Here is a 55,679-nt window from a genome sequence, read left to right on the forward strand (position 1 = left end):
GACTTGGGGGGTGGCCCGTCGCAGCAACAATGTCCGAGCACGGTAATGGTTCCGTGACTTCCGAAATTTTTTAAGAAATATTTGACGACGCTTGCCCGGAGCGTGCCATCAGCCAGTCGCGGCCGGCGTGGGCAAAGACCGCGCAGAGCACGATCGCGCCGCCGACCATGCTGGCCACCGGCGGTATTTCGGCCAGGAACAGAAATGCAAACAAGATCGCGAACGGCACTTCCGCCGAGCCGAGCAGGCCGGATTCAGGCGCCGGGATAAGCCGCGAGCCTTCCGTCCACAGGACGGAAGCCAGCGCGAAGGACGCGCCGAATGCGGCAAGCAGAACCGCGTCCCTTGCTGAGACCGCCAGGGGATCGGTAACGAACCAGCCAAGTATGAACAACAGGAAGGCCGAAACCGCGCCGGCCCACACCACGGGCGTGTCGCGGAACGCGCGCACCATGATCATGTAAAGCGCGCTGCCGGCCGTCATCAGCAGCGCCAGCCCATCGCCGAACAGGTTGCCGGTGCCGAAACCCGACCAGACCATGATGGCAACCCCGCACAGCGACACGGCCGCGGCCACCATCGTCTGCAGGCGGAAAGGCTCGCGCACCAGCATCCAGGCCAGCACGGCGGCAATGAAGGGCGACGTCGCGTAGATCACCGCGACATTGGCGACGAAAGTGAACTTGAATGCCGAAATGAAGGCGATGCTGGCCAGCGCGCCTTCCACCGCCAGCAGCCAGCCGCGCCAGCCGAGCCGCAGCGGCTCACGATTGCCGGCACGGTGGCGGCGCCACAGCACGTAGAGACTGATCAGAATCGCGCCGACAAAGCCGCGCCAGCAGGTGATCGTCAGCGGATCGGCATGGATCGACTTGGTCAGCACACCGGTCAGCCCGAATACAGCCGCCGAGGATGACACGAGAATGACGCCCAGCGTGCGCTCGGCGACAATGTCGGTGGTGGCTGTCACATCAGTCATACCGCAAGACTACGCCACTCCCCCTGACATCGTAGCGTCAGCAATAATGAATATCACAGCCGCTTGCGGAAATGCTCGCCGCCGACGATCAGCAGGCCGGCGGCGACGATAAGGGCAGCACCCAGAAAAACCTCGCGGCGTGGCACGTCGCCCCAGATCGCGAAGCCGAGCGCGAACGCCCACAACAGTGAGGTGTATTCGAGTGTCGCCAGGATCGATGCCGGCGAGCGCTTCATGCCTTCGAAGAGAAGATATTGCGCCAGGCCGCCGAGTGCAGCGACGCTGGCAAGAAGCAGCAATTGCGCCGGGTCCGGCGTATGCCACCACAACAACGCCGGCACCGCCGAAAACACCAGGAAATAGAAATTGTTGAGGAGGAGCTGGATCATCGAGCGCTCGGCAAGTGCCGTCTTGCGCAGGAGCACGATGGCGATGCCCCACAGGCAGGCAGCCGTCAGCACCAGCAACACGGGTACCGAAAGGCCGAGATGGGCGGGATCGCAGGCGACAAAGACACCGGCAAAGCCGATCAGAACCGCCAGCCAGCGCAGGACAGGCACCTTTTCGCCGAGCAGGACCACCGAAAGCACGGTGACGATGATCGGGGCCGCGTAATAGACGGTGGTCAGTTCGGCGAGTTGCAGGCTGCGGGCCGCATTGTAATAACAAAGCCATGCGGCAAGCGTGAAGGCACTGCGAACCAGCATCCGCCGCACGATCGGCGATCGCACCGTATCGGCGAACAACTGCCGCCCGCCTATGGCCGCGCAGGCGCCGAGAATGGTGATGCTGCGGAAGAATAGGATCTGCCAGACAGTCATGCTGGTAACCAGCAGCTTGATCGAGGCATCCTGCGTCGAAAACAGCAAGTAGGCGGCGCCGGTCAAAAAGATGCCGGCGAGAACCCTTTCGCGTGTATCGAGAATGGCGATATCGGCCATAAGGCGTGAGCCTGCTTGAGTGAAGGCGGCTCCAGCCCCTGTCGGCCCCGCACCTGCCAACTATACTGGCGAAATCCGCACGGCGCTGCTCCAGCGCAGGGCTTGCGTTTGGGGCAGGGGAGGGCAGCGCTAAATACAGCCTGTCCCGGATGCCGGTTCTGGCGCGGCTCGGCTGATTGGTTTAGCATCGTCTCATAAAGCGGGGGCCGAAGGGCAGGCGCGCAGAACGCCGGGGAACGGACAGGGAATTGGCGCTCAGCCCATGCTGGATGTAGCATGTGCAGGTCCGGCCTGACGGGCCGCCTCTGACAGAGCGGATTTTGGGGAGAGGGCCGATGCAGAAACTGCAGTCGCAAGGCGTCCATCACATCACGCTGGTCGGTGCCGGCCGCCAGACCTCGATCGATTTCTGGGAAGGTGTGCTGGGCATGCCTTTCATCTTCGAGCAGCCCAACCTCGACAAGCCGACCGAAAGCCATCTGTATTTCGATCCGGGCGACGGCCGGCTGATCACCATCTTCACCGACGAGACCCGGACGGCTGTGAAGCGCCGCACGCCGACCGATCCGGGCTGCGTTCATCACATCGCCTTTGCGGTGTCGCGCGTCACCTTCCTGCAGGCGGTCGCCCGGCTCGACGAGCGCGCCATCAAGCACAGCGGCGTCAAGGATCGCGGCTTCATGGATTCGATCTATTTCGAGGATCCGCTCGGCCTGCTGATCGAGCTTGCCTCCTACCGTTTCGAGCCGCCTGCCGGCTTCACCCATGCCGACGTGCTGATGGAGGCGCATAGGCTTCGTGTCGCGCGTGGCGACTACAACATCGCCGAAGTGCACCTGGCTGACGCCATCCAGGCGCTGGTGGAACGCGCGCGCGCGACATTGTCGGCCGACCGGGCACCCAAAAATCCATATTGAAGGCTGAACAGGCAAGGGAGGAATACGTGGCAAAGACAGTGACGAAGAGCGCAAGGAAACCGGCGGCCAAACCAGCGTCAAAAGCCGCAGCGAAGCCTGCAGCAAAAGCTGCGGCCAAACCCGCGGCCAAGACGGTGTCAAAGGCAACCGCCGGCAAGGCCACGGCCAAGGCCAAGGCGAAACCGGCAAAGAAACCAACACTGACAATCAGCATGCTGAAGCCGAGCGTCAACAACATGACCGTTCGCGTCTTTGCCCGTGCTGCCGGGCTCGACCATGCGGAGGCCGATGCGTGGGGGCAGACGCGCTCGCCGGAATACATGGCGCGCAATCCGGCCCATCTGACGCCGATGATCGAGGAGAAGGGCCTGCCGCGCGGCGTGCTTTGGGAGAGCTGCGCCATCATGCAATATCTTTCCAACAAACATGGACTGGAGAAATTCTACCCCAAGGCGCCAGCCAAGCGGGCGATGATAGACAGCGCCATGTTCTATCTGATCGGCACGCTCTATCCCTATGTGGCGCGCGCCACCTATCCGGCGCTCGGCTTCCCGCAATATGCCGGCGAGGTCGGGCACAGCGACGCCCACCCGGACAGGAAATCGGAGGCGCAGAAGGCCGCGGTCGCCGCCATTGCCGAACCGCTCGAGGTCTTCCACTCCTTCTTCCGCGACGGCAAGCCGTTCATCGGCGGCAAGAGCCCGTCGATCGCCGACATCCGCCTTGCGGCGACCCTCGAGTTCCTCGCCGTCATCGACTACGCCCTGCCCAAATGGGCGAAGGAATACATGGCGGCAATGGAGAAGAAGCTCGGCAAGGCCTATGCCGGCCCGGCCGGCGACGTGCGCGGCTACATCGCCCATGTGAGATCGCAAGCCCAGGCGTGATTCCAACCAGTCGATGGGGCGACGATCTGCGGAGGCGGCCGCAGGACTGATTTCGCCGGTGGCGTCGTGATTCCCCGCCAGCTTGAAGTTGGCGGGGCTTGCGTTAGTCTGGGCGCGCATGCAGTCGAATTTTTCTCTCGACCGGCTTGGACGCTGGAGCGGTGGCGTGGTCGCCGCGGCCCTGGCGGCAACGCCCGAAGACTTGTCGGCCCGCTTCAGCGCGGCGGCAAGCATGCTGCTTGGCTCGGATCGCGCCTATGTCGGTTTCTATCGTCGCGACATAACGTCCCTGACAATCGACGAGGCCGGACCCGATCACTGGAACCGCGACTATGATGCGCGCATCTATCGCCAGGATCCCTTCTTCCAGAGGTTCGCCAGCACCAGACAGGATTTCCTGCTGCCGTTGTCGGCTCTCAGCCACGGCGATTTCCAGCGCACGCCGTATTATCGCGAATTCTACGGGCCGTCCGGCAGCTTCGATGAAATAACCGGCGTGTTCAACCTCGACGGACTGACCGCCGGCTATGTGACCTTTCTGCGCCGCGATGGCGCGCCGCGTTTTGGCGAGCATGATCTGGCGGTGGCCGGCGCGGCGAGCAGCGCCACAAAGCTTATTCTGCAAAGGCTGCTTCATTTGTGCCGTCTTCGGGACAAGGGGGCCGCAATCGAAGCCGCAGGGTCACACCTCAGCGCCCGGGAAAGGCAGATCGCACGGCTCCTGATCGAGGGCGGCAGCGCCAAGACGATTTCGCGAAACCTGTCGATTTCACCCGGCACCGTGCGCAACCACATCAAACAGATCTACCGCAAGCTCGGTGTGCACTCCCAGGTCGAGTTGCTGGCCGCCGGCTGGGAGGCCCCGCGCGACTGACGGTTTCGTTCGCCAGCTTCACTGCCCCGTCACGACGCGTGTCCACATGCGGTTCTGCAGTCGCAGCAACTTTGCGTCGTTGTTCTCGACCACGAACAGCTTGGCTTTTACGTCATCGGGCGGGAAAACGCCGGGATCCTTGGCTACAGCCTGATCCATCAGCGGCAGGGATTCCGGAATCGCATTGGCGTAGGAAACATAACTGGAATTGGCCGCTGCGATATCGGGCCGCAAATTGAAATCGATCCAGGCCTCGGCATTCTCCGGATGTGGCGCATCCTTTGGCACCGCCATCGTGTCGAAGTTTATCAGCGTGCCTTCCCTGGGAATGGAATAAGCAATTTCCAGCTTCTTGGCGGATTCCGCCGCACGGGTCTTGGCCTGCAATATGTCGCCCGACCAGCCCAGCACGACACAGATGTCGCCATTCGCCAGATCGTTGATGTATTTCGACGAGTGGAAGTAACGGATATAGGGCCGCACCTTGCCCGTCAGCTCTTCGACCTTGGCGAGGTCGTCCGGACTGGTCGACCTGGGGTCGATGTGCAGGTAGTTCATAGCCATCGGAATGATCTCCGCCGGGGCATCGATCATGGCGACGCCGCAATCGGAGAATTTCTTGACGACGTCGGCGTCGAAGACCATGGCGAAGGAACCTGTCGGCGCGTCCGGCATCCGTTGCTTGATGGCAGCAACATTGTAGCCGATGCCATCCGTGACGGCCATGTAAGGCACGGCGTGCAGATTCTGCGGATCCGCGCCCGCGATCAGCGACAAGGCTTGCGGATCGATCTTCGAGTGGTTTGAAAGCTTCGATCTATCGAGCTGCAGGAAAACGCCAGCCTTCACCTGATTCTTCAGGAATGGAAAGGCCGAGGGATAGACCACGTCATATCCTGAGCCGCCGGTGAGCAGTTTCGTTTCAAGGACCTCATTGCCGTCATAGACATCGTAGCGGACCTTGATACCTGTCTCCTTCTCGAATTTCTCAGCCGTGTCCGGCGCGATATAGTCGGACCAGTTGTAGACGTTGACCACCTTCTCATCGTCCGCCCGGGCGACGCCGAAGCTGATGCCGCAGGCAAGCGCGGCGGTCAGGATTGGGAAGAGCAGAGCGCGCATGAGTATCTCCTTTTGCCTGGCGGGCCGATGCGGCGCACCGTTCTGATTTCACTTCGGCACGCTTGCCGCTCAACGCCGTTGCGGCGCGTAAACCGGTAAGGTGATACAGGCGACGTTGCCGCCGCCGAGCAGGATTTCGCGGGAGTTCTCGATGCCGACCACCTTGTGGTCGGGAAACAGCGTGGCCAGTTGTTGCTTTGCCTTGCGATCGAGATCGCAGCCGAACTCAGGCACGACCACAACGCTGTTGCCTGGATAATAGTTGATGTAACTCGCCGCGATCCGGTTGCCGGCCGGCCGTGCCCAGGTCGAATCGACCCGGTCCACGCTCTCGCTCTCCTCCATCGTCATTTCGATCGGTAGGGGGTGAGGAAGCCGATGAACCTCAAGACCACGGCCACGCGCATCACGGGCCGAACACAGCACCTCCTCGGCTTCGCGCACGATCTCATATTGCGGGTCGTCCCGGTCTTCGGTCCAGCTTAGCGCGACCACGCCAGGGCGCACGAAGCAGCAGAGGTCGTCGACATGGCCATCCGTCTCGTCGAAGGCAAAACCGCGCGGCAGCCAGATGATTTTGTCGACACCGAGATAGTCGCCAAGCTGCTGTTCCACCTTCGCCTTGCCGAAATGGGCATTACGATTGCGATTGAGCAGGCACTGCTCGGTCGTGATGAGCGTTCCCTTGCCATCGCATTGCAGTCCGCCGCCCTCCGCGACCAGCGGCGCGCGGTAGCGGTCCATCCTCTCAACCTCGAGGACCTTTTGCGCCGCGAGGTCGTCCAGGTCCCATGGCGAGTAGAGCCCGCCGTCGAAACCGCCATAGGCGTTGAAGACCCAATCGACGCCGCGAACGCTGCCTCGATCATTGACGACGAAATTGGGGCCGCTGTCGCGTAGCCAGGAATCGTTGGTGGACATTTCCACGACGCGCACGTCGGCAGGCAATCGCGCTCTGGCATTCCGCCACTGGCGGCTGGATGCCGCCACGGTCACCGGCTCGCTTTGTGCGATCGCCGCCGCGACATTGGCGAACAGCTTCTGCGCGGGCTTGGCACCCAGACGCCATGTGTCCTGCCGTTCTGGCCAGATCAGCCAACAGCCTGATTTGGGTTCGAATTCGCCAGGGGCGCGAAAACCATCCTGTCTCGGTGTGGTCGAGAGCGTATGTGACATTGTGGGACTACCGGAAAATGGGACGACGAAACTTTTTCCGGATCAGATGGTTTTAGGGCCTTGTCCGTCAATGTCCCATTTGGGATACCTTGATCACTGCGCTAGCAACTGGCCTGCGTTTGGCTGGGGCGAGCACCATTGGTGCCGGGCCTTGGTTGCCCGTAAGTTCGATGTCTCAGTCGTTTACTGCGTCGCCTGGTAAAGTTCCGAAGCGGCCTCTTTCAGCGCGCGCCGGCCGTCCGGCTTGAGATACATCATGTGCCCACCTTCAACGACGTCGAGGCGGATCGGCCTGGCGCCGGCGAGCGACGGGATCTGGCCGACCAGATAACGTGACGCCAGATAAGGAGTGACGAGATCGGTGTAGCCATTGACGATGACGACGCCCAGCGCGGGATTCAGAGAGCGCGCTCGCTGCAAATCGTCCATCACACCGGCATAGCCCTGGCGCGAGGTGCTCGTGCCATAGTCCCAGTTGTGGCTGATATCACCGTTCAGCAAGCGGTAGCTGACATCGGTGCGAAAGTTCAGTTCGTCGCGCGCGTAACCGACAAAGGCCGAGGTCAGCGCCGGCACACTGCGGTCCAGCACCGGATCGGGACCGGCGATGCGGGCGCTCTGGGGAGCGATGTCCGCCGTCGCGATCATGCCGTCATAGGGGCTGAGCACCTTGCCCGTGGCACGGGCAAACTCCCTTGCGAAGAGCGAGGTCGGGACGCGGGCGAAGTTGCGGTGAACGAGGTCGGGTGGCAGGCCGGTGATCTCGGCCACGCGATCGCTCGCCAGCCGCCCGCCTTGCTCCAGCCCGCTGGTGAGCGCGGTGAGGTACTCGCCAAGTGCATAATGCTCGACCTCGGCGAGCTTTTTCCGCAGTGTATCGCCGTTGACACCTTCACTGCGCAAGCGGACCGCCGCGAGCGAGGGTAGTTCGAGAGCCCAATGCAGCGGCTCGAATTCGTCGGGCTGCACCAGGGTGAATTCCAGCGCCGGTGAGATCAGCACGACGCCGCTCGGGCTGATGCCGATATCTTCCTGCAGCGTCCTGGCAAGCAGTGCCGCCCGGAACCCGCCATAGCTCTCACCGGCGAGGAACAGCGGGGATCCCGTGCGGCCGCTTTGGGCGAGATAGAGCCGGATAAAGGCACCGATCGAACTGGCGTCCTGGCTGACGCCCCAGAAGTCGTGCGTGTCCTGGCCAGGAGCCTCGCGACTGTAGCCGGTTCCCACCGGGTCGACGAAGACGAGGTCGGTCATGTCGAGCCAGCTGTCGGAATTATCGACGAGCTTTTGCGGCGAAGGAAGGAATTCCCCGTCGGCTCCGGTCGCCACGATGCGCGGTCCGAGCGCGCCGAGATGCAGATAGGCTGATGCGGCGCCCGGGCCGCCGTTGAACACGAAGGTGATCGGCCGCGGTGCTTCCGTCGCGACGCTCTCCCGCGGTTTCAGCGTATAGGCAACATAGAAGATTTCCGCTGTGACCTCGCCCTTGCCGGAGAGCAGCGGGAGCGTGCCGGCCTTTGCCTGGTACTGCAGGCTGCGCCCGCCAATGCTGATCGAATGGTCGGTGATCGCGGGCGGCGGCAGCAGCGACAGCACGCCGCCTGCGGGCGCCGGCCGCTCTGGCGTTTCAGCCAGAACAGGCTGCGCGAAGCCGGCAAGCATGAAGAGGACAAGGGGGACGAGTTTCAGCTTGGAACGCATGAGGCCTCCGCGGGAACGACACCCGCATAGGTATGGCCGAGGCGAATGAAGTCAAAGGGAATACAGGACGGCGAGCCTCCTGCTGTCCCGCCGACACCAGTTCCTGATAGCTTGGGACGTCCTGCTCGGATTTGCTCACACGTCTTGCCCGGCCGTGCTATCAAGGCAGAAAGCCGTTCGGAAGGAACGAAAATGGACGCAACCGAGCTCAAGGCCATGCAGGCGCCGCTGAAGCAGGCCTACCGCGACGACGCCGCGCAAGCACTGATCACGCTGAGGGCAAAGGGCTCGATCGACGAACAGTCGGTGGCCTGCAAGGTGGAGACGGGCAGGGCGTTGGCAATCGCCGGCCTTCATCCCGCAACAGGCGGCTCGGGGCTCGAACTGTGCTCCGGCGACATGCTGCTCGAGGCGCTGGTGGCGTGCGCCGGGGTGACGCTGAAGGCGGTGGCCACGGCGCTCGAGTTCAAGCTCGGCGCCGCGACCGTTGAAGCCGAAGGCGACCTTGATTTTCGCGGCACACTCGGCGTCGCCAAGGACGCGCCGGTAGGCTTTCGCGCCATCCGGCTCAATTTCAGTCTCGACACGCCGGAACCGCAGGAGCGCATTGATTCGCTGCTGAAGCTGACCGAGCGCTATTGCGTGGTGTTCCAGACCATCAACCAGAAGCCGGAACTGACGGTGAGCGCGCGGTGATGAATCACAAGGCCCGCGGCAATGGCAGCGGGCCTTGTGATACCTATGCTTACTGAGCTGCCGGCTCTTCGGCGTCGCCTTCGTCGGTGAAGGGCGAGGCGCTCGGCACGCACTGCACGGACCAGCCGGCGGGTGTCGGCTGCTTCTGATACTCGGTGATGGCGGCGGTACATTGTTCGCGCTTGTCGAAGGTGCTGGGCAGCACGACCATGCCGCCCTGCGGACCGGCGATTACCAGATACCAGACCAATGCTGCGGTCGTAGCCATGGAGTTTTCCTTGTCTGCCCGGCAGGGCGCTTGGTGTGGGAGTCGTCCGATGCTAACAACTCCTCGGAAATGACGAAAGCATGACCGCCGCCTTAGATAACAGTCGCGTCATGATTCTGCAGGTTTTCGGGCTGGGCGTGTTGCAGTCGCCACTCAATCTGTCGCAAAGCAATAGAACAGCCGCCGAGGCGTCGAGAACGGTGCGGTCGTGATGATCCATCATGGCCGCCTCTTCAGCACCGTCAAAGGCTCGAGTTTATTCCGGCTGCCGGTAGGCGACGAAGCGGTTGTGCTTGGCCTGGAAGATCAGCCCTGTCTCTTTGAGATCCGGGCTGGCCAGCGGCACGATGCGTTTGGCGATCTCGGAGGGGTGCGGCAATGTCTCGGGATCCTCACCGGGCACGGCTTGCGCGCGCATCGCGGTGCGCGTGGCGCCGGGGTCGGCGGCGTTGACACGCAGCGGCAGGCTTTGTGTCTCATGCGCCCAGGAGCGCATCATGGTCTCGACCGCCGCCTTCGATGCAGCGTAAGGCGCCCAGAAGGCGCGCGCTGAATGCGCGGCATTGGAAGACAGGATAATCGCCCGGCCGGCATCCGAAAGCCGCAGCAGCGGGTCGACGGAGCGGATCAGCCGCCAAGTCGAGGTGACATTGATGGTCATCACCTTTTCGAAGGTCTTGGCCTCGACATGGCCGATCGGCGAGATGACGCCGAGCACGCCGGCATTGGCGACGAGAATGTCGAGCTTGCCCCAGCGCTCGTTGATGGCGCCCCCTAGCCGGTCGATGCCGGCCATGTCGGCGAGATCGAGCGGCACCAGCGTCGCCTGGCCGCCGGCCGCCTTGATCTGGTCGTCGAGTTCTTCCAGCCCGCCGACGGTGCGGGCAACCGCGATGACATGCGCACCGGCGGCCGCCAATTCCCTGGCGATGAAATAGCCGATGCCGCGCGAGGCACCGGTGACGACCGCAACGCGGCCGGTAAGGTCGAGGGTCATGCGATGGCTTCCGCAGATATGGCTGGAGCTAAGGACGGTCCGGCAATCCTATGCCCCATTGTTAGCCAGCAGCGACAGCGTGCGCACATTGTCGTGGCCTTCGAAGTCGAGCAGGCGGGTCGGATATTGGCCGGTGAAGCAGGCGTCGCAGAATTGCGGCTGGTCGTCGTCGCGGCCGGCCTCGCCCACGGCACGGTAGAGCCCGTCGATCGAGAGGAAGCCGAGCGAATCGACGCGGATGAACTCGGCCATCTCTTCCACCGACATGCGCGAAGCCAGCAGCTTCGACTTCTCCGGCGTGTCGACGCCGTAGAAGCACGACGCGCTGGTCGGCGGCGAGGCGATGCGCATGTGCACTTCCTTGGCGCCGGCGTCGCGCACCATCTGCACGATCTTCTGGCTGGTGGTGCCGCGAACGATCGAATCGTCGACCAGCACCACGCGCTTGCCCTCGATCATGCGGCGGTTGGCGTTGTGCTTCAGCTTGACGCCCATGTGGCGGATCGAATCGCCTGGCTGGATGAAGGTGCGGCCGACATAGTGGTTGCGGATGATGCCGAGCTCGAAGGGAATGCCCGCCGCCTGGGAAAAGCCGATCGCCGCCGGCGTGCCGGAGTCCGGCACCGGCACGACGATGTCGGCCTCGACCGGATTTTCCTGCGCCAGTTCGGCGCCGATGCGCTTGCGCACCTCATAGACGTTGCGGCCTTCGACTGAAGAGTCGGGCCGGGCGAAGTAGACGTATTCGAAGATGCAGAAGCGGGTCTTCTGCGGTTCGAACGGGAACAGGCTCTCGATGCCCTTGGAAGTGACGACGACCATCTCGCCGGGTTTCAGGTCGCGCACGAAACGGGCGCCGATGATGTCGAGCGCGCAGGTCTCGGAGGCCAGGATCCAGGCGCCGTCGAGATCGCCCAGAACCAGCGGGCGGATGCCGAGCGGATCGCGGCAGCCGATCATCTTCTTGGCCGTCATCGCCACCAGCGAGAAGGCGCCCTCGACCTGACGCACCGCGTCGATGAAGCGCGAGTTGAGATCCCGTTCCTTGCTGGTCGCAACCAGGTGCAAAAGTGTCTCGGTATCGGAAGTGGAGGAGAAGATCGCGCCTTGCTGCTGCAGCGCGCGCTGCACGGTCATGGCGTTGGTGAGGTTGCCGTTATGGGCGACGGCGAAGCCGCCATCGGCCAACTCCGCGAAGAAGGGCTGGATGTTGCGCATGCCGGCGCCGCCAGTGGTGGCGTAGCGCGTGTGGCCGATGGCGCGGTTGCCTTGCAGGCTGTCGATGACGCGTTGCTTGGTGAAGGTGTCGCCGATCAGGCCGACATGGCGTTCGACATGGAACTGGGTGCCGTCATAGGAGACGATGCCGGCCGCTTCCTGGCCACGATGCTGCAGCGCATGCAGACCAAGTGTGACGATGGCTGCCGCATCCTGCCGGCCAAAGATGCCGAACACGCCGCACTCGTCATGGAAATGATCGTCAGCCTCGGCGGAAAGCACGTCGTCTGCGTCTGCCATCTTAAGCTCCGCTAAAATCGCCATATAAGGCCGTCGCGCGTCGAAAGCAACGCACTGCGTGCGGTCGTTCACATGGATCGACCGCCCGACGTCCAGTTTGGGGCCTCAGTTCGCCGGCGCAGGCTGCGGCTTGGCCGTGTTGTCGGCAGGACCGGCGTCGTTGTCGTCGGGCGCCGGCGCATTGGCGTCGTCGCCACCGGTTGGAGCATCCGCCGCCGGTGCGTCCGGCGCGGCGGGCGTCTCGGCGGCCGGCTGATTCGGATTGAGCTTCTTGAGGATGGCGTTTTCCGGGTCCTCTGGCAGCAGGCTTTCGAGCTTGGCGCCGATCTGTTCCAGCAGCGGCCGCGACTTGGCTTCCGTGACCCAGGCCGGGGCCTTGGCGCCGGCCAGCCAGTTGAAGAACAGCAGCGCCACCGCGACGACCAGGATGCCGCGCGCGGCGCCGTAGAGAAAGCCGAGCGTGCGGTCGAGCGCGCCGATGCGCGAATCAATGATCCAGTCGGCGAGCTTCATGGTGATGACCGACACGACGATCAGCGCGATGATGAAGACGACGCCGGCAGCCGCCGCCATGGCGATCTTTTCGTTGTCGATATAGGGCTTCAGGTAGGGCAGGACCGGTTTGTAGAAGAAGAAGGCGGCCGCGGCCGCCGCCGCCCACGAAACAACCGAAAGCACCTCGCGCGAAAAGCCGCGAACCATGGCGAGCATCGCCGAGACCAGGGTGAAGCCGACGAGAATTCCGTCAAGCAGCGTAATCGGCATGTCTTTGGCCCCACTCCGATCTCATTTTCACGGCTCGGCGAGCCGCGTCACTCTTCATCGTCGACACGGCTGCGTCGTGAGCCGGCTATGCGCGCCACGAGGTCGGCAAGCTCGGTGGGTTGGAAAGCGCCGGCCCCGATCCCTCCGGCAAGTTCCTCGCTGCCCAAGGGCAGAACCGCGCTACCAAAACCCAGCTTTTCGGCTTCCTTGAGGCGCTGCTGCGCATGCGCAACCGGCCTCACCGCGCCCGAAAGGCTGATTTCGCCGAAATAGACGCAATCGGCGGGAAGGGCAAGACCGGTGAGCGAGGAAACCAGTGCGGCGGCGACCGCGAGATCGGCCGCCGGCTCGCTGATGCGATAGCCGCCGGCGACGTTGAGATAGACGTCATGCTGCCCGAAACGGACACCGCAATGCGCCTCCAGCACCGCCAGCACCATCGACAACCGCGCGCCGTCCCAGCCGACCACCGCCCGGCGCGGCGTGCCGAGTGAGGAGGGTGCGACCAGCGCCTGGATCTCGACCAGAACGGGCCTGGTGCCTTCCATGCCGGCGAAAACCGCCGCTCCCGGCGATTTCGCGTGCCGTTCGCCAAGAAAAAGTTCGGAGGGGTTGGAGACCTCGCGCAGACCCGTATCCGACATTTCGAAGACGCCGATCTCGTCGGTCGGTCCGAAGCGGTTCTTCACCGTGCGTAGGATGCGGAAGTGGTGGCCGCCTTCGCCCTCGAAATAGAGTACGCCGTCGACCATGTGCTCGACCACGCGCGGACCCGCTATCTGGCCCTCCTTGGTGACATGGCCGACCAGCACGATCGCGGCGCCCGTGGATTTCGCGTAGCGGATCATTGCCTGCGCGGCGGCGCGTACCTGGGTAACCGTGCCCGGCGCCGAATCGGCAAGGTCGGTCCACAGTGTCTGGATCGAATCGAGGATAACCAGATCCGGTCGCTTGCCGTCGGCGATCGTGGCGAGGATGTCCTCGACATTGGTCTCGGCCGCCAGTTCCACGGGCGCCGACGCGACGCCGAGACGCTGCGCACGCAGCCTGATCTGGGCAACGGCCTCTTCGCCCGAGACATAGACGATGCGATGGCCCTTGGAGGCAAGAGCGGCCGCGGCCTGGGTGAGCAGCGTCGACTTGCCGATGCCGGGATCGCCGCCGACCAGCAGTGCCGAGCCGCGCACGAAGCCGCCGCCAGTGGCGCGGTCGAGTTCGCCGATGCCCGAGACGATGCGCGGTGCGTCCTCGATGTCGCCCGAAAGCGTGGTCAGCACCACGGCCCGGCCCTTGCGGGCATTGCGCGTGTTGGCAGGCCCCGAGCCGATGCCGCCCGACGTGCCTTCCTCGACCAGCGTGTTCCACTCGCCGCAGGCATCGCATTTGCCGGCCCAGCGCTGGTGCACCGAACCGCAATTCTGGCAGATGAACTGGACGCGGGATTTGGCCACGCTTTTACCTTCCCGCGCGCTTGCGGGCGCCGCGATCCTCCGCGCCCCCTTCTGTCCTGCCGAACAGAGGGAAGCGTCGTAGGACGCCTTGCTTCCGTATTTCTGTTGCGACCGCGGGCAAGAGGCTACTCAAACCTCTCCGCGATGTGGTGCTCTTCCGCCAAATCCGAGAAGCGGGTGAATTCGCCGTGGAAGGCGAGCGTGACCGAGCCGGTCGGCCCGTGGCGCTGCTTGGCCACGATCACCTCGGCCTTGCCGCGCATCTCGTTCATGTCATTTTCCCACTTGACGTATTCCTCGGTGCCGAGCTTCGGCTCGCGGTTCTTGAGGTAATATTCCTCGCGATAGACGAAGATGACGACGTCGGCGTCCTGCTCGATCGAACCGGATTCGCGCAGGTCGGAGAGCTGCGGGCGCTTGTCGTCGCGGCTTTCGACCTGACGCGAGAGCTGCGACAGCGCGATGATCGGCACGGCCAGTTCCTTGGCCAGCGCCTTCAGGCCCGTGGTGATCTCGGTGATTTCCTGCACGCGGTTCTGCGAAGACTTGGCGGATGAGCCCTGCATCAGTTGGATATAGTCGATGACGATCAGGTCGAGGCCACGCTGGCGCTTCAGGCGACGCGCGCGGGCAGACAACTGGGCAATGGAAATACCGCCGGTCTGGTCGATGAACAGCGGGATCTTCTGCATGGTCTGCGAACAGGCGACCAGCTTTTCGAAATCCATTTCGCTGATTTCGCCGCGGCGGATCTTCGAGGAAGAGATTTCCGTCTGTTCGGAAATGATACGGGTTGCGAGCTGTTCGGACGACATTTCGAGCGAGAAAAACCCGACGACGCCGCCATTGGCCGCCTTGAACGAGCCGTCGGCCTGCTGCGCCGGCTCGTACATCTCGGCTATGTTGAAGGCGATGTTGGTGGCGAGCGATGTCTTGCCCATGCCTGGACGGCCGGCGATGATGATCAGATCGGACGACTGCAGGCCGCCCATGCGGCGGTCGAGATCGCGCAAGCCGGTGGCGAGGCCCGACAGACCGCCGTCGCGCATATAGGCGGCGTTGGCCATGTCGACCGCGGTCTTGACCGCGTCGGTGAAGCTCTCGAAGCCGCCGTCATAGCGCCCGGTTTCAGCCAGCTCGAACAGGCGGCGCTCGGCGTCCTCGATCTGTTCGGAAGGCGACATGTCGACAGGTGCGTCATAGGCGATGTTGACCATGTCCTCGCCGACCGTGATCAGCGCCCGGCGCGTCGCCAGGTCATAGATGGCGCGGCCGTAATCGGTGGCGTTGACGACGGTGACGGCTTCCACCGCCAGCCGCACGACATATTGCGCCACCGTCATGTCGCCGACCTTTTCGTCGGCCGGCAGGAAGGTCTTCAGCGTGATCGGCGTCGCCGCCTTGCCCATGCGGATCAACTCGGCCGCGACGTCGAAGATCTTGCGGTGCAGGGGTTCATGGAAATGGCCGGACTTCAGGAAGTCGGACACTCGGTAGAAGGCATCGTTGTTGACGAGGATGGCGCCAAGCAGCGCCTGCTCGGCCTCGATGTTGTTGGGCGATTCGCGATAGAGCGGTTGCTCCGCGACGCCGAATTTTCGCGCTGCCTCTGCCATGATGTCCCCGATTTAGATCCCGGCCTTTCGATATCAGAACTGGACAAGTCGATGCTGACTTATCTGCAACAGCTCGTGTCGAAGCGGCCTTGATGCTCGCGATTCACAGCCAAAATTTTTCCGTGGAAAGAATCGCAATTGACTCGAATCGAGAGTTGCGAGTTTAGCGTTTCTCGAAGGAGAACAAAACAGGAAAGTGGGCGATGACTGACACCGGATTGCAGAGCGTCTTCATTTCATCTCACGCCAGCGCATCGCCCCAGTCCAGCCGCCGCGCCACCTTGAAGGCGTCGCCGTCGCGTTTGGTGAAGAGCTTTTCGTCGGCATTGCCGTCTGCCTCGCATAATTTCAGCGACACCTTGCCGGATCCTGACTTCGGTGGCGCGATCACCCGTGCGGCGGGGGAGGCGGCCGGCTGGCGCGAAGCAGCGACATAGATGAATTTCTCGTCTTCCCACGGCACCTCCGCGTCCTTGGCCAGCCGGTGCAGGCGCGAGCGGGCGACGCGGCGGGCAAAGTGGCACCAGTCGGGTGGGTTGAGCGGGCAGGGTGCTTCGTGCGGGCAAGGCGCCAGCAGATGCGCGCCGGCGGCGACCAGTTGCTGGCGCACCGCCAGAATTCGCAGCCAGCCCGCCGGCGTGCCCGGCTCGACGATCAGCAACGTGTCCGTCGTGAGTTGCCATAGCCGATCGACCATTTTGGGCAAAGATGCCGGCACGATCTCGTCCAGCACATAGGCGCATGTGACGAGGTCGGCCGGTTGAAGATCGGCAAGGTCTGTCGTGACATCGCCGGCCTGCCAGATGGTCCGAGCCGCGATTGCGCCGGCCGCGAGCGTCTCGCCGATCTTGCGCACCGCGGCACTCGCCTCCAACAACGTTGCCAGTTCCAGTTCAGGCCAGAGATTGCTGGTGGCCCAAAGCACCGTACCAGGGCCGGCGCCAACGTCGAGCAAGGTCACAGGCGTGAAATCCGGCCGGGCTTCGGCGAGTGCATCGAGGCTGGCGCGGACCGCCGCGTAGGTCGCCGGCATCCGCGTCGTCAGATAGGCCTTGACCGCCATGTCCTGCGCCATGTGCAGGCGCCCGTCGCGCAGTTCGGCGCGGTAGCGGTCGGACAGGATTTTTGCTGCCTGCTTCAGGTCCGGCAGCGGCACCTTTTCCAAAATGCGATCGACAGCCTGTCGAAGAGTGGCCGGCAGTTCCACGGCCTATGCCCCTCTCGGTGCGAGCAGGATGATCGAGGCGCCGGCCATGCAGAGCGCCGCACCGGCAAGGTCCCAGCGATCGGGCCGCACGCCCTCGACCAGCCACAACCAGGCGAGCGAGGCAGCGATGTAGATACCGCCGTAAGCGGCATAGGCGCGGCCGGCCGCACTGATGTCGACCAATGCCAGAAGCCAGGCGAACACAAGCAGCGAGGCAAAGCCCGGCAGCAGCCAGAGGGGCGACTTCTCCAGTCGCCACCACGCCCACACCGAAAAGCAGCCGGCGATCTCGGCCAGCGCCGCGGCTGTGTAGAGGAGATAGGTCATGAAAAAGGCCTCGCTTCGATCACGAGGCCCTTTTCGGGGCAGGAGCCGGCAATGGCAAGCGCCAATAATGCGTCCTGACAGCGTCGTTCCTATTCCGCCACCTTGCGTCGGCGGGCGGGCTTGGCGGGCTTCTCGGCGGGAGCCGCCTCGCGGCGGCCCATATCTTCACGGTGCCCCATATCTTCACGGTGCCCCATGTCGCGCATTTCCAGAGCTTTTTCGCATTTGGCCATATAGTCGCGCGTCATCGGCAGCGTGTCGTTCGTCTTGGTGATCTGGAACTGGAAAATCACCAGATCCTGCCAACGGAAGGCGGCTTCCGAGGCGGCCAGATAGAACTCCCACATGCGGCAGAAGCGTTCGTCATAGATAGCCTTGGCCTTGTCGCGATTGGCGGCGAAGCGCTGGCCCCAGTGCTTCAGCGTGTCGGCATAGTGGAGCCGCAGGATCTCGACGTCGGTGACCACGAGGCCGGACTTCTCGATCGCCGGCAGAACTTCGGACATTGCCGGAATGTAGCCGCCCGGGAAAATATACTTGCGGATGAAGGCGCTGGTCGCCCATGGCACGCCGGAGCGGCCGATCGTGTGCAGGAGCATGACACCATCAGGCTTCAGCAATGTTGCCGCCTTGTCGAAGAAGGTCCGGTAATGGTTGACGCCGACATGCTCGAACATGCCGACCGAGACGATGCGGTCGAAGCGTTCGTTGAGCTCGCGATAATCCTTCAGCTCGAAATGGACGTGGTTCTCCAGCCCTTGCGCATGCGCCCGGTCGGTGGCGACGCCATGCTGTTCGGTCGACAGCGTCACGCCTTGTACGTCGACGTCGAAGGCTTTGGCGAGGTAGAGGCCAAGCCCGCCCCAGCCGGAGCCGATGTCGAGCACCGTCTGGCCGGCCTTCAGCCGGAGTTTGGCGGCGATATGGCGCTTCTTGGCGGCCTGCGCCTCGTCCAGCGTCATGTCCGGTTGCTCGAAATAGGCGCAGGAATACTGCATGTCCTCATCGAGGAAGAGCCGGTAGAGCTCGCCCGACAGATCGTAGTGGCGCTGCACGTTGCGGCGCGAGCGCGAGGCGGTGTTGATCTGCTGCAGGCGGCGGAAGGCGTGGCGCAGGCCCTCGATGGCTTTCGACCAGGTTGCGTCGATGCCGCCGCTGCCCATGTTCTGGAAGGCAATGCGCATCAGTCCGAGCACGCCGCCTTCAAGAATGTCCAGCTCGCCGTCCATGTACGATTCAGGCACCGCCAGCATCGGGTCGAAGGTGATGGCGCGCTCGGCATGCCGGGTCTTGATGTGCATATGCACCGGCTCGCCGCTGCCGTCGCCGAAGATGAATGTCGAACCCTGCGGCCCGGTTACTTTGAGATTGCCCGTGCGCACCAGGCGGTCGAGAACGCGCTTCAACAGAATATTCATTGTCCGATGTCCCCTCGCGGTCAGACAGGCTGTCCTACTCTGCATCAATATATAGGGTTTCGAAAAGTTCCTTTTGGCACAAAAATGCCCGGGCGAGAGGCCCGGGCATTGGTCCAGAAATGGCTGGAAAGCGGTGGTCCGAGTGGCTCGGACCTGTGCGATCAGGCGTTTTCTTCGCCGCCTTCGAACTCGGCATTCGGATCGAAGAAGTTTTCCGGCCGCGCATTGTCGTTGATGTCGTCGCCGTAAATAGCTTCGGCGGTGGTCAGCGTCTCGCCCTTGGCCTGGCGTTCGGCCTCGTCGGCCGTGCGGGCGATGTTGAGCGTGATGGTGACTTCGACTTCCGGATGCAGGGCGATCGCCACATTGGTGACACCGATGGTCTTGATCGGCTGGTTGAGCTGGATCTGGTTGCGGTTGACCGTGAAGCCCTCCGTGATCAGCAGATCGGCGATGTCGCGCGTCGACACCGAACCGTAGAGCTGACCGGTCTCGCCGGCCGAGCGAACGGCGATGAAGCTCTTGCCGTCGAGCTTTTCGGCAACCTGCGCGGCTTCAGACTTGCGCTCGAGGTTGCGGGCTTCGAGCTGGGCGCGCTGGCCTTCGAATTTCTTCTTGTTGGCTTCGTTGGCGCGCAGCGCCTTGCCCTGCGGCAGCAGGAAGTTGCGGGCAAAACCGTCCTTGACCTTGACGGTATCGCCCATCTGGCCGAGGCGGGAGACGCGTTCGAGAAGAATGACGTCCATGATTATGTTCCTTTTGGTTGGGCGTCCGTCCACAAGGCCGGCGCCGAATTCTCTGGAACAGGTCAGGAAGCAAAAGGGCGTTGCCGCCGGTGTCGCTGTCCTGCCTGTCGCGGCAGTTAGAGGTTTGGACCTCAACTCGGGATTTGATGCCTAACCGGTCATGCCCGTCATGGCCGGCGATAAGGAACGGGCGGCGAACCGCCCGTTCGGAAGAACTAGCGAACCACGTAGGGCAGCAGGCCGAGGAAGCGGGCGCGCTTGATCGCCTTGGCGAGCTCGCGCTGCTTCTTCTGGCTGACGGCGGTGATGCGCGACGGCACGATCTTGCCGCGCTCGGAAATGTAGCGCTGCAGCAGACGCACATCCTTGTAGTCGATCTTCGGTGCGTTGGCGCCGGAGAACGGGCAGGTCTTGCGGCGGCGATGGAAAGGGCGCCGGGTCGGGATCTGGTTGATGTCGACCATTATTCTGCACCCCCTTCAAAACCTTCGCGCGGACGGCGCGGACCACGGTCGCCGCCTTCGCGATCGCCGAACGAACGCGGGCCACGATCGCCGCGGTCGCCGAAGCTGCGCGCCGGACGATCGCCACGGTCGCGATCGCCGAAGCCGCCGCGCTCGGAGCGCTCTTCGCGCTTCTGCATCATGGCCGAAGGGCCTTCCTCATGCGCCTCGACCTTGATGGTCAGGAAACGCAGCACGTCCTCGGACAGACCCATCTGGCGCTCCATCTCGTTGAGCGCCGCCGGCGGGCAGGTGAGGTCCATCAGCGTGTAGTATGCCTTCCGGTTCTTGTTGACCCGGTAGGTGAGGGACTTCAGTCCCCAGTTCTCGACCCGGCCGACGGACCCGCCATTTGCTGCGATGACGCCCTTGTACTGTTCGACAAGCGCATCGACCTGCTGCTGCGAGAGGTCCTGCCGGGCAAGAAACACATGTTCGTAAAGAGCCATTATGTATCAGTGCCTTTCTTCGTTTCTCTCCCGGTTCCCGGCGGCAAAAGCCTCTGCAACTTCTCTGACCCGCGTGTGCCTCGAAAGGCGCGGGGAAGAAAGGAGCATGACGAGACGGTCGAGAGCGGAGACACGGGAGGCGGAAGCGCTTCTGGCATCACACGAAGGTTCTAGAAAAAACCTCCGGCCCTCCGTTCAGCCCCCAGCTGGGACCGGCAGATTGGCGGCGTCTATACAGCAATCCGCTGATAAGGCAAGGGCAAGCGGCATCCCCGATGTCGCAGCCACCGCAAAATCAAGCTGCGGCGCGCGCAAGGCCTGGCGATTTTCCCGCCAACCGGCGCTTAACCACAATCTCAGCCTGCGCCGGGTTGAGCCCCACCGTCAACGGTCGATTCATCATGCAACATGCAAAAGACCGGGCCACCGCGCATATCAAGCGGCAGGCATTTCCGGGGGTAAGGATGCTTCTCAACAGATTCTGGCGCTCGAAGAGCGGCAATTTCGCGCTTCTGATGGGGTTGGGGCTGCCAGCCATTCTGTCAGCCGTGGCCTTCGCGACCGATGTCTCGACCATGATGCGGGCGAAGAGCAACCTGCAGAACGCGCTCGATTCCGCAAACCTTGCCTCGTCGCATCTTGGCGATCTGGACATTACCCGCACCGACGCCTTCAACCGCTATTTCCAGGCAAACATCGCCGGGCATGGCGAACTCGTCAACGCGCAGGCGACGCTGACCGTCGACAAGGGCGTCAATTTCATCAAGACCAAGGCGGTCGCCTCGGCCGACGTCAATCTGAACTTCGCTTTCCTGTTTGGCCAAAGCAAGCACATCGTGGTCGATGCCTCGGCGGTCGAATCGAACAATCAGCTCGAAGTCGTGCTGGTGCTGGACAATACCGGCTCGATGCGCGGCGCCCGTATGACGGCGCTCAGGGCCGCGACCAAATCATTGCTCGATACTCTCGAATCGACAAAATCGCCGACGCGCCAGGTCCGTGCCTCACTGGTGCCATTCGTCACGGCCGTGAACGTCAACGGCGACGGGTTCGACCCGTCCTGGATCGATATGGACGGCAAATCCTCGACCAACGGCATAAATTTCCCCGTCATCGACGGCAAACGCCCGAACCACATGGCGCTGTTCAAGCAGCTCAAGGACACCGGATGGGCCGAGCCCGGATGGAACGACACGGGATGGAAGGGCTGCGTGGAGGCGCGGCCCGGCGCCTACAACATTTCCGACACGCCGCCCGATCCGACCAAGCCCGACACGCTGTTCGTTCCCTATTTTGCGCCGGATGATCCCGGAGATGCGCAGATGCCGTCCGGCACCTATGGCAATGAGGCAAAATACTACAACAATTCTTATCTCGCCGACACCGGCGACACGGTCAAGCTGGACAAACAGAAAGGCAACAACCGGCTCGGCATCGACTTCAGCGGCCTCGGCACCGATCCCGACAAAACCACCAAGGAAAAAGTCGCCAAATATGTGGCGCCAGACAAGGAACTTATCACCGAGACAGGAACTTCCATCACCGTTGGCCCGAACCGTTCCTGCCCGACCCCTGTCGTTCCCTTGACCGAAGATTTCGACAAGCTGCGCAAGGCGGCAAGCCAGATGACCGAGTGGAACGGCTCGGGCACCAACGTGTCGGAGGGCCTGTCGTGGGGCATGCGTGTGCTGTCGCCCGCTCCGCCTTATACCGACGGGGCGCCGTGGAAGACGCCTGGCATCAGCAAGATCGTGCTGTTGCTCACCGACGGTGAGAATGTCGTCTATGGTGCCAGCGAACAGCCGACGAAATCCGACTACACATCCTATGGCTATCTGGCGGGTGGCCGCTTCGGGTCGGATAACCAGGCCACGGCGGCCCGCAATGTCGACGGCTGGACCAAGAGCGTCTGCACGCAGTTGAAGAACGAGGCGGTGCAAATCTATACTCTGGTGCTGCAATCCGACACGCCCGCCAACCGTACGCTTTACAGCGCCTGCGCTTCCGACCCGAGCAACTATTATGCCGTCAATGACCCGACCAAACTGCCGGACGTGTTCCTGCAGATCGCCAACAAGTTCTCGAAGCTGCAATTGACGAATTGAACCGATGGCCCGAGAGCATCGGGCCTGAGCCGACCGGTCGGCTCAACTCGTATGGGAGACAACCTTGTCGACCGTTTCAGGGAAGAAGTCGGGTGCCGCGAGGCGTTTGCCGAACATCATGTCATATTGCAACAGACGGAAATCGCGGATCGCCGGGTCGATCTCCTTCTGCCGAGCCCAGTCGGACGTCGCCTCGCCCGTCGGCGTCAGCAACAAGTTGCGGTCGACGACGCGATAGCGCTCCCGCATCTCGCCCAGGAAACCGGTGTAGTAGGGGTGGGTGATGCCCGCGGCGGTCAGGATATGATAGGGCAGGAAGGCAGGGCTCACCGTCCCCAGATTCGCGACCGGGCCCGAGCGGTTCGACCAGATGATCAGCGGTGTCGCGTGGTGTTCGAGAGCCGCCTCCGGTGTCGGTTCCTTGCGTGGCGCGACATTGTCCTTCAGGAAGCCGGTCTCGACATAGACCGGTCCGAGCGGCGGCAGGTGGTCACCGAAAAAGGCGACAATCGTTGGCCGCTCGCGCGTCTTGGCCCATTCGACCAGCCGCTCGAGGCCGCGGTCCGCGTCGGCTGAACCCTCGGCATAGGAGATCAGCGAGTCACGCGCCCACTGGCTGATCGGGGCTTGCACCGAGTGGGTCGGGTTTGAATAGCGGTTCGGTTCATACGGGCCATGGTTTTGCAGGCTGACGGCGAAGAAGAAGACCGGGTCGTCGCTGGCGTTGGCTTCCCGGATGATCTCGTCGGTCATCGCGGCGTCGGATGCCAGCGGTCCGCGCTTTTCCATGGGCGGCAGCGTCTCTTCCGATTTGAAGTCGTTGAAGCCGAAATCGGCATAGACCGCGCCGCGATTCCAGAACCAGTTTGTGCCTGGATGGATGGCGCGTGCCCTATAGCCTTCGCTCTTCAGGAAGGTCGCCATCGACGGCGTCGGAGTGCGTACATATTGCTGGTAGGGAATGCTGCCGGCCGGCAGGAAGGCGTTCGAGAACCCGGTAAGCGCTTCGAATTCGATGTTGGCGGTCATGCCGCCGAATTCAGGCGAGAACATCGAGCCGGAGCGGAGCGCCCGCACATTGGGGATCGGATCCGGGGTGATGGTGACGCCGGGCAGCTTGGTCGAATCCCAGAAGGATTCGCTCATGACGACGATGATGTCGGGCTTCTCGGTAGGTATGGAGGCCGTCACATTGGTTCGGTCAATGGCCGCAATTGCCTTGTCGGAATAGCCTGGTGGTGCCGAGACATGCGCCATCGGCACGTTGAGCGCGAAGGCGAGCGCAAAGCCGTTGGAGGCATAGTTTTCCTTCTGGTCCCACATGATGGGGATGATCTGCAGCCGGTCCCGCGTCCACGAGAAAGTGGCGTAGTCCATGATCGAGACGAAGAAGGCGAGCAGCGGCACCGCCAGCGTCAGCCGGGCAAGGCGGCCCTTGTGGCTGAGGGCTGGAACCTTGCGGCGCCAAAGCCGCCAGCCGTAGACGAGCAGGGACAGGCCGGCGACGATGCCCGCGACCATGGCGAGCGCGGTCATAGGCCGCTCGCGCACCAGCAGCGGCAGCAGGGCGAAGATCTGGCGGGCGTAGAGAAAATCCGTCGGATAGAGCGGATCGCCGAGATAATGCGATTTCTGGTGGCCGACAAAGGCCAGCGACAGGGTCAGCGGCGCCACGATCATGAGGCTCTGATGACTGCGCCCGAGGACCGCGTCGAGACCGATCAGGACCAGCGCGAACACGACGATGGTTGTCCAGCCCGGCTTGAACGGCTGCAGGAAGAAGGAAACGGTGCCGGCAACATCGCCGCGCACGATCAGTTCGATGGCGAACACCAGCACGGCCGAGATCGCCAGGCTGATCAGCCCGTAACGGACGACCGGCCATCGCCGGCCCGGCAGATAGCCGGTGGACGGATCGTCTTCCAGGAACTGCGGCACGGCGTTGCCGGCACGTTTAAAGCTCTTTGCCACTTTAACTTCCCACCCCAAGACAATCCATGTCATTCGATTGTCATATAATTGTCACGCAAAGCTAGCGCCTGTGACGAAAATAAGAAGAGCCAGCAAACGATTCGTGAGCGGTTTTCATCAGGTGTGATCGCCGCAAAGCCCTTTGGGAACAGGCGCTCGGCGCATGGTTCGGATTAGGCGCCGGGTTGAACCGGGCTTGACTTGGCGGCCTGCCTTGCGTCACAGGCAGGGAAAATTCGTAGTATCAGGCAAGCAAAACAAGTCTGGGGAGCCCTCGCATGGCCGTCGCATTCACCTTTCCAGGACAAGGAAGCCAGGCTGTCGGCATGGGCAAGGATCTTGCCGATGTCTTTCCAGAGGCGCGCAGGATCTTCCAGGAAGTCGATGACGCGCTTGGCGAAAACCTGTCGAAGCTGATCTGGGAAGGTCCCGAAGAGACCCTGACGCTGACGGCCAATGCGCAGCCGGCCCTCATGGCGGTATCGCTGGCGGCGATCAGGGCGCTGGAAGCGCGCGGTTTCTCGCTGAAGGACAAGGTCGCCTATGTCGCCGGCCATTCGCTGGGCGAATATTCGGCACTCGCCGCCGCCGGCTTCGTTTCCGTTGCCGATGCCGCCCGTCTGCTGCGCATTCGCGGCAACGCCATGCAGGCGGCGGTGCCGGCCGGCGAGGGCGCCATGGCGGCGATCATCGGATTGGAGCAGGCCGATGTCGAAGCTGCCTGTGCCGAGGCCGCCCTGGGCGCTGGCAAGGGCGCTGCCTGCCAGGTGGCGAACGACAATGGCGGCGGTCAGCTGGTCATATCAGGCACGAGAGCCGCGGTGGAACTGGCGGCGAGACTGTGCACCGAAAAGGGTGCCAAACGGGCCCTGATGCTGCAGGTTTCGGCGCCTTTCCATTCCGCGCTGATGACACCGGCGGCCGAGATCATGCGCGAGGCGCTGGCGAGCGTCGCGAGGGCCGCGCCGGTGGTGCCCATCGTCTCCAACGTCACCGTCACTCCGACTAGTGACCCCGATGAGATCGCACGGCGTCTGGTCGAACAGGTGGTTGCCCGCGTGCGCTGGCGCGAAACGGTGGAATGGTTCGGCGCCAACGGCGTCTCCACGCTTTACGAGATCGGCGCCGGCAAGGTGCTTTCGGGCCTGGCGCGGCGCATCAACCGCGACATCGCCACCGCTTCTGTAGGTTCCGCGGCCGAGGTCGAAGCGGCATTGGCGGCGCTTGCATAAAACGCCATTTGATACCATCCCTATGCGGGGTGCCCTCTTCTCAACCTGGAGACAAAAATGTTCGAATTGACCGGCCGCAAGGCGCTTGTCACCGGCGCAACGGGGGGCATCGGCGAGGCGATCGCCAGGGTGCTGCATGCGCAGGGCGCGATCGTTGGCCTGCACGGCACGCGCCTCGAGAAACTGGAAACGCTGGCCTCCGAACTGGGCGACCGGGTCAAGCTGTTCCCGGCCAACCTGTCGAACCGCGACGAGGTCAAGACACTCGGCCAGAAGGCGGAGGCCGATCTCGAGGGCGTCGACATTCTGGTCAACAATGCCGGCATCACCAAGGACGGCCTGTTCGTGCGCATGTCGGACGCCGACTGGGATACCGTGCTGGAGGTTAACCTCACCGCCGTTTTCAGGCTGACCCGTGAACTGACCCACCCGATGATGCGCCGCCGCCATGGCCGCATCATCAACATCACTTCGGTGGTCGGCGTGACCGGCAATCCCGGCCAGGCGAATTACTGTGCCTCCAAGGCCGGTATGATCGGCTTGTCGAAGTCGCTGGCGCAGGAGATCGCCACCCGCAACATCACCGTCAACTGCGTCGCTCCGGGCTTCATCGAATCGGCGATGACCGACAAGCTCAACGACAAGCAGAAAGAGGCGATCATGGCGGCGATCCCCACGAAGCGCATGGGCACCAGTGCCGAAGTGGCGTCCGCCGTTGCCTATCTGGCTTCGAACGAGGCCGCCTACGTAACCGGGCAGACCATTCATGTGAATGGCGGTATGGCGATGATCTGAGCGAGGTCCGCGGTAACATCGCCGCGCTGTGAAAACCCACCATTTCGGCTTGGACCTTGGCTATTTTTCGTGTAATGCGGCCCGCAACCCGGCGGTTCGGGCAAAAACCGGTCCGTGGCCGTTGCGTTTCCGGCAGGACCATCTTTCAGCTTGATTAGCGGCATTCCGCCCGCTAACGAAGACAGACAACCAAAAGACGAGGATGCCCAAATGAGTGACACCGCAGAGCGCGTCAAGAAGATCGTCATCGAACACCTTGGCGTCGATGCCGACAAAGTGACGGAGCAGGCGAGCTTCATCGATGATCTGGGCGCTGACAGCCTCGACACGGTCGAACTGGTCATGGCGTTCGAAGAAGAATTCGGTGTCGAGATCCCCGATGACGCAGCCGAGACCATTCTGACCGTCGGCGATGCGGTGAAGTACATTGACAAGGCTTCGGCCTGACGCTTTCGGCAGTCATCACCGGGGAGGACCTGCGATGAGGCGTGTCGTCGTCACGGGCCTTGGCCTTGTTTCACCGTTCGGCATGGGGTTCGAGCACGGCTGGAAGGAACTGCTGACCGGCCGCAGCGCTGCCAAGCGCGTCACCGAGTTCGAGGTGGACGATCTTGCCTGCAAGATCGCCCACGTCATTCCGCGTGGCGACGGCTCCAACGGTACGCTCAATCCCGAATCCATTCTTGAGCCGAAGGAACTTCGCAAAATCGGCGACTTCATCCTGTACGGGATCGCGGCCGCCGATGAAGCGCTGAAGGATTCCGGCTGGCAGCCTTCAACCGAGGAGGAGCGTTGCGCCACTGGTGTGCTGATCGGCTCCGGCATCGGCGGTCTTGAGGGCATCGCCGAGAACGCGATCATCCTCAAGGAACGCGGCCCACGCCGCATCAGCCCGTTCTTCATTCCCGGAAATATCATCAATCTGGTGTCGGGCCAGGTTTCGATCCGGCACGGATTGAAAGGCCCCAACCACGCTGTGGTCACTGCTTGCTCGACCGGCGCGCACGCCATCGGCGACGCCGCCCGGCTGATCATCTTCGGCGATGCCGACATCATGCTGGCCGGTGGCGCCGAATCGCCGGTGACCCGGCTTTCGCTCGCCGGCTTCGCCGCCTGCCGGGCACTCTCGACCGAGCGCAACGATAGCCCGCAAACGGCCTCGCGGCCTTACGACCGCGACCGCGACGGCTTCGTCATGGGCGAGGGCGCCGGTGTCGTCGTGCTGGAAGAGCTCGAGCATGCCAAGGCGCGTGGAGCGAAGATTTATGCCGAGGTGACTGGCTACGGCCTGACCGGCGACGCCTATCACATCACCGCACCGGCAGAAGATGGCGACGGGGCCTTCCGTTGCATGACGGCGGCGCTGAACCGGGCAAAGCTTACGCCAGCCGATGTTGACTACATCAATGCGCACGGCACCTCGACCATGGCCGATACGATCGAACTCGGCGCTGTCGAGCGGCTGGTCGGCAATGCGGCGTCCAAGATTTCAATGTCGTCGACCAAGTCGTCGATCGGCCATTTGCTGGGAGCAGCCGGCGCGGCCGAAGCGATCTTTTCGATCCTCGCCATCCGCGACAATATCGCACCGGCGACCATTAACCTCGACAATCCCGAACGCGAAACCGCGATCGACCTGGTGCCGAACAAGCCACGCCCTCGCCAGATCGACGTAGCCCTGTCCAATTCCTTCGGCTTCGGCGGCACCAACGCCTCGCTCGTCTTCCAGCGGTATAATGGCTGACGGTCCGGCTACCGGGCAATGCTTTGGCGTGCCGTCAATTTTGCCATATTCGCCTCTACTCTGCCGCAGGGGATTCGTTGAGGGATCGAACGGTAGGGCGAAATGAACACAAATCCGTCAGACAACGGAGAATTCAGGCAAAGGCCGGCGAATACCGGGCCGATCGTGCCGAAGACGGCCAGCGAGGCGCTGCGGCCGGAAGCCGGAACGCCGCCGCCGAAACGCTCGCGCGCTTCGCGCAGCCAGGTCGTCGTGTTCATGAACTTCGTCATCTCCTCGGTGATGCTGATGGTTCTGGCGGCGGGCGTGGCCCTCTATTTCGGCAAGCAGGAGTTTACCGAGCCCGGCCCTTCCGCCAATGGCGACACTTTCCTCGTCAAGCCCAACACTGGCGTCCAGGATATCGCCGACCAGCTTGAGCGCCGCGGACTAATCAGCGACGCCCGCGTATTCCGCCTCGGCGTGCGTGCCTTCGGCAACGATTCCGCACTCAAGGCCGGAGAATACGAGATCAAGCCCAGGGCATCCATGCGCGACATCATGGAACTCCTGAAGAGCGGCAAGTCGGTGATGTACTCGCTGACTATTCCCGAAGGGCTGACGGTTGAGCAGGCCTTGCAGCGCATCGCCGACGAACCCGCCCTGAGCGGCGATATGCCGGCGAAGACGCCCCCCGAGGGCAGCCTTGCCACCGACACGCTGCGCTTCACGCGTGGCGCAACGCGTCAGCAGATGGTCGAAAAGCTGCTCGCCGATCAGAAGAAACTGGTCGATGAGGTGTGGCAGCGGCGCGCGCCGGATCTGCCCCTGGCCAACGTCGAGGACTTTGTCACTCTGGCCTCGATCGTCGAGAAGGAAACCGGCAAGGGCGATGAACGCTCACGGGTGGCTGCTGTCTTCCTGAACCGGTTGGCCAAGGGCATGCGCCTGCAGTCCGATCCGACCATCATCTATGGTCTGTTTGGCGGCAAGGGCAAGCCGGTGGACCGCCCGATCTACCAGTCCGACATCCAGAAGCAGACGCCTTACAACACTTATGTGATCAGCGGCCTGCCGCCGACGCCTATCGCCAATCCAGGCCGCGCGGCCCTCGAGGCCGTGGCCAATCCGTCGAAGACCGACGACCTCTATTTCGTCGCCGACGGCACGGGCGGTCACGTCTTTGCGTCGACCCTGAACGAGCATAATGAAAACGTCGCCCGCTATCGCGCGCTGCAGAAGAAGCAGGCCGATGAAGCAGCCAAGGCCGCCGCTGCCGCCGGTACCAGCGGCAGTGCCGACAAGCCTGCTGCCGACAACCCTGCTTCCGACAAGCCTGCTGACGACAGCGACGGCACCGGTGGCGACAACGGCAATGCCGGCGGTGATGCGGGCGCGGTCCAGTAAGGTGAAGAAAGGCGTTGCCTGGAAGGCGGCGGCCTGACATTTGAAGGAACGCCGGGCGTCCGATTTCGACGCATTCGCGGTGTGGTCATTTTAAGCCGCGCTTGCCCCTCCGGAAAACCGTTTCGGGGTAAGGCGCCAGGGGGTGTACAGGGCGACATGAATTTGCAGAGCATGACCGGTTTTGCGCGCGTCGTCGCCGAATATGACGGCACCGCGATTGCCTGGGAAGTCAAATCCGTCAATGGCAAGAGCGTCGAGGTTCGCCTGCGGCTGCCTCAGGGATTCGAGCGGCTGGAGCCTGTGGTCAGGCAGACGCTGCAGAAGCGTTTCGCCCGCGGCAATTTCCAGGCGACGCTGACCATCGGCCGCGCCGCCAGCGCGCAGACGCAACCTGTCGTCAACGAGGCGTTTTTGAAAGATCTCGCCGGTCTGGCCAAGCGGCTGCAGGAACAGTTCGGCGTTGCGCCCGCGACGGCTGACGGATTGCTGTCGCTGCGTGGCGTGCTCGACGTTGCCGAAACCATCGAAACCGAAGAAGTGCGGGCCGCGCTCGATACCGCCATCATGGCCGCGCTGGACGTGGCGCTGAACGGCCTGGAACAGGCCAGGCAAGGCGAGGGCGCCGCGCTGGCCGTGCTTTTGTCCGGCCATATCGACACCATCGAGACACTGACCCTGCGCGCGGAAGCCGACCCGTCACGCGACACGGCGGCGATCCGCGAACGCATTGCCGAGCAGGTCCGGCTGCTGATGGACGCATCCGCCAATCTGGATGCAAGCCGGCTGCACATGGAGGCGGCGTTCCTTGCCACCAAGGCCGATATTCGCGAAGAGATCGACCGGCTGAAAACGCATGTCGCGTCTGGCCGGGCTTTGCTCGAGGGCGGCGGCGCGGTCGGCCGCAAGCTCGATTTTCTGGCACAGGAATTTAACCGCGAATCGAATACGCTGTGTTCGAAGTCGAATGCCGCCGCCGTCACCGCGATCGGGCTGGAACTGAAGGCGGTCGTCGACCAGTTTCGTGAACAGGTCCAGAATCTGGAGTAGCCGATGGTCGCCAAGGAACCGATGGTTCCCAGGGATATGGGATCCCGCATCCGCCGCCGGGGGCTGATGCTCGTCCTGTCGTCACCATCGGGTGCCGGCAAGTCGACGATCGCGCGCAACCTTCTGGAGAGCGACTCCAGCCTCGAACTGTCGGTCTCGGTCACCACGAGGCCACGCCGTGGTTCGGAAATCGAGGGCGTTCACTACCACTTCCGCACGATGCGCGAATTCGAGCGATTGCGCGATTCCGACGCGCTCCTCGAATGGGCGGAAGTGCACGGCAATTGCTATGCGACACCGCGCGAGCCGGCCGAACTGGCGCTGGCGCAGGGCCGCGATATGCTGTTCGACATCGACTGGCAGGGCGCCCAGCAGCTCAAGGAGAAGATGCGTGCCGACATCGTCTCGATCTTCATCCTGCCTCCGTCGATGAAGGAATTGAAGGCGCGGCTGAAGCGGCGCGCCGAGGACCAGGAAGCGGTGATCGAGACGCGGCTGAAGAACGCCCGCAACGAGATCGAGCACTGGAAGGAATATGACTTCGTCATCGTCAATGACGATCTCGACCGTGCCTTCGCCGAGGTTCGCGGCATCGTCGTGGCCGAGCGGCTGCGGCGCGACCGCCGGCCCGGTCTCTTCGATTTCGTGTCGGGATTGTTGGACGAAAAGACCGTGTGACTGGCGTCAGGGCGCCATGCCCTCGACCAGGATCAGATGTCGGCTGAGCGCGGCATCGCGTACCTCCAGCGCCGCCGCATATTCGGCGGATGCGTACCAGCGCCTTGCCCGCTCGATGTCGGGAAATTCGACGACGATCAGCGGACCAGGATGCCAATCACTCCAGCGTCTGCACTTGGCCGCCGCGCACCAGATAACGCCCGCCATGCCGGGCGATCGAGGCCGCGGCGCGGGAGCGTATGTCTGCAACGCCTTTTCGTCGCGGACCGTGACATCGGAAATGACATAGGCGGGCATTCCTGGTTCTCCGGCATGTTCGCCAGACTACCTATGCCTCGGTCATCACAATTCCAGACCTGCCGGCGCTAGACCGCATTGGTCAGCCGCACGAACTCCTCGACGCTGAGCGTTTCGGCACGTCGCGTCGGGTCGATCCCCGCTCTTTCGAGCAAGGCCTCGCCGCCGAGGCTTTTCACGCTCTGCCGCAGCATCTTTCGGCGTTGGCCGAAGGCGGCTTCCGTGACCCGGCCGAGTTTCTTCACCTCGGCGGGCAGGGGTGTCGCGCGTGGTTCCAGATGCACCACCGAGGAGGTGACCTTGGGCGGTGGCGTGAAGGCTTGAGGCGGGACGTCGAAGGCGATCCTGGCCTGCGTGCGCCAGCCGGCGAGCACACCCAGCCTGCCATAGGCATCGCTGTCGGGTGCGGCGACGATGCGCTGCGCCACCTCACGCTGGAACATCAGCGTCATCGAGGCATAGAAGGGCGGCCAGTCCGCGACCGTCAGCCATCGGATCAGCAGTTCGGTGCCGATGTTGTAGGGCAGATTGGCCACGATCCGGACCGGAGCGTGGTCGGTTCCCGAGGCGAGGGCGGCGAAGTCGATCTTCAGCGCGTCGCCTGAAATCACCTCCAGCCGACCTGGGTAGTGAGCGGACACCTCGGCAAGCGCCGCCAGGCAGCGTTCATCGCGCTCGATGGCGACGACCCGGCGGGCGCCGTTCGATAGCAGCGCCCTTGTCAGCCCTCCAGGCCCGGGCCCAACCTCGATCACCGTGGCATTCGTCAGGTCGCCGGCGCTGCGTGCGATCTTGCCGGTCAAATTGAGATCGAGCAGGAAGTTCTGGCCGAGCGCCTTTTTCGCCTGCAGCCCATGGCGCTCGATGACGTCACGCAGCGGCGGCAGCCCATCGATGCTCATGCGCGAAGACCGGAAGCGAAAGCGCTCATGCGGTGCCAGCCTTTGCGTCGACGTCAGCCAGTCTTCTGGCGAGCTTCAGCGCCGCGATCAGGCTGTCGGGTCGTGCCACGCCCTTGCCGGCGATGTCGAAGGCGGTGCCGTGGTCGGGCGAGGTGCGGATGAAGGGCAGGCCCAGCGTGACGTTGACCGCCTCGTCGAAGGCCAGCGCCTTGGCCGGGATCAATGCCTGGTCGTGATACATGCACAATGCAGCGTCGTAGCCTGCCCGCACCCGGGCATGGAACAGCGAGTCGGCGGGCAAGGGCCCGAAAGCATCGATGCCTTCAGCGCGCAGGATGTCGACCGCCGGGCGCACGATATGCTCGTCTTCCAGGCCCATGGAGCCGCCTTCGCCGGCATGCGGATTGAGGCCCGCAATGGCGAGCCGCGGCCTGGCGATGCCGAAGCGGCTGGCAAGGTCGGCCGCCGTGATGCGCGCGGTCGCGACGATCAATTCGGTGCTTAGGACCTTCGGCACCTCGGCCAGAGCGATGTGGATGGTGACGGGAACCGTGCGCAGGTCGGGGCCTGCCAGCATCATCACCGGCATCGCCTCGACGCCGCTGTGCCGAGCCGCCAGATGCGCCAGATATTCGGTGTGGCCGGGAAAACGGAAGCCGGCATCGTAGAGCGGTTTCTTGGCTATCGGGCAGGTCACCACGGCAGCGGCCTCGCCGGCAAGGCAGGCGGCGACCGCGCGGTCAATCGCTTCGATGATGCCGGCTGCATTGGCCGGGTCGGGTCGCCCGGGGCTGTCGATGAAGCGCGCCGTCAGGGGAACGATCGGCAAGGCGCGGCCAAAGACCTCGATCGCCTGCACCGGCGTCACTTCCTCGACAGGCAGCGAGAGGCCAAGGTGGCGTGCTCGCGATGCGACCACGGCCGGGTCGGCCAGCAGGTAGAAGGCGGGCAAGCCGACGGCGTTCCGCGCAAGGAAGGCGGCGATGGCGATTTCAGGGCCGATACCGGACGGATCGCCGACGCTCAACGCCAGCGCGGTCATCGTGCTGCTCACGTCAGCGCTTGACGATGCGGGCTTTCGCCTTCAGCTCGTCGACATATTTCTTGCTAAGATCGTCGGCGGCCTTGTCGCTGGAGCCTTCGCTCTGGAACACCATCTGGGCCGTCTTGTCGTCGGATACTTCGCGCGACGAGCAGATGCCGATGAATTCGACGCCGCGTTCGGTCTCGCGTGTGACGGTGGCGCCACCGACCTTGGTCGCCTTGATCTGCTCCGCCCAGTCCGGCGGCAGTTGCGGCGCCAGAATCCGTCCGAGGTCGCGGACGGTGACGTCGATCAGGCCTTTGGCGAACTCGCGCGTCGTGTTGCAGCCGTTGAAGCGGGCACGCATGGCGTCGGCCTCGCGCTTGCGTTTGGCCAGCGTCGCGCTGCGTTCGGCCGCTGGCACGACGAAGATGACCTGCTGCAGCATGTATTCCATGGCACTCGGCTTGGCTCCGCCCTTGTCAAGCATGCGCCGCACCGCGTCCTGTTCGGTCACGCTGCCACCTTCGCCGGAACGGTAACGGGCGCTCAGGGCCTGGTTCCAGGCCATCTGGGCGCGAATGAACTCCTTGAAATGATCCTTGCCGACGCCGGATTTTTCCATGACGCCGTTAAGCTGGACGAGCTGCATCTTGTTGTTGGTGGCAAAGCGCTGGTAGGCGGCCTCGACCTGGGCATCGCTGATACGGATGCCAAGCCGTCTGGCCTCGGCCATGCGCAGCGTCTGGTCGATCATTTCCTGGGCAGCGTCGCCCTTCTTGCGCTGCAGCTTCAGGAAGGCGGCACGATGGGCGATATCACCAGTGGTGATTGCTATGTCGTTGACGACGTATTTGATCTCGCTGGCGAAAGCCGGCGGCGTCATCACTGTCATCGACACGGATGTCGCCGCCACAAGCAACGCGAACCCTGCTGAAAAGAGGTATTTCCTCATCGTTGGCATCCCAATTCTATCCCGGCTCCGCCCAATTCCGTCCCCTTCCGGATACGCGAATCCGTGCCAGCCCTATGCGGCGAAACGATGTCGCCGCTTATTGGATGGTGTCGACTGCGTTGGTCGACGAGCCGAAGTCGCCGAGGGTACGGAACGACAGGTTGAATCCGATGCTCTGCGTCACTTCCCTGGTGTTCAGGTCACGCGACTGCGCGTACGTCATCAGGTAAGTGAAGCAGGAATCGTTGTAGGCGAAGCCCACCCCGTCCTTGACCAGCAGGCCTTCCTGCAAATCGTAGGTTCCTGTTCCGAACACGCGCCAGTTCTCGGCAAGATGCGTCGATGCGCCGAGCGTGACCTCGTGACGGTCGGTCGTGAAACCATAGAGCGGCTGGGCCTGGATGAAGGCATACTTGGCGCTCAACGACACCGGTAGGCCGGAATAGGCGGCTTTAAACTCGGCGCGGCGGATCTCGAAGCTCTGTTCGTCGAAACGGCCGCTGACGGAGGCCGCGAATCCATTGGGGCTGGTTATGCCAAACAGGCCGACATAGTCGGACTTGGTGGTCTCGAGCCCCGAATTTGCGCCGACATTGACCAGATCAGGTGCCGCGAAGGAGTTTTCGCCGCCGATCTGATAGGACTGGCCGAAGATCGCATTGGTGCCCCAGCCATTGATATAAGAGCCGGAATAGCGCAGCCCGACATTGGCACGCGAGCCGCCCTCGATGCGGTCGTAGCCGGAGAACTTGTCGCGTTCGAACAGCGTGGTCGCATCGAAAACCATGCTCTGCGCGTCTTCGTTCGGAATGGAGAGGCCGCCGACATACTGTTCGTTCGGGCGCAGGAACACCTGAGCCATCGGCTCGAAAACGTGGCTCGACCCGCTGGCCAGCGAGAACAACAGGGGCCAGCTCATCTCGAGCCCGGCGGTCGCCATGTAGCGGGCAAAGGACGAGCGCATGTCGTCCTGCTCGCCCAGATTCGTCGCCATCTGGTTGATCGCGGCGAGCGAAGCCGATGATGGTCTGACATAGTCGACGTCGCCTTGCAGCGCCAGCAACGGTGTCAGCACCAACCCGTCATCGGTGACAAAGCTCCGTTTCCACTCGGCCTCGGCGGTAAGACGGCTGGACTCGCCTTCGATGCCGCGCACGCGCTGCGTACCTGACGGGGGGTAGTAAGGGGTGAAATATGTCTCGTCGAGATCTTCGCGGCGGATGACGCGCGTATTGACATTGAGCGACAACTGGCCGCCGGCGACCGATGCGTCGGGGATATAGGCATAGTCGAGCGAGGGCAGCACCCAGGGCTGCTGGCCGCTTCTCGCCGCGACATTGTCGTTGAGCGTATTTTCCTGGACTTCGAAATGCATGGCACGCACGTCGAAATAGTTACGGTCATTGAGACCAGTCAGGTAGACCGACGACTGGTGGACGTATTCGTTGTACTTGTTGATGTTGTAGGTGTGCGAGAAATCCTTGTCGGTCTGCAACAGCACGTCCCAGCCGAAATTCCAGCGTTCGTTGATCGCGAACTGCCCTTGCGTGCCCATCATGCCGCGGAACTTGTTGGAATCGCCAGCCGCGCCCGAATCGATGTTGCGGCCGGCGCTGTCGATGAAGGCGTCGGGATTCTGCTGCTGGATCCCGGCGACCTTAAAAGTGTATTCGCCATTGTTGAAGCGCTGGCGCCATTCGGCTTCACCGAGGAAGCCCTGCTTGGTGTAGCCGCTTCCGGTCACCGTCAGGTCATATGTTGGGGAAAGAGCGAAATAGTAGGGGACCTTGACGCTATACCCCAGATGGCTGTTGTAGCCGATGCTGGGGATCAGGAAGCCGCTCTTGCGCTTCACCGTCGGGTCTGCGATCTCGAATGCTGGCAGGTAGGCCAGCGGAAAGCCGAAGAACTCGAAATTCGCGCTCTCGAAGCGAACCGTCTTCTTCTCACCGTTCCAGATGATCTTCCTGGCTTTGACGCGCCATGTCGGCGCCTTGTCGGGCTTGTCCTCGCACGGTTCGCAGGCGGTGTAGACACCATTGTGGAAAGTGGTCAGCACGCCGCCCATGCGTTCGGCGCTTTCGGCGGCGAAATAGGCCTTGTCGACGGTTTCAACGCGCAGCGCGTTGACGAAGCCGTCTGCGAAATCGTCGGTGATGTCGATGTGCTGCGAATTGATCTTGGTGCCGTCGCTGTTGACGATCTCGACATTGCCGCTGGCAACCATCCGCTTGGTCTTGCGGTCGTACACAACCTTCTGGGCGACGAGGCGGTTGCCGCCATAGTCGATCTGCACGCCGCCGATGGCGGTCACGGTCAGGTTGTCGTTGTTATATTCCAGGGTGTCTGCCGCCAGCAGCATCTGCGAGCCGGACGGAACCGTGGTCGCCATGTTGCCGACATCCTGCGCGAACGCCGGCAGCGGGACGCCGCAGGCGACCAGGCACGCCAAGGCGCTCGCCGCATAAAGGCGCGCCAAACGGGCCTGCCTGTCGCTGGGCAAAAACGCCTCCCTCACTAGCCGTCTTCCTTGTATAGCAGGAAAGTCACCCCGAAGAACATAGCTACCACGACCGGCACCCAGGCGGCTATGGCAGTCGGCACGAACCCCGCCACGCCGAACGCCTTCACCAGAACCGAAACGACATAAAGCAGAAACCCGGCAACGACGCCACCCAGAATCATCGTTGCCGACTGCCCCATTCGCGCAAATCGCATTGAAACTGTTGCCGCAATCAGCGTCATGGCGACGAGGAGGAATGGCAACGCCACCAGCGAATCAAACTGCATGGCAAAGGCATTTGCCTTGAGGCCAAAGGAACGGGCAACCTCGATTTTTCCGGGCAGGTCATAGAAGGGAATCGTCTCCGGGCGCGCCAGCCGCTCCTGCACGAATTCCGGCTTCAGATTGGTCGGCACACGATCGTTCGCGACGGGCTGGATGGTGCCGTTCCTGAAGATCTTCACATCCTGCAATTCCCAATAGCCGTCGCGCAGGTAAGCACGCGCCGCATCCTTGCGCTCGACGATATTGCCTTGCTGGTCGAGGATGAAAAAAACCGCGTCGGACATCTCCAGACCCTGGCCGAGGATGGCGCGCGCGCCGATGATCGTGTCGCCGGAACTGGTTTTCTGGCGGATCCAGGGAGCGGCATCGGCCGAAACCGTGTTGGATTTGCCAGAGCGCAACTCGGTCTCGATCTGTTCGGACAAGGAGAAGGCGTGCGCGGCGAGCGGGTTGATGATCCCGACCGATACGGCGCCGAACAGCAGTGCGCCGATGCAGCATGGCAAAAGGAACTGCCAGGCGGAAACGCCCGCGGAGCGCGCGATGACGAGTTCGTAACGTCGGTTGAGCGACACCAGCGTCGCCATCGCCGAGAACAAGCCGACAAACGGCACCGTCTGCAGCATGATCATCGGCATGCGAAGGCCTGAAATGGCCATCGCCGTGCCATAGGTGAACCCCGGCAGGCCGGTGGTGCGGCCGGACAGTTCGGTGAAATCGATAAGGAATACCAGCGCCAGAAGGCCGAGGAAGAACCAGATCGTGATCGCGACGTAGCGGAAGAAGAAGTAACGGCCCAGCGTCCAGCCCATTAGCCGGCTCCTTGGCCTGAGGTGTCGCGCCTGGATAGACGCAACTTGAGGGCATTCCAGCCGTCACCGATGCGGCTGGCCAGGTTTGTCATCCAGTCCGCCCAGGCAACCGGCAGTTCCATGGTCCGGTTCGACACGATGAACCAGATCGCCACCGCGGAAGCCACGATCGGCACGCCATAGACCACATAGGAATATTGCGGGACTTCGTCGGCCTTGCTCGCGGCGAAGAAACCCAGCCAGCGCACGAACAGCGATATCGCGATGGCCGTGATCAGCGGATTGACGCGCGCCTCGCGATGCGAACGCGCGTCTCCCGCGACCGCGAGCGCGATCAGGGCGAAAACCATGGAATATGTCCATTCCGAAAACCGCTGGTCGACCTCGGCCCGGTACTCCTGCGGATTTTGCTGATAGTTCTTGTCGTTAGGGCTTGGATTGAGCAGGTACTGGGTCGTCTGGTCCTTTGGCAGGAGCGTCACCTGGTTGGCCGCCGACATGAAGGCCGACATGTCGAAGGCATAGGACGTGAACCGGATGACACTGAGGTCGCCCGTCAGCGTTTTGCGATGGATGACGCCGTCATTCATCATCAGCACCTTTTCGCCGCCGCGTTCGATGATGCTGCCGGTCTTCGCATAATAGACGAGATTGACGCCTTCCTCGCGCGAATCGGCGACGAAGATGCCACCCAGCCGGTTGTTGGGAAGCCGCTCGCCAATCTGCAGGAACAGTCCGTCCTCGATTTTCCGGAACGTGCCTTCCTGGATGATCAGCGACAAAAGGTCGGCGCGCGACTCCGCCACCAGGGCGCGGTTCTTCTGTCGTGCATAGGGGTCGATGCCGTTGTCCACGGCGAATGAAAAGACGCTGGCGGCCAGCGCCAGCAGCATGATCGGCCGCACGATGGTCCAGCGCGAGGCGCCCGATGCGTTGACCACCGCGAGTTCCGAATCCGAATTCATCACACTGAGTGTCTGGGCGACAGCCACCACGAGCGCGAAAGGCACGACGATCGGGACGATGGAGGGGAGAATAAGGGACGCGACCTCGAAGAAGGTCAAGGCTGACTGACCGCTGTCGGTGACCAGGTTGATCTTGGCCAGTACCTGCGTCGTCCACACGATGGCCAGCGTCCAGACCAGTGCTGCCAGGAAGACCACGCAAGCGCGGCGCATGATGTAGCGTTCAACGACCTTCATGAAGGCTTTACTCGATTTTCTCGAACGGCATCATGCCACCACGCCAAGGTAGCTGTCCGGCGACGCCCGCACAACTGGCTCCGTTGGGCTGCGTCGGGCAGGCGAGCCGGTTCCCGTCCCACGTCGCGTGCCGCAGTAGGCCGGAGTGTCGGCGGCAATGGATAAGAAAGGACGAACATCGATGGTTAACAACAAGTTGCGGCATTAAGCGGGCCGTGCCGCGACGAATCGCCATCGATTCCATGTCTCATATGGGTAGCCATTTTGGCAAAGTCTTGCCAAATGCCGGAAAACGACCAAATGTCGCGGATCGCTTCAAACCGCTTCGCGCATCATCGCGCAACCCCCGAAAGCAGGACATGATGAACCCGAGACCATCGATCGCCTTTGCAAAATTCGTCGCGCCCCAGTCGGCGGCGAACAGAAAGGGCACGGTCTTCGTGCTGTCGGCGGATGATGGCTTGAGCGATGCGGCCAGGGCTTACGATCCGGGCAAGACGCTCGACCGGGCTTTCCCGGTCGCCGAGTTTACCGGCAAGTTCGCCGGCACTGTCGAAATCCTGGCGCCGGAAGCAACATCGCTCGACAGGTTGGTCGCGATCGGCGCCGGCAGGGTGTCGGGGCTCGATGAATATGCCTGGCTGAAGCTCGGCGGCACCATTGCGGCATCGCTGCGCAAGGCAACCGACGTGGCCGTGGTCCTCGACCTGGCCGGTGCCTCGCCCGATGGCAAGGACGCCGCGAACCTCGCAGCGGGCATTCTTTTGCGCGGCTACTCCTTCGACAAGTACAAGACCAGGAAGGATAAGGACGACGGCCAGGGGAGCGGCCAGGGGGGCGGCAAGGCCGATCCGAAAAAGCCGGTCAAGGTGACCATCCATACCGCCGACCCGGCAGGCGCCAAGAAAGCTTTCACCGATGCCGAGGCGGTGATCGACGGTGTGCTTCTGGCGCGCGATCTCGTCAACGAACCGGCAAACGTGCTGGGACCTGTCGAGTTCGCCGCCCGCGCCAAGGACCTCGAGGCGCTCGGCGTCAAGGTCGAGATCCTGACCGAGAAGGAGATGAAGAAGCTTGGCATGGGTTCGCTGCTGGGTGTCGCGCAAGGCTCGCCCCGAGGCGCCCGCATGGCGGTCATGCAATGGAACGGCGGCAAGCCCAAGGACAGCCCGGTCGCCTTCGTCGGCAAGGGCGTCACGTTCGACACCGGCGGCAATTCGATCAAGCCGGCCTCCGGCATGGAGGACATGAAAGGCGACATGGGCGGCGCTGCCGCCGTGACCGGGTTGATGCATGCGCTCGCCGCGCGTAAGGCCAAGGCCAATGTTGTCGGCATCATCGGTCTTGTCGAAAACGCCGTCGATGGTCATGCCCAGCGCCCGGGCGACATCGTCACCTCGATGTCGGGACAGACCATCGAGGTGCTCAACACCGATGCGGAGGGGCGCCTCGTTCTGGCCGACGCGCTGTGGTACTGCAACGACCGCTTCCAGCCGAAATTCATGGTCAACCTGGCGACGCTGACCGGCGCCATCATGGTTGCGCTCGGCCTGCATTATGCCGGCCTGTTCTCCAACAACGACGAACTGGCGCAAAGGCTGACCGCGGCCGGACAGTCAACGCAGGAACGGCTGTGGCGCATGCCGCTCGGCGCCGAATACGACAAGCTGATCGATTCCAAGAACGCCGACATGAAGAACATCGGTGGCCGCTACGGCGGCGCGATCATCGCCGCGCAGTTCCTGCAGCGCTTCGTCAAGGACACGCCCTGGGCGCATCTCGACATTGCCGGTACCGCGATGGGCTCGCCATTGAACGAGATCAACCAGTCATGGGGTTCGGGTTTCGGCGTTCGGCTGCTGGACCGGCTGGTGCGTGATCACTACGAGAGCTGACGTTCATCCATGGCCGATGTGCTGTTCTACCATCTGACCGAATCGACGTTGGAGGATGCGCTGCCGGGCCTGCTCGAGCGCAGCGTCGATCGCGGCTGGCGCGCCGTGGTGCAGACCGGCACCGAGGAGCGGCGCGACGCGCTCGACCAGCATCTGTGGACTTTCCGCGACGATTCCTTCCTGGCGCACGCGACCGATCGCGAAGCTTATCCCGGTGAACAGCCAATCCTGTTGACCACTGGTGACGGCAATCCCAACCAAGCCAAGATCAGGTTCCTGGTAGACGGCGCGGTGCCGCCCGACCTTCGCGGCTACGAGCGTGCGGTGTTCCTGTTCGATGGCCATGACGCGGCCCAGGTCGAGATGGCCCGGGCGCATTGGAAGACGATGAAGGACGCGGGCCACGCCGTCACCTATTGGCAGCAGACCGCGGACCGCCGCTGGGAGCGCAAGGCGTGAGAGCAGCGCCTAAAGCCGAAACGCGGACCAGAGACGACCCGCGCACCGAGTCATCTCTGTAGTGCCATTGAGGCTTACTGCCCGCCCATTTCCTTCTTGCCGGCGGGCTTACTGCCCGCCCATTTCCTTCTTGCCGGCGGGCTTACTGCCCGCCCATTTCCTTCTTGAATGTATCGAAATCGACCTGCATGCCGTTGAAGATGGTGCTCCAGTGGCGTGTCAGCGCCGCCATCGCCACGGCTTCCTGGATCTCCTCGTCGGTTGCGCCGGCGCGCTTGGCGTCCTGCGTGTCCGACCAGATGCAGTAGGTGCAAGGAATCTGTGCCGCCACGGCCAAGGAGATCAGCGACTTGACCTTGGGCGGCAGCGCCGTCTTGTCGCTGAGTTCGATGGCCTTGACCTCGGCCCAGGCACCAGGCAGACCGGTTTTGGGAAACTGCTTCACAAAGCTCGGCACACCGCCCATGGTCGACTGTATGTCCTTGAGGGTTGCATCATAGTCGTCGGCGTGGGCCGGCGCGGTGCCGAGCGACAGCACGCAGGCTGCGGCGGCGAACAGGAACACATGCTGGGACGAAGATCGCACGGATTTGACGACGCGATGGTACGACATGGTTTTATCCTCTGGTCTTTGTTAGCCTTACGATGTAAGGTAACGGTGAAAATGAACCTTACACTGTAAGTTGTCAAGCGGCGCGATGGATCAATCAATCAAGAAAAAGAGAGCGCGCGGACGTCTGTCGCGCGAGATGATCGAGAACGCGGCCTTCGAGGTGATCGAGAGGGAAGGGCTTGCCGGCTTTTCGATGCGCAAGCTGGCGGCCGCACTTGGTTGCGAGGCAATGAGCATTTATCATCACTTCCCCTCACAGGCGCATCTCTTTGAGGCGCTGGTCGACAGGCTGATTGGTCCGTTGAAGATGCCGGATCCGGATCTGCCATGGCGCCAGAGGATGCGAATGGTGGTATTGGATTATCGGCGTATCGGTCGCGAGCATCCGGCCTTCGCGAGCTATTTTCTCAGCTACCGGATGAATTCGCCCATTTGCCTTGCCTATATCGACAACATCGTAGGCTTGTTCAATGACGGCGGCTTCGATCAGGAAATGGCCGCAAGGCTGTTCCGTGCGGTGGGGTACTATCTGTCGGGGGCGGTGCTCGACGAGACCGCCGGTTACTCAAAGGGCCCGTCGGCGGTCACAACGGTCGGCCGTGAGCAGCTTGAGCGCGATTTCCCCAACATCGCCACCGCGGGACGCTACTTTGGCACCGCTGAATTCGACAAGACCTTCGATCTTGGCCTGGAGATGCTTCTGGACGAGATGGAGCGGATCCGCACTGCTACCCTGGACAGGTCCGCGCAAGGCGGCAGCCATAGCGAGCAGAAGTAGAAATAGCCAAGGTTTTCGATGCGCTTTCTGTTTGTCCTGATCCTGCTCTCCGGCACCGGCATCGGTTTCATCTACCCCTGGGCGGTGAGCAATTTTTCCGGTCGCGAAATCGGCACCTGGCGAGTCTATGAGCAGGGCCGGTTCAGGCCGTTGACAGTATCGCTCAAAGATCGCGATGCCCCGGTGCGGGTGCTGGTCGACCTGACCGCCAGGGCCGAGCGCATCGTTTCGCAGCAGCGCACGGTATTGACGCTGACCGCGGCCACCAATGGCCGCACTGTGCTTGCCTCGACGCTGCAGTTCAATCATGTGGACAATCCGCGGCAGGCCAGCCCGCAATTGCCCGACAAGATCTTTCGCGACGAGGCCGGCCTGATTGCCACCGTCAGCCCTGGCGCTTACCTCTTCACAGTTGGCCCTGGCGATGCCGAGGACATACCGATGCGAGCGGTCGACCTTGTCTTGCGTTCCGGCGTCGGCGAGATCGACGCCCGGGCGCGGCCGATAGGCTTTTCGCTGATGGCGGTCGGCTTGATCGGCTTCCTGCTATCCCTGCGTTCTGGAGGCGGGCGACCGGAAAATCCGAACTCGCAACCGCCGCCGCCACGCTGGGGCAGGGGTCCCACATGAACTACCGCCACGCCTACCACGCCGGCAATTTTTCCGATGTCGTCAAGCATGTCGTGCTGACGCGCCTGCTCGACTATCTGAAGCAGAAGGACAAGGCGTTTCGTGTCGTGGACACCCATGCCGGCATTGGCCGCTACGACCTGTCGTCACTCGAAGCGCAAAAGACCGGTGAGTGGCAGGGCGGCATCGGCAGGCTGATCGATGCCTCGTTCGACGCGAAGGCGGCGGCGCTGCTGGCGCCTTATCTGGCGGCGGTGCGCTCGCTCAATCCCGAGGGCGGCGTGAAGAAATATCCGGGCTCGCCGCTGCTCGCGCGCAATCTCCTGCGCAAGCAGGACCGGTTGTCGGCGATCGAACTGCATCCGAAAGACGCCGCGAAGCTGAAGACGGAATTCGCCGGCGATTTCCAGACAAAGGTGATGGAACTTGACGGCTGGCTTGCGCTCGGGGCGCACCTGCCGCCGAAGGAAAAGCGCGGCTTGGTGCTCATCGATCCACCCTTCGAGGAAGAGGGCGAGTTCGGCCGCCTCGTCGAGGGGCTGGTGAAGGCGCACAGGCGCTGGCCCAACGGCATCTACGCCCTGTGGTATCCGATCAAGAACCGCAAGGCGATCATCGCCTTCAGGAAAGCGCTGAAGCAATCCGGCATCCCGAAAATCCTCGACATAGAATTCGAGATCAGGCCGCCCTCTTCGGAACCCAGCCTCGATGGCACCGGCATGGTGGTGGTCAATCCGCCCTTCATGCTGGAAGGCGAACTGCGAACCATATTGCCGGCACTGCACAAATTGCTCGCCGTGGAAAAGCCGGCGCATTGGTCGATGGAATGGCTGGCCGGCGAGCAGGCCCCGCCGCCGGTATAGCTGGATTTGATCGCCGCGCCCCGTGCGACCGCATGATCCGCCCGCAGGGAACTTCGCCGTTACCCGCGGGTTGCTGCTTACAGCAACTGCCCGCGCCGGTTTCTGGAAACCATTGTTTCGGCAACCGCTTGACCGCCGTCGAGCGAATCCGCACAGTGCGCGCAATCGACCTTGAGAGGCTGCCATGACTCGCTTCGCCAAATCCGCACTTGCTGCCCTGATTTCGCTCTGCACACCCCTTGCCGCGCCTCTCGGTATCACCCAGGCGGTCCATGCGGCTGACCTTGCCGTCTATTCCGAGGACGATGGCAGCGTCTGTGGGGAGACATGGGTGCTGAGCAAGATCACGCATCGGTTCTCCTACCAGGTGCATCACGTGCCGCATCTGCCCGAGGTCGCCATCACCGATTTTCGCGACATTCGCCAACACCGCTATGAGCAGGCGAGCGAGGAATGGCCGATTGGCCGTCACTATTGCCGGGCAACCGTCAGCCTGTCGGATGGCCGGGACCGGTCGATCTTCTATCTGATCGAGGAAGGCCAGGGCTTTGCCTCGATCGGCGACAATGTCGAGTTCTGCGTCTCGGGCTTCGATCGCTGGATGGTCTATAACGGCCGCTGTCGCGTCCTGCGCTGAACGCGTCTCTTCCTTTCCGGTCTTTTCCCGCCTGCGGCCTGAAGGGGTCGCGGGCGCTTTGATGTCCTGCGTTGACAGGTGAGGCGTTCCGGTGCGCTGTGATGAGACAGACCTGTCTCATCACTTGGTTAGCGCATGACACCGTCACCTGCTTCCGACAAACGCCAGCATGTCGTCGAAACGGCCTATGCGCTGTTCAAGCGCGCCGGTTTCCATGCCACCGGCATCGACCGGATCATCGCCGAGGCGGACGTGGCCAAGATGACTATGTATCGCCATTTCCCCAGCAAGGACGAGCTGATCGTCGAGGTGCTCGACTATCGCGCCAGGCGTTTTGACGATCAGCTCGACCGGCTCGCCGGAGAGAGCACCACGCCGGAGCAGAAAATCGCGAAGATCTTCGACTGGCATGGCCGCTGGTTCCGCAGACCGGATTTTCATGGTTGCCTGTTTGCCCATGCCTTGGCCGAGTTCGGCGATCCCCAGCATCCGGTGTTCAAGGCTGTCGCCAGGCAGAAGAATAGCCTCAGGCAGCGCCTGCAGTCGATCCTCGAGCAGGTGATGCCGCGCGGGCGGGCCGAAAGTGCGGCGACGACCCTGTTGATGCTGATCGAAGGTGCGACCCTGATGGCGCAGATGGGGCAGGGAGACACCGCCATCCGCGACGCCCGCAAGGCTGCCTTGGACATCATCGCCGCCTCGCGCAGGCCGCAATGAGCCCACTGGTCATCGGGCTCGCGCTGTTCGCGGCGATTCTGCACGCAAGCTGGAACGCCTTTCTGCGAACGGGTGCCGACAGGTTGTGGACCGTCACCGTCATGAGCTTCTCCAGCACGGCGCTTGCCATTCCCCTTGCAATCTTCAATGGTTTTCCGGCGACGCCCGCCTGGCCCTATGTCGGGCTCTCGGCCTGCCTGCAGGTCGGCTACAGCGTATTTCTGGTGGCCGCCTACAGGTATGGCGAACTGGGACAGGTCTACCCGATTGTTCGCGGCAGCGTGCCGCTGCTCGTCACGCTCGGCGGGTTCCTGCTGGCCGGCCAGCAGCTCACCGCTCTGGAGACCGTGGGCGTTGCCCTGGTCGGCGGCGGCATCATGGCTCTTTCGCTTGGGCGAGGAAGAGCCACCACGACATCGATCCTCTATGCGGTGGCAACGGGGGCAATCATCGCCGCCTATGCGATGGTGGACGCGATCGGCGTTCGTGCGGCGGGCAATGTCGGCGCCTACACCGCCTGGGTCCTGCTGGCCTATGGCGCACTGCTGCCGGCGGCCTTCGTCGCCTGTCGCGGCAGGCTCGCCGTCGATGCGCGGGCACCGGAAACCTGGAAGGCGCTGGGCGGCGGCCTGTTCGCGCTTCTGGCCTATGGCGTGGTGGTGGCGGCCTTCGCGCTCGGGCCTGCCGGTCCGATCACCGCGATACGTGAGACCAGCGTCGTCTTCGCGGCCTTCATCGGCCGGTTGTTTCTCGGCGAGACGCTGACGCCCCGGCGAGTCGGCGCCTGCGCCGTCGTCGCGCTCGGCGCCATTTGTCTCGGCTATCAGCCGTAATGAAGACCCACACGCCTGCCGGCACGCGGCGATTCCGCCACCATAGACAATTGTCGGACGAGCGGCTCGCCGTATCATGAGACGGTGAACCGCTCAAAGACGTTCGCTCGGCGCAGAGCTATTTTCTGCGCTGCGTTGCCTCTGCCTGATCGATGATCTTGCGAAGAAAGGCAATGTGACCGCGAAAGGCCCGCCGTCCGGCCGTCGTGGCTCTGATCCGTGTCTGCGGCCGCCGTCCGACAAAGAGCTTTTCAATGTCGGCATAGCCAGCTCTGGCCAGCGTATCGAGATGTGCCCCGAGATTGCCGTCGGTGGTCTCGATCATGGCCTTCAACCGGGTGAACTCAAGCGCCTCGCGCCTTTCCAGCGTGTTCAGGACGGCCATGATCCTGAGCCGCGTACTCTGGTGGATAATGTCGTCGACGCTCATCAATAAGCTCCAATGCGGCAAAACCTCGGGCTGTCGCCGCGTGACCCGGCAATCTCTGCCAGCGGTGTGTCACTTGCCTTTGCACGTCCGAAACCAAAGGCGCAATAACATCCCCCAACAGAACACTCTGTTATACAGAGTATTCTGTCAATCAGAAAACAGATGCGGGGAACATGCTTGACAAGGTGAACTTCAGATCGGGTGTCGCATCGCGCTCGTGATCCGCATGGACCGCTCGCTTGCAAAAGATAATCGCCTCGATGAGACGGCAAGTGATGATATTCACGACCGAAGATCATGCGTGAAGTTGCTCGCTGATCTTTGGAGCTTCATGGCGAACTCGCATCGGGAATGCCGGTGTCAAATTGCTGGCGACGCCGGAAGATCAACGGCGGATTTTTCCGGTGATGAGTGTGATTGTGTGTCGATCGCAACCAAAATTTAAGTTGAGAAAATCATACCATTGCTTCGCTGGCTAGCGAGACGCGAGTCAGATATGCATTGCGCGCCGGGGTCATTCACGGCCATCGGCATAACGTGAAGGGGCATGACATGGCTAAGCAGTCATCTAAAGCGCCGGCATCCAAGGCACCGGCAAAGAAAGCACCCGCAAAAGCAGTCGCGGCGAAGGCCGCAACGGCAGTGAAGAAAGCAGCGCCTGCCGCCAAGCCGAAGGCCGCCGCGGCCAAGGCACCGGCGAAGAAACCTGCGGCAGCGGCAAAAGCCGTCGCGAAGCCGGCAATGAAGAAGGCGGCGCCCGCGAAAGCCGCGGCGAAGCCGGCAGCGAAAGCGGCACCGGCCAAGAAGCCTGCGGCCAAGCCCGCAGCCAAGCCCGCAGCGAAGAAGGCGGCTCCCGCCAAGGCCGCGGCAAAGCCGGCAGCGAAAGCGGCACCAGCCAAGAAGCCGGTGGCCAAGCCGGCTGCGAAAGCAGCCGCCGCCGCGACTAAGCCGGCGGTGAAGAAAGCCGCGGCGCCGAAGGCAAAGGCGGCGCCCGCGAAGGCGAAGGCTCCGGGCAAGAAGTAGACGGATCGTTGGGGCGTCGCGTGTCCTTCGGGATGCGGCAAGGGCGCTCTGACGCTCTGGATCGGAGCATATTCGGCAACGGGTTCAGCCCTCGGGACTGAGCATCGGGAAGGGGCCGAGGGGCAAGCAAAGCGAGGCGCCGGTTGGCTGCCTCGCTCGCCCGTCTCTCTTTCGCCCCTTGCGGTGGTTGGCGAAGGTTCTCGGCACGACGCTTTGGCGCCTGTGAAGTATGGGCTCCTGTGACGTGTGAACGCGGGGTTTAAACCCGGCGGCTTGCTGTCGTGGCCTGCTGATACTTCCTAGTGTGCCGGTTCAGTTTGTCGTGATGCCAAGACGGAAACCGCGGCAGGTTTCTGGTCGCTGGTTTTTTGCACTCTGGCGATTGATCGCAAGAGTTTGTCCGGTCAACACTGGACGGTCGCAAACAGGAAACCGATCATGCCGAAGCTGCTCTACGCGTCCGCCTCTCCCTATAGCTCCAAGGTAAGGATGGCCGCGGCCTATGCCGGGATCGCTCTCGAGGAGGTGCCGGTCAGAACCGAGGACAGGCCGGCCGAACTGATCGGCGCCAATCCGCTCGGCAAGATCCCGGTGCTGGTGCTCGACGATGGCCGTTCGATTCACGACAGCCGCGCCATCACGCAGCACCTCAACCGGATTTCGAAGAACGCATTGTTTCCACGCAATCCCGACAAGCGTCTGGAAGCGGAAGTACTGGAGGCGCTGGCCGACGGTATCTGCGATTGCGCGCTGTCGATGGTCTATGAGCGCCGCACCCGCCCCAAAGAGATGGTCTATCAGCCCTGGCTCGACCGCCAGTGGGCGAAGATCACGGCAGCACTCGACCTGCTCAATGCCAATCCGCCAAAACTGCCGAAGAAGATCACGGCCGGTCAGTTGGCGTTGCGTGCCTGCCTCGGCTACCTCTCGCTGCGCTTTGGCGGCCAGTGGGAGAAAGGGCGCAGCCGGTTGATCCGCTGGGCGGCGCGCTTCGATGAAAAATTCCCGGAGCTGAAGTCCGTGGTTCCGGCCTAATGCATGTCGCTCGGAAGTGTCCTCGGTTCCGGGAAACGACATGCATAAAATCAAAAGCTTACAGCAGGTCGGGCGAATCCTGTTCGCCGCGACATGCTGTAAGCGACCGGACATAAAAAAGCCGGGCGCGAGGCCCGGCTTTTCGTGTCGTGGCTTGAACGACTTAGAACTTCATGCCGAGGCCGAAGGTGACGCGGTTGTCCGTCGCCTTGACCTTGCCAATACCATCGAAGCTCTTGCTGCCGAAGTCGGTGTAGCGATATTCGACGCGGCCGAACACGTTGTCGGTCAGCTTGATGTCGGTGCCGACGCCGGCGGTCCAGCCGAGCATGGTGGCGGTGTCGCTGGCGCCGAGAACGGTGTCTTCCACCTTCAGGCTTCTGCCGGCGAGGCCGCCCGTGCCATAAAGCAGGATTTCCGGGGTCACGGCGTAGCCGAGACGGGCACGCAGCGAGCCTTCGAAGCCGCCCTTGGAGTTGATGCCGTTGTCGTCACCCTTCACGCCGTTGTAGCCGAGTTCGGCTTCACCGCCGTAAACGAAGTTCTCCTGCTGCCACTGATAGCCGCCGAAGACACTGCCGACAAAACCTTTGGTATCGGTCGAAACGCCGAAATCCTTTTCCTTGGTCTTGCCGCTGAAGCCGTAGCCCAGGTTGATACCGGCATAGGGGCCGGCCCACGAGGCGACCGGAAGTTCGGCAACCGGAGCGGGTGCCGGCGGCTCTTCCGAAACGACGTCCGCGGCATAAGCGGTACCGCCGAGGGCGAAGAGCCCGAGCGCAACAGCCAGCGGCCGTGCGAATTTAAAATTGGCTTGCATTGTTCTTTACTCCTTAAGCCACAGGACACAGGCTTGTTTCTCACGATCGCCATCGACCCGTCCGGGGGGTGAAACGGATCTGGCGTTCGTCGGTTCCAAATGTCGTGTCAAAATGCGGCTGAACCGAACCTGAACTTGGGTCATTCCCCGGCACGAATGAGGCAGAACCTTGACGTTGCATGTTCGCAACAGCGAAATGTCAGCAGCAAGTTCACGCTGCGCTGCACACCGCTTGGTGCAAGGAGTCCAGCGACCTATATTGCGATCCAATGGTTCCGAGTCCCGGAGGGCTCGGCATACCGAACCGGGCACTTCGCCACAATGTTGCCCCAGGTGCGAACGCCGTTTAACGCATGCCGGGCCACATTTCGTCGGCATCGCGTTTCGGGCCGAAATTGAGGATTGACAGCAGATGAGCAAAGCCACTGCCGTGGCGCTGGTGACCGGTGGGGCGAAACGGATCGGCAAGGCGATCGTCGAGGACCTCGCCAGCCATGGTTTTGCGGTCGCCATCCATTCCAATCGCTCGCACGATGAGGCGGATGCGTTGGCCGCGGGGATTAACCGGTCGGGCGGCCGCGCCGCCGTGGTTCCGGCTGATCTAACCGACATGGATGCCGTCAGCGACCTCGTCGGCCAAGCGGAAGCAGCGCTGGGCCCAATTTCGCTGCTGGTCAACAATGCTTCGCTCTTCGTCGATGATTCCGTGCAAGATTTCGACTGGCACGCCTGGGACCGCCATTTTGCCATTCACGTGAAAACCCCGGCGCTGTTGGCGCAGAACTTCGCCCGTTCCCTGCCGGAAGGGCAGGAGGGGCTGATCGTCAACGTCATCGACCAGCGCGTCTGGAGGCCGACACCGCGCTATTTTTCCTATGCGCTGTCGAAATCGGCATTGTGGACCCAGACGCAGATGCTGGCCCAGGCACTCGGACCCGGCATCCGCGTCAATGCGATAGGGCCGGGCCCGACGCTGAAGAACGTGCGCCAGGACGATTCGGATTTTGACGCGCAGGTCGCTGGCCTCATTCTGAGGCGCGGCCCGGAATTGCCGGAATTCGGCGCCACCATCCGCTATCTCTGGGAGACGCGCTCGGTCACCGGCCAGATGATCGCGCTCGATGGCGGCCAGCATCTTGCATGGCAGACGCCCGATGTGACAGGCATGGCGGAATGAGTCCTTTGGATCACAAGAACAAGGCGCGCGGCGGCGCTGATGATCTTCCTCCCGAAATCGACCTCGAGGACGAGGCGCTGGAGGAGATCGTCGAACCGGTTGGCCCGGATGTCGCCTTCACGGCCATCGACTGGGCGCCGCATGCCGGCGACGCCGAAGGCATGATCGGCGCCGAGGTAATCCAGACGCTGGTGAAGCGGCTGCCCAATGCGCCAGGCGTTTATCGGATGATGAACGCCGCCGGCGACGTGCTCTATGTCGGCAAGGCGCGCAGCCTGAAGAAGCGTGTCACCAATTACGCGCAAGGCAGATTCCACACCAACCGCATCGGCCGCATGGTGCGCGAAACGTCGACGATGGAGTTCGTCGTCACCCGCACCGAGATCGAGGCGCTGCTACTCGAAGCCAATCTTATCAAGCGTTTGCGGCCCCGATTCAATGTGCTGATGCGGGACGACAAGTCGTTTCCGTATATCCTTTTGACCGGTGACCATGTCTCACCAGGCATTTACAAGCATCGTGGGGCACGCTCGCGCAAGGGGGACTATTTCGGCCCCTTTGCTTCGGCGGGCGCTGTCGGCCGCACCATCAATTCGCTGCAGCGCGCCTTCCTGCTCAGAAGCTGCACCAATTCCTTCTACGAGAACCGCACGCGGCCATGCCTGCTCTACCAGATCAAGCGCTGCGCCGGGCCGTGCACCGGCGAGATCTCGCATGAGGGTTATGCCGAGTTGGTCGCCGAAGCGAAGGACTTTTTGTCCGGCCGCAGCCAGAAGGTGAAGACCGAGATTTCGGCTGCCATGCAGCAGGCTTCGCAAGACCTCGATTTCGAGCGCGCCGCCATTTATCGCGACCGGCTGGCGGCCCTGTCGCACGTGCAGAGCCATCAGGGCATCAACCCGGCGACCGTCGACGAGGCCGATGTCTTCGCTATCCACCAGGAGGGTGGCCAGGTCTGCATCCAGGTGTTCTTCTTCCGCACCGGCCAGAATTGGGGCAACCGTGCCTATTTCCCCAAGGCCGATCCGGCGCTGGAGGGATCGGAAGTGCTGGGCTCGTTCCTGGCGCAATTCTACGATGACAAGCCGACACCGCGTGCCATTCTCCTGTCGCAGACCGTCGAGGACCAGGAACTGCTGGCCGAGGCGCTCTCGACGCGCGCCGGCCGCAAGGTGGCGATCTCCGTGCCGCAGCGCGGCGAGAAAAAGGATCTGACCGACAACGCTTTGCAGAATGCGCGTGAGGCGCTTGGCCGCCGGCTGGCCGAAACCTCGACGCAAGCGCGGCTGCTTGCTGGTTTCGCCGAGACCTTCGGCCTGACCAAGCCGCCCGTGCGCATCGAGGTTTACGACAACTCGCACATTATGGGCACCAACGCCGTCGGTGCCATGGTCGTCGCGGGGCCGGAAGGCTTTGTGAAGAACCAGTACAGAAAATTCAACATCCGCTCGACCGAGATCACGCCGGGCGACGATTTCGGCATGATGCGCGAGGTGATGGAGCGGCGCTTTTCACGGCTGCTCAAGGAGCATGGCGACGTTGCTCCCGACGAGACTGCCTCGGCGGATTCAGGTGAGGATATCGAAGACGATATCTCCGGAAGCTTCCCTGCCTGGCCCGATGTCATCCTGATCGACGGTGGCCAGGGCCAGATGACGGCGGTGCGCAAGATCCTGTCGGATCTCGGCATCGAGGACCGGGTCGTCGCCATCGGCATCGCCAAGGGACAGGACCGTGATGCAGGCCGCGAGCGCTTCTTCGTCAAGGGCAGGGACTCGTTTTCGCTCCCCGTGCGCGACCCCGTCCTCTATTTCGTCCAGCGGCTGCGCGACGAGGTCCACCGCTTCGCCATCGGGTCGCACCGGGCCCGCCGCAAGAAGGAAATGGTCAAGAGCCCGCTCGACGAAATCGCCGGCATCGGGCCCGGCCGCAAGCGCGCGCTTCTCTTGCATTTCGGCACCGCCAAGGCGGTCAGCCGTGCCGCAGTCGAGGATCTGAGGAAGGTCGACGGCATTTCCGAACAGGTGGCGAAACTGGTCTACAATCACTTCCACGAGAGCTGAAGAAAATCGTTACTTTCAGCTGGCCAGTCGAATCTGGCCTGTTGACCCCCTACATCCGCTTCTGATTTGAGTACGCAGGCAGAAAGAGTCTCTGAAGACATGGCCCAGCGCGCATTTAACCTGCCCAACATGCTGACCTACGCCCGCATCATCGCGGTACCGCTGGTCGTGCTGTGCTTTTTTCTCGAGGGCCATCTGAAATCGAGCGACTTCGCCCGCTGGTCGGCGCTGGTCATTTTCCTGCTGGCGTCCGTCACCGATTATTTCGACGGCTATTTTGCGCGCGCCTGGCAGCAGACCTCCAACATCGGCAAGATGCTCGATCCGATCGCCGACAAGCTGCTGGTCGCCACCTGCCTCTTGCTGCTGGCGGCCGACACCGACCGTCATGCCGGTATCGCCGGCTGGTCGCTGTGGGCGGCGATCATCATCCTGTGCCGCGAAATCCTGGTTTCGGGCCTGCGCGAATATCTGGCGGCGCTCAAGGTTTCGGTGCCGGTGACGCAACTTGCCAAGTGGAAGACCACCATCCAGATGGTCGCCATCGCCTTCCTGCTGGCGGGACCGGCCGGTGACAAGATCTTTCCGCTGACCACGCAGACCGGCCTCGTGCTGTTGTGGATCGCGGCCCTCGTGACGCTCTACACCGGCTACGACTATTTCCGCGCCGGTCTCAAGCACATCATGGACGAGTGAGATGACGACCCGTCTCATCTATTTCGCCTGGGTTCGCGAACGGATCGGCACATCGCAGGAAGATGTCGAATTGCCCGCCGGCATCGAGACGGTCGCCGACCTCTTGCGCTGGCTGCAATCGCGCGGCGAAGGGTACCAACACGCGCTGCAATATCCCGATGTCATCCGCGTCGCCATCAACCAGGAACATGTCGATCACCGCGAGAAGATATCGGGCGCACGCGAGATCGCACTGTTCCCGCCGATGACCGGGGGCTGACACTCATGCCGGCCGTCCTGGTGCCGACCGTGCGCATTCAGCGCCAGGATTTCGACGTCGCCGCCGAGATCGCCGGGCTGACACAGGGCCGTGCCGACATTGGCGCGGTGGTCACCTTCTCCGGCCTGTGCCGCGACGAGCAGGGCGCTCTCTCGGCACTCGAGCTCGAGCACTATCCGGGCATGGCTGAAGCCGAGATCGGCCGCATCGCAACCCAAGCCACCGAGCGCTGGCCGCTGCAAGGCCTCACCGTCATACATCGCCATGGCAAGATCGCGCCGGGGGCGAACATCGTGCTGGTGGTGGCCGCTTCGGCGCACCGCCAGGCGGCATTCGAGGCGGCGAACTTCCTCATGGACTATCTCAAGTCGCGTGCGCCCTTCTGGAAGAAGGAGCATCGCACCGACGGCTCCGAGGGCGGCTGGGTCGATGCCAAGGAAACTGACGCCGAGGCAGCTCGGCGCTGGAAGCAGCCGCCGTCCGAATAGTTTACCGTGCAGGCGTCACGGAACGACCGCAATCCTTCTGCCAACTGGTCACGTGACTGATTTGGGCAAGGGAGACGGTCATGCTGGACAGGATCGCCGAGTTCTTCGTCTTCGGCTTGGTGCCGCTGGTCGTCGGCGCCTGGCGGTGCCGGAGCTTTCCCTTGCCGCGGAAAAGGCGGTGAGGGGCGAGGTTATCTATCGCGAGCGCATCGCATTGCCACCCAGCGCCGTGCTTTCCGTCGAGCTTGCCGACGTCTCGTTGGCGGACGCGCCCGCCAAAATCATCGGGCAACAGAAGATCAGGCCCGCCGGTCAGGTGCCGATCAGCTTCGAGATCAAATTCGACCCCTCTGTCATCCGACCGCAGATGACCTATGCACTGCGGGCCCGGATCACCGTGGACGGAAGGCTGATGTTCATTTCCGATGTGCGCCATCAGCTCGATCCGCTGACCGACGCGCCACAGACCATCATGCTGAAGATGGTCGCACCCAGCAAGGAGCCAATGACTTCCGTCTTTGATCAGCTCTGGGTGGTCGACTATGTCGACGGCATTGGCGCCGTCACCGCGCCGCAGGCGACCTTCAGGATCAGCGAGGCCGGCAAGGCCGGTGGCAACGGTCCCTGCAACACCTATTTTGCCACGGCGAAGGTCGAGGGTCAGGCAATCGCGATCGGCGATATCGGTTCGACCTACAAAGCCTGCGCGCCCAATGTGATGGCCGAGGAAAAAGCCCTGTTCGATGCGTTGGCCAACGCGGCGTCAT

At 62.8% G+C, this 55,679-nt stretch carries 56 protein-coding genes (1 of these 56 running past the window's edge); 28 read left to right on the plus strand and 28 right to left on the minus strand.

Features of this window, described 5'->3' with window-relative positions:
* Nucleotides 1–70: 70 nt before the first annotated feature.
* Both FJ941_RS24990 and FJ941_RS24995 read right to left on the minus strand, forming a co-directional pair.
* Nucleotides 71–979 carry a DMT family transporter gene (locus tag FJ941_RS24990; RefSeq protein WP_140509816.1) on the minus strand — a complete coding sequence of 303 codons (909 nt, stop codon included), beginning with the start codon at nt 977–979 and terminating at the stop codon, nt 71–73.
* Nucleotides 980–1,032: 53 nt separating this feature from the next.
* Nucleotides 1,033–1,920 (minus strand): DMT family transporter, encoded by an 888-nt coding sequence (locus FJ941_RS24995; protein WP_140509818.1) that lies wholly within the window; start codon nt 1,918–1,920, stop codon nt 1,033–1,035.
* 335 nt (nt 1,921–2,255) lie between these two features.
* Between FJ941_RS24995 and FJ941_RS25000 the strand changes: the two genes are divergently transcribed.
* The 3 genes from FJ941_RS25000 to FJ941_RS25010 all read left to right on the plus strand — a co-directional run bounded on the left by FJ941_RS25000 (nt 2,256) and on the right by FJ941_RS25010 (nt 4,598).
* The gene (locus FJ941_RS25000; RefSeq protein ID WP_140509819.1) at nt 2,256–2,837 is read left to right on the plus strand and encodes a VOC family protein; all 582 of its coding nucleotides are present in this window, start codon (nt 2,256–2,258) and stop codon (nt 2,835–2,837) included.
* 26 nt (nt 2,838–2,863) lie between these two features.
* The gene (locus tag FJ941_RS25005; RefSeq protein WP_140509821.1) at nt 2,864–3,724 is read left to right on the plus strand and encodes a glutathione S-transferase family protein; all 861 of its coding nucleotides are present in this window, start codon (nt 2,864–2,866) and stop codon (nt 3,722–3,724) included.
* A gap of 118 nt (nt 3,725–3,842) precedes the next feature.
* Nucleotides 3,843–4,598: a LuxR C-terminal-related transcriptional regulator gene (locus tag FJ941_RS25010; protein WP_140509823.1), complete on the plus strand. Its 756-nt coding sequence runs from the start codon at nt 3,843–3,845 to the stop codon at nt 4,596–4,598.
* 18 nt (nt 4,599–4,616) lie between these two features.
* On the opposite strand, the gene FJ941_RS25015 is transcribed toward FJ941_RS25010, so the two are convergent.
* From FJ941_RS25015 to FJ941_RS25025, 3 genes are all read right to left on the minus strand, one after another.
* Nucleotides 4,617–5,720, minus strand: a complete 1,104-nt coding sequence (locus tag FJ941_RS25015) for a polyamine ABC transporter substrate-binding protein (protein WP_140509825.1) — start codon at nt 5,718–5,720, stop codon at nt 4,617–4,619.
* Between the two features lie 69 nt (nt 5,721–5,789).
* Nucleotides 5,790–6,896 carry an agmatine deiminase gene (aguA, locus tag FJ941_RS25020; RefSeq protein WP_140509827.1) on the minus strand — a complete coding sequence of 369 codons (1,107 nt, stop codon included), beginning with the start codon at nt 6,894–6,896 and terminating at the stop codon, nt 5,790–5,792.
* 183 nt (nt 6,897–7,079) lie between these two features.
* Nucleotides 7,080–8,597, minus strand: coding sequence for an alpha/beta hydrolase (locus FJ941_RS25025; RefSeq protein ID WP_140509828.1), 1,518 nt, complete (start codon nt 8,595–8,597; stop codon nt 7,080–7,082).
* Between the two features lie 192 nt (nt 8,598–8,789).
* Here FJ941_RS25025 and FJ941_RS25030 point away from each other — a divergent pair, with 192 nt between their 5' ends.
* Nucleotides 8,790–9,293 (plus strand): OsmC family protein, encoded by a 504-nt coding sequence (locus FJ941_RS25030; protein ID WP_140509830.1) that lies wholly within the window; start codon nt 8,790–8,792, stop codon nt 9,291–9,293.
* 49 nt (nt 9,294–9,342) lie between these two features.
* Here FJ941_RS25030 and FJ941_RS25035 read toward each other — a convergent pair whose 3' ends face one another.
* From FJ941_RS25035 to rpsF, 12 genes are all read right to left on the minus strand, one after another.
* Complete coding sequence (locus tag FJ941_RS25035) at nt 9,343–9,561, minus strand: hypothetical protein (RefSeq protein ID WP_015318519.1); 219 nt, start codon at nt 9,559–9,561, stop codon at nt 9,343–9,345.
* A 256-nt stretch (nt 9,562–9,817) separates the two neighbouring features.
* The gene (locus FJ941_RS25040; protein ID WP_140509832.1) at nt 9,818–10,558 is read right to left on the minus strand and encodes an SDR family NAD(P)-dependent oxidoreductase; all 741 of its coding nucleotides are present in this window, start codon (nt 10,556–10,558) and stop codon (nt 9,818–9,820) included.
* Between the two features lie 48 nt (nt 10,559–10,606).
* A complete protein-coding gene (purF, locus tag FJ941_RS25045; RefSeq protein WP_140509833.1) occupies nt 10,607–12,076 on the minus strand; it encodes an amidophosphoribosyltransferase in 1,470 nt (489 codons plus the stop codon).
* Nucleotides 12,077–12,181: 105 nt separating this feature from the next.
* Nucleotides 12,182–12,841 carry a CvpA family protein gene (locus FJ941_RS25050; RefSeq protein WP_140509835.1) on the minus strand — a complete coding sequence of 220 codons (660 nt, stop codon included), beginning with the start codon at nt 12,839–12,841 and terminating at the stop codon, nt 12,182–12,184.
* A gap of 47 nt (nt 12,842–12,888) precedes the next feature.
* Nucleotides 12,889–14,292: a DNA repair protein RadA gene (gene radA, locus FJ941_RS25055; RefSeq protein ID WP_140509837.1), complete on the minus strand. Its 1,404-nt coding sequence runs from the start codon at nt 14,290–14,292 to the stop codon at nt 12,889–12,891.
* 125 nt (nt 14,293–14,417) lie between these two features.
* Nucleotides 14,418–15,908, minus strand: coding sequence for a replicative DNA helicase (locus tag FJ941_RS25060; RefSeq protein ID WP_027144128.1), 1,491 nt, complete (start codon nt 15,906–15,908; stop codon nt 14,418–14,420).
* A gap of 241 nt (nt 15,909–16,149) precedes the next feature.
* Nucleotides 16,150–17,115 carry a small ribosomal subunit Rsm22 family protein gene (locus FJ941_RS25065; protein WP_140509838.1) on the minus strand — a complete coding sequence of 322 codons (966 nt, stop codon included), beginning with the start codon at nt 17,113–17,115 and terminating at the stop codon, nt 16,150–16,152.
* 3 nt (nt 17,116–17,118) lie between these two features.
* The gene (locus FJ941_RS25070; protein WP_140509840.1) at nt 17,119–17,442 is read right to left on the minus strand and encodes a YnfA family protein; all 324 of its coding nucleotides are present in this window, start codon (nt 17,440–17,442) and stop codon (nt 17,119–17,121) included.
* A gap of 89 nt (nt 17,443–17,531) precedes the next feature.
* Nucleotides 17,532–18,860 (minus strand): cyclopropane-fatty-acyl-phospholipid synthase family protein, encoded by a 1,329-nt coding sequence (locus FJ941_RS25075; protein WP_140509842.1) that lies wholly within the window; start codon nt 18,858–18,860, stop codon nt 17,532–17,534.
* 161 nt (nt 18,861–19,021) lie between these two features.
* The gene (gene rplI / locus FJ941_RS25080; protein ID WP_027144124.1) at nt 19,022–19,606 is read right to left on the minus strand and encodes a 50S ribosomal protein L9; all 585 of its coding nucleotides are present in this window, start codon (nt 19,604–19,606) and stop codon (nt 19,022–19,024) included.
* A gap of 215 nt (nt 19,607–19,821) precedes the next feature.
* On the minus strand, nt 19,822–20,070 hold the full coding sequence (gene rpsR / locus FJ941_RS25085; protein ID WP_006203718.1) for a 30S ribosomal protein S18: 249 nt from the start codon (nt 20,068–20,070) through the stop codon (nt 19,822–19,824).
* A complete protein-coding gene (gene rpsF, locus FJ941_RS25090) occupies nt 20,070–20,558 on the minus strand; it encodes a 30S ribosomal protein S6 (RefSeq protein ID WP_027144123.1) in 489 nt (162 codons plus the stop codon). The genes rpsR and rpsF overlap by 1 nt, the downstream gene beginning before the upstream one ends.
* Before the next feature lie 464 nt (nt 20,559–21,022).
* Between rpsF and FJ941_RS25095 the strand changes: the two genes are divergently transcribed.
* On the plus strand, nt 21,023–22,663 hold the full coding sequence (locus FJ941_RS25095) for a pilus assembly protein (protein WP_140509843.1): 1,641 nt from the start codon (nt 21,023–21,025) through the stop codon (nt 22,661–22,663).
* Nucleotides 22,664–22,705: 42 nt separating this feature from the next.
* On the opposite strand, the gene FJ941_RS25100 is transcribed toward FJ941_RS25095, so the two are convergent.
* Entirely contained in the window at nt 22,706–24,667 is a 1,962-nt protein-coding gene (locus FJ941_RS25100; RefSeq protein ID WP_181169960.1) for an LTA synthase family protein, read from the minus strand.
* A gap of 245 nt (nt 24,668–24,912) precedes the next feature.
* Between FJ941_RS25100 and fabD the strand changes: the two genes are divergently transcribed.
* From fabD to gmk, 7 genes are all read left to right on the plus strand, one after another.
* Nucleotides 24,913–25,866: an ACP S-malonyltransferase gene (fabD, locus tag FJ941_RS25105; RefSeq protein WP_140509845.1), complete on the plus strand. Its 954-nt coding sequence runs from the start codon at nt 24,913–24,915 to the stop codon at nt 25,864–25,866.
* A gap of 57 nt (nt 25,867–25,923) precedes the next feature.
* A complete protein-coding gene (gene fabG, locus FJ941_RS25110) occupies nt 25,924–26,661 on the plus strand; it encodes a 3-oxoacyl-[acyl-carrier-protein] reductase (RefSeq protein ID WP_140509847.1) in 738 nt (245 codons plus the stop codon).
* 210 nt (nt 26,662–26,871) lie between these two features.
* Nucleotides 26,872–27,108, plus strand: coding sequence for an acyl carrier protein (locus FJ941_RS25115; RefSeq protein ID WP_006203723.1), 237 nt, complete (start codon nt 26,872–26,874; stop codon nt 27,106–27,108).
* Between the two features lie 34 nt (nt 27,109–27,142).
* Complete coding sequence (gene fabF, locus FJ941_RS25120; RefSeq protein ID WP_140509849.1) at nt 27,143–28,405, plus strand: beta-ketoacyl-ACP synthase II; 1,263 nt, start codon at nt 27,143–27,145, stop codon at nt 28,403–28,405.
* Between the two features lie 102 nt (nt 28,406–28,507).
* Nucleotides 28,508–29,791, plus strand: coding sequence for an endolytic transglycosylase MltG (gene mltG / locus FJ941_RS25125; RefSeq protein WP_140509851.1), 1,284 nt, complete (start codon nt 28,508–28,510; stop codon nt 29,789–29,791).
* A 156-nt stretch (nt 29,792–29,947) separates the two neighbouring features.
* Nucleotides 29,948–30,838: a YicC/YloC family endoribonuclease gene (locus FJ941_RS25130; RefSeq protein ID WP_140509852.1), complete on the plus strand. Its 891-nt coding sequence runs from the start codon at nt 29,948–29,950 to the stop codon at nt 30,836–30,838.
* A 21-nt stretch (nt 30,839–30,859) separates the two neighbouring features.
* Nucleotides 30,860–31,516 carry a guanylate kinase gene (gene gmk, locus FJ941_RS25135; RefSeq protein WP_140509905.1) on the plus strand — a complete coding sequence of 219 codons (657 nt, stop codon included), beginning with the start codon at nt 30,860–30,862 and terminating at the stop codon, nt 31,514–31,516.
* A 6-nt stretch (nt 31,517–31,522) separates the two neighbouring features.
* Here the strand turns inward: gmk and FJ941_RS25140 are convergent, their stop codons facing one another.
* The 7 genes from FJ941_RS25140 to lptF form a co-directional block, all read right to left on the minus strand.
* On the minus strand, nt 31,523–31,813 hold the full coding sequence (locus FJ941_RS25140; protein WP_140509854.1) for a DUF1330 domain-containing protein: 291 nt from the start codon (nt 31,811–31,813) through the stop codon (nt 31,523–31,525).
* Between the two features lie 68 nt (nt 31,814–31,881).
* Nucleotides 31,882–32,715, minus strand: a complete 834-nt coding sequence (gene rsmA / locus FJ941_RS25145; protein WP_140509856.1) for a 16S rRNA (adenine(1518)-N(6)/adenine(1519)-N(6))-dimethyltransferase RsmA — start codon at nt 32,713–32,715, stop codon at nt 31,882–31,884.
* Nucleotides 32,716–32,740: 25 nt separating this feature from the next.
* Nucleotides 32,741–33,757 carry a 4-hydroxythreonine-4-phosphate dehydrogenase PdxA gene (pdxA, locus tag FJ941_RS25150; RefSeq protein ID WP_181169966.1) on the minus strand — a complete coding sequence of 339 codons (1,017 nt, stop codon included), beginning with the start codon at nt 33,755–33,757 and terminating at the stop codon, nt 32,741–32,743.
* A gap of 13 nt (nt 33,758–33,770) precedes the next feature.
* A complete protein-coding gene (locus FJ941_RS25155) occupies nt 33,771–34,703 on the minus strand; it encodes a peptidylprolyl isomerase (RefSeq protein WP_181165968.1) in 933 nt (310 codons plus the stop codon).
* Nucleotides 34,704–34,791: 88 nt separating this feature from the next.
* A complete protein-coding gene (locus FJ941_RS25160; protein WP_181169962.1) occupies nt 34,792–37,212 on the minus strand; it encodes an LPS-assembly protein LptD in 2,421 nt (806 codons plus the stop codon).
* The gene (lptG, locus tag FJ941_RS25165; RefSeq protein WP_140509863.1) at nt 37,212–38,294 is read right to left on the minus strand and encodes an LPS export ABC transporter permease LptG; all 1,083 of its coding nucleotides are present in this window, start codon (nt 38,292–38,294) and stop codon (nt 37,212–37,214) included. Before lptG ends, FJ941_RS25160 begins: the two co-directional genes overlap by 1 nt.
* A complete protein-coding gene (gene lptF, locus FJ941_RS25170; RefSeq protein WP_140509864.1) occupies nt 38,294–39,496 on the minus strand; it encodes an LPS export ABC transporter permease LptF in 1,203 nt (400 codons plus the stop codon). Before lptF ends, lptG begins: the two co-directional genes overlap by 1 nt.
* A 362-nt stretch (nt 39,497–39,858) precedes the next feature.
* Here lptF and FJ941_RS25175 point away from each other — a divergent pair, with 362 nt between their 5' ends.
* Together FJ941_RS25175 and FJ941_RS25180 are read left to right on the plus strand one after the other, a co-directional pair.
* A complete protein-coding gene (locus FJ941_RS25175; protein WP_140509866.1) occupies nt 39,859–41,391 on the plus strand; it encodes a leucyl aminopeptidase in 1,533 nt (510 codons plus the stop codon).
* Nucleotides 41,392–41,400: 9 nt separating this feature from the next.
* A complete protein-coding gene (locus FJ941_RS25180; protein WP_140509868.1) occupies nt 41,401–41,850 on the plus strand; it encodes a DNA polymerase III subunit chi in 450 nt (149 codons plus the stop codon).
* 142 nt (nt 41,851–41,992) lie between these two features.
* Here the strand turns inward: FJ941_RS25180 and FJ941_RS25185 are convergent, their stop codons facing one another.
* On the minus strand, nt 41,993–42,463 hold the full coding sequence (locus tag FJ941_RS25185) for a carboxymuconolactone decarboxylase family protein (RefSeq protein ID WP_140509870.1): 471 nt from the start codon (nt 42,461–42,463) through the stop codon (nt 41,993–41,995).
* Between the two features lie 70 nt (nt 42,464–42,533).
* Here FJ941_RS25185 and FJ941_RS25190 point away from each other — a divergent pair, with 70 nt between their 5' ends.
* From FJ941_RS25190 to FJ941_RS25215, 6 genes are all read left to right on the plus strand, one after another.
* Nucleotides 42,534–43,241: a TetR/AcrR family transcriptional regulator gene (locus tag FJ941_RS25190; RefSeq protein ID WP_246673986.1), complete on the plus strand. Its 708-nt coding sequence runs from the start codon at nt 42,534–42,536 to the stop codon at nt 43,239–43,241.
* A gap of 18 nt (nt 43,242–43,259) precedes the next feature.
* Entirely contained in the window at nt 43,260–43,871 is a 612-nt protein-coding gene (locus FJ941_RS25195; RefSeq protein ID WP_140509871.1) for a hypothetical protein, read from the plus strand.
* Nucleotides 43,868–44,734: a 23S rRNA (adenine(2030)-N(6))-methyltransferase RlmJ gene (locus FJ941_RS25200; RefSeq protein WP_140509873.1), complete on the plus strand. Its 867-nt coding sequence runs from the start codon at nt 43,868–43,870 to the stop codon at nt 44,732–44,734. The genes FJ941_RS25195 and FJ941_RS25200 overlap by 4 nt, the downstream gene beginning before the upstream one ends.
* A 184-nt stretch (nt 44,735–44,918) precedes the next feature.
* Nucleotides 44,919–45,371 (plus strand): hypothetical protein, encoded by a 453-nt coding sequence (locus FJ941_RS25205; RefSeq protein WP_027144529.1) that lies wholly within the window; start codon nt 44,919–44,921, stop codon nt 45,369–45,371.
* Between the two features lie 135 nt (nt 45,372–45,506).
* Nucleotides 45,507–46,088, plus strand: a complete 582-nt coding sequence (locus FJ941_RS25210) for a TetR/AcrR family transcriptional regulator (protein WP_140509874.1) — start codon at nt 45,507–45,509, stop codon at nt 46,086–46,088.
* Complete coding sequence (locus FJ941_RS25215) at nt 46,085–46,921, plus strand: DMT family transporter (protein ID WP_140509876.1); 837 nt, start codon at nt 46,085–46,087, stop codon at nt 46,919–46,921. The genes FJ941_RS25210 and FJ941_RS25215 overlap by 4 nt, the downstream gene beginning before the upstream one ends.
* A gap of 118 nt (nt 46,922–47,039) precedes the next feature.
* Here the strand turns inward: FJ941_RS25215 and FJ941_RS25220 are convergent, their stop codons facing one another.
* Nucleotides 47,040–47,351 carry a transcriptional regulator gene (locus FJ941_RS25220; protein ID WP_140509878.1) on the minus strand — a complete coding sequence of 104 codons (312 nt, stop codon included), beginning with the start codon at nt 47,349–47,351 and terminating at the stop codon, nt 47,040–47,042.
* A gap of 552 nt (nt 47,352–47,903) precedes the next feature.
* On the opposite strand from FJ941_RS25220, the gene FJ941_RS25225 reads away from it, so the two are divergent.
* Together FJ941_RS25225 and FJ941_RS25230 are read left to right on the plus strand one after the other, a co-directional pair.
* Nucleotides 47,904–48,374, plus strand: coding sequence for a histone (locus FJ941_RS25225; protein WP_140509880.1), 471 nt, complete (start codon nt 47,904–47,906; stop codon nt 48,372–48,374).
* 438 nt (nt 48,375–48,812) lie between these two features.
* Nucleotides 48,813–49,409, plus strand: coding sequence for a glutathione S-transferase family protein (locus tag FJ941_RS25230; protein WP_140509881.1), 597 nt, complete (start codon nt 48,813–48,815; stop codon nt 49,407–49,409).
* 163 nt (nt 49,410–49,572) lie between these two features.
* On the opposite strand, the gene FJ941_RS25235 is transcribed toward FJ941_RS25230, so the two are convergent.
* The gene (locus FJ941_RS25235) at nt 49,573–50,229 is read right to left on the minus strand and encodes an outer membrane protein (RefSeq protein ID WP_140509883.1); all 657 of its coding nucleotides are present in this window, start codon (nt 50,227–50,229) and stop codon (nt 49,573–49,575) included.
* Between the two features lie 412 nt (nt 50,230–50,641).
* Between FJ941_RS25235 and FJ941_RS25240 the strand changes: the two genes are divergently transcribed.
* The 6 genes from FJ941_RS25240 to FJ941_RS25265 form a co-directional block, all read left to right on the plus strand.
* Nucleotides 50,642–51,406, plus strand: a complete 765-nt coding sequence (locus FJ941_RS25240) for an SDR family oxidoreductase (RefSeq protein ID WP_140509885.1) — start codon at nt 50,642–50,644, stop codon at nt 51,404–51,406.
* The gene (gene uvrC, locus FJ941_RS25245; RefSeq protein ID WP_140509886.1) at nt 51,403–53,469 is read left to right on the plus strand and encodes an excinuclease ABC subunit UvrC; all 2,067 of its coding nucleotides are present in this window, start codon (nt 51,403–51,405) and stop codon (nt 53,467–53,469) included. Before FJ941_RS25240 ends, uvrC begins: the two co-directional genes overlap by 4 nt.
* Nucleotides 53,470–53,568: 99 nt before the next feature.
* The gene (pgsA, locus tag FJ941_RS25250; protein WP_010915213.1) at nt 53,569–54,165 is read left to right on the plus strand and encodes a CDP-diacylglycerol--glycerol-3-phosphate 3-phosphatidyltransferase; all 597 of its coding nucleotides are present in this window, start codon (nt 53,569–53,571) and stop codon (nt 54,163–54,165) included.
* Nucleotide 54,166: 1 nt separating this feature from the next.
* Nucleotides 54,167–54,424: a molybdopterin converting factor subunit 1 gene (gene moaD / locus FJ941_RS25255; protein ID WP_027144520.1), complete on the plus strand. Its 258-nt coding sequence runs from the start codon at nt 54,167–54,169 to the stop codon at nt 54,422–54,424.
* Between the two features lie 5 nt (nt 54,425–54,429).
* Nucleotides 54,430–54,912: a molybdenum cofactor biosynthesis protein MoaE gene (locus FJ941_RS25260; RefSeq protein WP_140509888.1), complete on the plus strand. Its 483-nt coding sequence runs from the start codon at nt 54,430–54,432 to the stop codon at nt 54,910–54,912.
* A gap of 178 nt (nt 54,913–55,090) precedes the next feature.
* Nucleotides 55,091–55,679: the 5' portion of a YbaY family lipoprotein gene (locus tag FJ941_RS25265; protein ID WP_246673988.1), read on the plus strand. The gene runs 77 nt beyond the window's last position; only the first 589 of its 666 coding nucleotides appear in the window; it begins with the start codon at nt 55,091–55,093; its stop codon lies off the right edge, out of view.

The sequence above is a fragment of the Mesorhizobium sp. B2-3-13 genome (genome assembly GCF_006442195.1).
In the GTDB taxonomy this organism is placed as follows: domain Bacteria; phylum Pseudomonadota; class Alphaproteobacteria; order Rhizobiales; family Rhizobiaceae; genus Mesorhizobium; species Mesorhizobium salmacidum.

Coding starts and splice junctions, on each gene's coding strand:
- FJ941_RS25000 (WP_140509819.1), top strand. CDS start 2,256: ATGCAGAAACTGCAGTCGCAAGGCGTCCATCACATCACGCTGGTCGGT.
- FJ941_RS25155 (WP_181165968.1), bottom strand. CDS start 34,703: ATGCCAACGATGAGGAAATACCTCTTTTCAGCAGGGTTCGCGTTGCTT.
- FJ941_RS25095 (WP_140509843.1), top strand. CDS start 21,023: ATGCTTCTCAACAGATTCTGGCGCTCGAAGAGCGGCAATTTCGCGCTT.
- FJ941_RS25240 (WP_140509885.1), top strand. CDS start 50,642: ATGAGCAAAGCCACTGCCGTGGCGCTGGTGACCGGTGGGGCGAAACGG.
- fabF (WP_140509849.1), top strand. CDS start 27,143: ATGAGGCGTGTCGTCGTCACGGGCCTTGGCCTTGTTTCACCGTTCGGC.
- aguA (WP_140509827.1), bottom strand. CDS start 6,896: ATGTCACATACGCTCTCGACCACACCGAGACAGGATGGTTTTCGCGCC.
- FJ941_RS25225 (WP_140509880.1), top strand. CDS start 47,904: ATGGCTAAGCAGTCATCTAAAGCGCCGGCATCCAAGGCACCGGCAAAG.
- FJ941_RS25230 (WP_140509881.1), top strand. CDS start 48,813: ATGCCGAAGCTGCTCTACGCGTCCGCCTCTCCCTATAGCTCCAAGGTA.
- FJ941_RS25235 (WP_140509883.1), bottom strand. CDS start 50,229: ATGCAAGCCAATTTTAAATTCGCACGGCCGCTGGCTGTTGCGCTCGGG.
- FJ941_RS24995 (WP_140509818.1), bottom strand. CDS start 1,920: ATGGCCGATATCGCCATTCTCGATACACGCGAAAGGGTTCTCGCCGGC.
- moaD (WP_027144520.1), top strand. CDS start 54,167: ATGACGACCCGTCTCATCTATTTCGCCTGGGTTCGCGAACGGATCGGC.
- purF (WP_140509833.1), bottom strand. CDS start 12,076: ATGGCAGACGCAGACGACGTGCTTTCCGCCGAGGCTGACGATCATTTC.
- FJ941_RS25200 (WP_140509873.1), top strand. CDS start 43,868: ATGAACTACCGCCACGCCTACCACGCCGGCAATTTTTCCGATGTCGTC.
- FJ941_RS25010 (WP_140509823.1), top strand. CDS start 3,843: ATGCAGTCGAATTTTTCTCTCGACCGGCTTGGACGCTGGAGCGGTGGC.
- FJ941_RS25185 (WP_140509870.1), bottom strand. CDS start 42,463: ATGTCGTACCATCGCGTCGTCAAATCCGTGCGATCTTCGTCCCAGCAT.
- FJ941_RS25130 (WP_140509852.1), top strand. CDS start 29,948: ATGAATTTGCAGAGCATGACCGGTTTTGCGCGCGTCGTCGCCGAATAT.
- gmk (WP_140509905.1), top strand. CDS start 30,860: ATGGTTCCCAGGGATATGGGATCCCGCATCCGCCGCCGGGGGCTGATG.
- FJ941_RS25140 (WP_140509854.1), bottom strand. CDS start 31,813: ATGCCCGCCTATGTCATTTCCGATGTCACGGTCCGCGACGAAAAGGCG.
- lptF (WP_140509864.1), bottom strand. CDS start 39,496: ATGAAGGTCGTTGAACGCTACATCATGCGCCGCGCTTGCGTGGTCTTC.
- pgsA (WP_010915213.1), top strand. CDS start 53,569: ATGGCCCAGCGCGCATTTAACCTGCCCAACATGCTGACCTACGCCCGC.
- FJ941_RS24990 (WP_140509816.1), bottom strand. CDS start 979: ATGACTGATGTGACAGCCACCACCGACATTGTCGCCGAGCGCACGCTG.
- fabG (WP_140509847.1), top strand. CDS start 25,924: ATGTTCGAATTGACCGGCCGCAAGGCGCTTGTCACCGGCGCAACGGGG.
- FJ941_RS25175 (WP_140509866.1), top strand. CDS start 39,859: ATGAACCCGAGACCATCGATCGCCTTTGCAAAATTCGTCGCGCCCCAG.
- uvrC (WP_140509886.1), top strand. CDS start 51,403: ATGAGTCCTTTGGATCACAAGAACAAGGCGCGCGGCGGCGCTGATGAT.
- FJ941_RS25220 (WP_140509878.1), bottom strand. CDS start 47,351: ATGAGCGTCGACGACATTATCCACCAGAGTACGCGGCTCAGGATCATG.
- rpsR (WP_006203718.1), bottom strand. CDS start 20,070: ATGGTCGACATCAACCAGATCCCGACCCGGCGCCCTTTCCATCGCCGC.
- FJ941_RS25210 (WP_140509874.1), top strand. CDS start 45,507: ATGACACCGTCACCTGCTTCCGACAAACGCCAGCATGTCGTCGAAACG.
- rplI (WP_027144124.1), bottom strand. CDS start 19,606: ATGGACGTCATTCTTCTCGAACGCGTCTCCCGCCTCGGCCAGATGGGC.
- FJ941_RS25260 (WP_140509888.1), top strand. CDS start 54,430: ATGCCGGCCGTCCTGGTGCCGACCGTGCGCATTCAGCGCCAGGATTTC.
- FJ941_RS25070 (WP_140509840.1), bottom strand. CDS start 17,442: ATGACCTATCTCCTCTACACAGCCGCGGCGCTGGCCGAGATCGCCGGC.
- fabD (WP_140509845.1), top strand. CDS start 24,913: ATGGCCGTCGCATTCACCTTTCCAGGACAAGGAAGCCAGGCTGTCGGC.
- lptG (WP_140509863.1), bottom strand. CDS start 38,294: ATGGGCTGGACGCTGGGCCGTTACTTCTTCTTCCGCTACGTCGCGATC.
- FJ941_RS25205 (WP_027144529.1), top strand. CDS start 44,919: ATGACTCGCTTCGCCAAATCCGCACTTGCTGCCCTGATTTCGCTCTGC.
- FJ941_RS25035 (WP_015318519.1), bottom strand. CDS start 9,561: ATGGCTACGACCGCAGCATTGGTCTGGTATCTGGTAATCGCCGGTCCG.
- FJ941_RS25215 (WP_140509876.1), top strand. CDS start 46,085: ATGAGCCCACTGGTCATCGGGCTCGCGCTGTTCGCGGCGATTCTGCAC.
- pdxA (WP_181169966.1), bottom strand. CDS start 33,757: ATGACCGCGCTGGCGTTGAGCGTCGGCGATCCGTCCGGTATCGGCCCT.
- rpsF (WP_027144123.1), bottom strand. CDS start 20,558: ATGGCTCTTTACGAACATGTGTTTCTTGCCCGGCAGGACCTCTCGCAG.
- rsmA (WP_140509856.1), bottom strand. CDS start 32,715: ATGAGCATCGATGGGCTGCCGCCGCTGCGTGACGTCATCGAGCGCCAT.
- FJ941_RS25040 (WP_140509832.1), bottom strand. CDS start 10,558: ATGACCCTCGACCTTACCGGCCGCGTTGCGGTCGTCACCGGTGCCTCG.
- FJ941_RS25030 (WP_140509830.1), top strand. CDS start 8,790: ATGGACGCAACCGAGCTCAAGGCCATGCAGGCGCCGCTGAAGCAGGCC.
- FJ941_RS25195 (WP_140509871.1), top strand. CDS start 43,260: ATGCGCTTTCTGTTTGTCCTGATCCTGCTCTCCGGCACCGGCATCGGT.
- mltG (WP_140509851.1), top strand. CDS start 28,508: ATGAACACAAATCCGTCAGACAACGGAGAATTCAGGCAAAGGCCGGCG.
- FJ941_RS25050 (WP_140509835.1), bottom strand. CDS start 12,841: ATGCCGATTACGCTGCTTGACGGAATTCTCGTCGGCTTCACCCTGGTC.
- FJ941_RS25115 (WP_006203723.1), top strand. CDS start 26,872: ATGAGTGACACCGCAGAGCGCGTCAAGAAGATCGTCATCGAACACCTT.
- FJ941_RS25075 (WP_140509842.1), bottom strand. CDS start 18,860: ATGAATATTCTGTTGAAGCGCGTTCTCGACCGCCTGGTGCGCACGGGC.
- FJ941_RS25100 (WP_181169960.1), bottom strand. CDS start 24,667: ATGACATGGATTGTCTTGGGGTGGGAAGTTAAAGTGGCAAAGAGCTTT.
- FJ941_RS25015 (WP_140509825.1), bottom strand. CDS start 5,720: ATGCGCGCTCTGCTCTTCCCAATCCTGACCGCCGCGCTTGCCTGCGGC.
- FJ941_RS25180 (WP_140509868.1), top strand. CDS start 41,401: ATGGCCGATGTGCTGTTCTACCATCTGACCGAATCGACGTTGGAGGAT.
- FJ941_RS25060 (WP_027144128.1), bottom strand. CDS start 15,908: ATGGCAGAGGCAGCGCGAAAATTCGGCGTCGCGGAGCAACCGCTCTAT.
- FJ941_RS25025 (WP_140509828.1), bottom strand. CDS start 8,597: ATGCGTTCCAAGCTGAAACTCGTCCCCCTTGTCCTCTTCATGCTTGCC.